Source organism: Bacteroidales bacterium, from assembly GCA_014860575.1.
GTDB lineage: Bacteria > Bacteroidota > Bacteroidia > Bacteroidales > JAAYJT01 > JAAYJT01.
Window position 1 is genome coordinate 1 of sequence record JACZJK010000028.1, and the last position, 57671, is coordinate 57671.

A 57671-nucleotide genomic window follows, 5' to 3' on the forward strand; every position below is an offset into this window, starting at 1 on the left:
CGGTAGGGGTATTTCGGGGGATTGTCAGCCTTGTAATGTTTGGGTTAGATGGGAAAGGCTTGGGGTTAGTATGTGCCTTGCGGAGGTCGGCAGCCTTTTATTAGCCTGGGTGGTTGTTCTGGGGGTGAGCTTTGGTTTGAGAAGTGTAGGGACATTAGGGACAGTAGGGTCTGTGGGGGTTGAGTGGAATGGGTTGTTATGGCTATGAAGGGTTGAGTTTGGTGACTTAAACCTTTGAAGAATGGAGGCAGGAAAGCTCAGTGGTTTGGGGAGTGGGTGGATAATGTGCAAATTATTCTATATTCCAAGCGGCAATGCAATGGCCGCTTAGCGGAGTGCTGATCTTCCTTGCTTCATATATTTATAAATCAATTCAGATGTTTCTTTCGCTGTTAAATCTGTCGTATCAATTTGTAACTCGTATTCGTGTTGGTATTTTTTAGTGTCAGAGTTTAGTTTTTTACAAATCTCAAAATCTTTAAACTTGTCGTCAGATCTTATATCTAAACGTTTTTGAATTTCATTTTCTGATGCATAAAGTCCGAAAATAGAAATTTTCCAATCTTTACCCACGCTAATCAATTGTTCATAATAAGCATGAATTTTATCTCCGCTAAAAGTGTCAACTACAATGATTGGTTTAAGTTGTAATTCATAGAAGCTCGTTATCAATTGAATAGAAATATTTAAAATATCGACATGCTCTTTTTGGTTAGTCCAATCAACAGAAATCACCATCGAACGTAAGTTGTCAATTTCCATTCGAACTCCACGAGGAAAGTATTTAGCCAATTCCTTTGCAGTTGTTGACTTTCCCGTAGCTGGAGCACCCTTGATGATAATAATATCCGAATCCCTATTTTGCATTAGTTATAGATAATTTCCGGAATATTACAAGCCATTTCTTTACATGGGAAATTACATGTTTTCATGAGTTTTGAAACCTCTGTTGAGCGTTTTTTACAAAGAATTTGAATTATATCTCCCTTTTCGATGTTTCCTAAAGGTTCTTTTGCTAAAGGTATTCTTCTATGGTCGAAACACTTTACCACATCTCCATTTGGGTAAATGATAATATTTTTCCTTGCTGCACAAGCAACTTCATTAGAGGTAGTCTTTGGAGTGTTTGTCGGGTTATGCCACACTCCACCAAAATCAAGGTATGTTTGTGTAGTATGTAAAACACCTAGTTCTTTACAAAACCGTTGAATACTTTCAATTTCTGATTCTGATTCAGAAGCAATAACTGATTGAATTTGCAAATTCTTGCCTAAATAACTTTTTGATAACTTAATATTCTCCATTACTTTCTCAAATGTTGCCTTGCCTCTGAAATCAGTCCATTTGTTTTCATTAATTGTATCAATTGATATTACTAATTTATGCTTAAGCTCCGCGTAGCGTTTTAAGAAATCTGCAGTAATTAATACCCCATTCGTAAAAGTTAATAACAGAATGTCATGATTTCTAGATTCCTCTGCTATTTTCAAAACATCATCTGCAAAAAGTAATGGTTCTCCACCAGTTATTGTTACTTGATACAGATTTTCATTCAACATTTTTAGGCAGTTAATAAAAACAGAAATATCAATATGCTCATTATCTGGTTCGGGTGTTTCCCAAATACCACATTTAGGACATCTTTCATTACAACGTTTTGTAATCATATAAATTAATTCATTACCCTTAATTCCATAAAATCTACGAATCGGAGTTTTATACCATCTGTAGATACTCCATTCAATGGTTTTCATAATAATTAACGGAATGAAATAATACCATTTTCCAATTCTCTTAGCAAAAGGTTCGATTTCACCTAAATAATCACTTATTACATGGGTAATACTGGGTTGATTCGCTCTTCTTCTATAAATTAAGCTCATATGCGTTTCCTGAATAAATTGATTCTGAAGAGTCCCAAAGTAAAACCGTATGTCCTTCGTATAATGTGGCACTTGAACTCTTGTATTTTTTGAATAGATTGACAAAACGTCTAAAACCTGTCAATGTGCTTTTATAGCCGAAGTCGTGCCATAACTTCGCTTTAGGACAAAATCCAATTTTATATTTACTTCTCATTCTTAAACAAAGGTCAACATCTTCACCTGCAGCCGTCGGAAAACGCTCGTCAAATGCAAAGTCTTCTGCTACAAATGATTTTATCCCAAAATTCAAAGAAGGCATATACCATAATTCCTTTTTATCAGGAAGCAACCACTTGCCATTTAATGTTCCATTAATATCATGGTAGTAATCATAAAGTGTTTTGCCATACGAAAAAGTCATTCCTCCAACGGCAGCAAATTCTGTTTTTTCAAGGAAGTCAGACATTTGCTCATTCCATTGAAAATCTAAAATGCAATCATGGTCGGTGAAAAAGATATGCTTTGCATTTTGAGAAAGGGCCTTGTCAATACCGACATTCCTTGCTTTTGCTGGTCCACCATTTTCAGTAAGTCTTATATGCTCAATAAAAGGGATATCCAACTTATACTCAAATGGACTAAAATCATCAATCACTAGAACTTTCTCAAATTGAAGTGTTTGATTTTGAACACTCTCAAGTAATCTTGTTAGGCAATTAATATCCCATTTCGTTTTTATGTAACACGGTATTATTAAAAAATTCATAAATACTGTCTAATCTGTTTATTTATTGCATTGTGGTTTTTTATACTTACACCCAACTAGTAAATATCTGTATAAAGTTGTCACTTTAAAATCTGGTACCGGTTGAGATTAGGCTGGGTGTATGTAAAGGGTCAGTAGTTTTCTGCAGCCGGTAATTAATAACTATTGTTCTCGCACTGTTGAAACGCAACACTAAGGAATGTTGCAGGTTCGCAGGATTTTATGTTCTGGCACTGTTTAAGCAAAAAAGGGAGTTGCATTTTGAACATGCAACTATGTGCGCAAAATTATGGCTGGTTCTGAAGCCAGGCGAATTGTTTTCTTTGCGTTTTGTTAACAGCTGGATAATAGAATTAATATTATAGGAGCAAATATATAAAAATGGATGAGTAGTGCAGATATTTAGAAAAATATTTCAGTTTGGAAAGTTATTGTGGAGTCATATGATGGGGTGCATAGGTGAAATATGCTTTCTAAGCCTAAGCTTACATATCCAATTGTTGCTTAATAGATTTCAACATCTTCACCATAAACCCCGACTCAAATGCATTCATCAGCGCACCTTCACAAAACCTGTCGTTGCGGACGATGGCAGTGATGATCTTGCATTTGGTGGGAATGTCAATGGTGTTGAAATCGAAATCCGGATTTCTTGCCATTTCTCTTCCTTCATCCCATGCTGCCCAATTAAAATCAATGATGATGGGCATTTCATAAGCTATATCGAGGAAGCGGTCAATTAGCGGCACATTAAAGCATATAGGCAGGGTATATTCTTCTTCACCAATTTTTTCCGGCCCATGATATTCTCCGAATTCTTCCGTTTTTTCAATCTCGGGAATCAAATCCAGCAGTGGCTTCCAGTCCTCTTGTGTGAAGGCATTAATTCTTTCGATGTAGTTTTCCGAATTGAGAGTCATGATTGTTTGCTCTTTTTGATATTCCAGCTTATGCAGTTCATTAATCCACCCTTCAGTCCAATTTCATTAATTTCTACAGGTTCGATAATCTTGTCAGGAAAGACTTTTTTGATTACATCAAGTGCAACCTGGTCCTTGTTTCCCGGAATTTCAAAGACCGGAAACAATATCAGATTACCGACTTCAAGGTAATTCACATAGATGCCAATGGCTGACAGCGGTTCGCCTTTATACTTCTTATCAAACCAGGGCATTTCAACATACTTCAGCCCGGATTCCCTGATCATTCTCCTAAATCCGTCCTGCCAGTAAAGGTATTCATACTTTAACTCATTAACCAATAAGGTCTTGCTATCTATGAACCACACATGACCATCGGCATGGCCCGTTTCGTCGGAGCTAATAGCCGGTATTATTAGAACTTCGGCTTGCAATTGTTCTTCTAGCCTTTTGATGAGCTCATTCTTTTCAATATCAGGATTATCTTTAAAAATCCGGTTGGTCATGATCACTTTATCAGAACCACGAATTACATTCCCACCATCCAGGATAATGTCCGAAAGTTCAGCTTCAATTTGGTTGGCCTGCAACACTTCAAATGGCCTTGTATGTTTCTCAGGTTCTTGATGGAGATAGGCCGCATCATAGCGGAACTGTACAAACCGGTTCACATCCGTTTGTACTGGCATGTAATCCCTACACCAGATATCCCTGGTTCCATCAAGTGTTTTGTAATCAATCTTGTGTTTATCAAGAATAGATTTAATCCTCTTCCAGCAGTCCGGGTATTTTTCTTCAATAAGCCCCGAAAAGTAAACAAAATCAGTTTTTGCGTCGGTAATCATAATGCTGCGTTTTTGGTTAATGTGCAGCGAAGGTCAGGTGGATTTAAAGGGGGGTCAAATTTTTTAACACTTTTTAACTGGAATTACTAATGATTGTAATTCAGTATGTTAACTACTAACTTTCTGGCTTTTCAATCGTATACGTTCTTTTTCCGAATTATTAACATGTTTGTTATCCCAAGTTTCAAGGCTCGTATAATATCTGTATAAAGAATCTCTGAAATCATTTCCCGGATATTTAGAAAGGCCTTGCCTGAATGTCTTAAAGATTTTCACTTGTTCTTTTTTTACATTGGGAGTCAAACCAAACTCCTGTTGCATATTTGTGACAGAATTCAGATTAATAAAAATTGCTGTCAAAACCCTTTTAGGGCCATTCACATTGTAGTTGTTGGATTTTAAGCCTCTGATTAATATGCCTCCATCACTATCATCTGTGGCAGGGAAGGTTATATCCAACCCTTGCAAATGAAAACGCCAGCGACCTTCAGGATAATTGTGTTCATGTGTTGCATTGTCTTCATGAATCTGTTCTTTAAAGAAATAGAACTCAATTTCAGTAAAAGAAAAAAATTCATTGTTAACTTTTAATTGCCAATTGGTCATTAGGTCAATGGCGATTCTATCAAAAGATTTCTGGATAGATTGAACACTATCAGAATTTAAATTTAAGTTTAGATGTTCCATGAGGATGAATTAATATTTAACTATAACGAGTGCGCAATAACTACTAAACTAGAGTTAAAAATATTTCTCTCATTATAACCCGAAGGAATTTTAAGGAGGTTTAAAATATGTGCGATGCTTAAATTTTGTTGAGGTTAATTCCTTTTCCAAAATCGGCTAAACTTGTTTTGTCTGCATCAGTGATCACACCTCTTGCAATGAGTTCATCGAGTAAGTCTTTGTTACTTAGGTCTTCAAATGTGATGTTACTGTATAACAGTTGTATGCTCATCTTACTGGCAAGTTCAAAAGCTTCGGGCCATCTGATGTTGTGAATAATTTCATTAGCCTTATTTTCTGCAACTCTTTCGCGATAGGTTTTGTCTGATTTTAAGAATAAATCATTATCAGAAATCTGCTTTGGATTTTCAGTATAAAAGGTAATGAGCTCACTGAGTAGGTTGTTTTTGGTTTCTTGAATCATATCGTCGATTTTCTGAATAAGCGTGGCCGAAATTTTGACTATATCCTGCTCAAGTTCACGAATTTCTTTTTCAAAAGCCTCCTTTTTTTCAAGCTCTAACAAATTCTCTTCACGAATTTTTAAAGGCACAAGATAATACTCACGTAATATTTTGATTTTTATTTTGATGTCCTCTAATTCCGGGAAGATTGCTTCTTCATCCCCTGGATTAAAAAGATTCAGTTTGGTTTCCAAGCGCTTGCGCAAAGCGGCATCATTTAGTGGCAGGGCTTTTTTAGGTAGCTCAACTTTCTTTGCCTGGAGATTCGCCCCATGAAAGAAAAGTTTAACATACTGAAACTTTGTAGCATAATATTCAACAATGCGCTTATAATCTGGCCTTAAGGGAGGATTTGCTTTCAGATCTGCACTAACAGTCTGAAACATATGTTCGTTAAGCTTATTTGTTGAGATGATTCCGGGAGACTGAAATTCCTTTTCGACATCTTTAAAGCGAATGCTTTCGTCGATGATGGCATTGGAGAGAAGATCTTCTAAAGTGCTTTTTTCAAATGGCTTAAAAAAGTGATGTTTGAGCCTTACAATTGAAATTGGATCGATGCTGATGGCATTGATTGTTTCTTTTTCAGCTGGAATCAAATAACGGGATTCTATGAAGAGGAAGTAGCCAATATCATCTGTAATAATAAAAGAAACCCTATTATCAATAATATTCTGGCAGTTGTAATTATTGAGGTTTGATTTTTCAAATGCCTCCATTTCTCCGTAACCCTGGCGGAATGTTTCGGGTGAAAAATCAAGGCCGATGTTGATGGAAACTTTTCCATTATGTTTGGCATACAAAGAATGAATGGCCGCCAACATCTCAGGATGAATGAGAGGCATTGTAAGGAAAAGTTCTTTTTTGGTTTGAAGAATAAGGTTACAGAGGGTTGCCTCGTTAAAGGATTTAATATAGCTCATATCATCTCTTCATTATTGTTTATTTCATCTTCTGCATAATGGCCTTCTTCTTCTGTGGGAATGCCTCGTGGAATTGTTTTGCCCATGGCTTGCTCAATTTTCTGCAAAATTCTTTCTTTACGATCGTTATAAAAGCTGTAAAAATCGTCAGATTCCAGAAATTGAATGTTTAGGAGGTGAGATTCTACTATCCCAGTAAAAGTTTCGTAATTCACACCGGCACGTTCCATTAAACGCTTCAGATATTTTGATGGAGCATCGCCACTTACAATCCGGTTTGTTCTTCCGGAAAGTGGTGTTTTATTGATTATGCTGTCAGAATCATTTCCTGGAATAGCGTTTTCAGGTTTCTGACACCATGCAACGGGGAAAATATGATGCACATCAATTGATTCAGAAAAGTAAGTGCTCATGATTATTTGCGATGCAGAAAGCCAATCCTTTGCATTGTTGCTCAGAATTAATGCATAAACGCCTTTGTATGCTGCGCTATTGCGGGTTCTCAGGGTTGAGAGCCTTGATGGAGAGAAGTTTGCTTCGAAAACTGTTTTCGGTTCTTCCCTATTATTGAGTATCCAGTCAATCGCTTGTACAACGTCCAGAGCGTAGCGGGTTTCGTTTGCTCCACCATACAATTCGCCAAATACCCCGCACCAAAACCATTGCATCAGCTTTTGTTTGTAGCCTACATTGTCAATATGCTCTTTGAGGTAAGCTAAAATGGATGACAGCGGAATTAACTGTGTAGTGTATGGAAGGTCGCGGGCACTGAAGATGTTGTTTTCGGTCAGAATTTTTGAAGCCTTAATAAATCCTGCTACTACGTCATCTCTGTGTTTCAAATAATCCTGAAGGCGAAGATTTAGCATCTCTTTACGTTTTGCACTTACTGCAGGCAAATTTTCTGTTTTACCCAAGGCAACTTGATCAAGTCTTCGTTGAAAAGTAGAATAGAGGGTTATCGCCTGAATCAGATCTGTATTGCGGGTTGATTTTAGCAAAGGGAACCCATTGAGTTTCCCTTTGACTTTTGCCCAATCTTCTTTTAAATCGAATTCTTCCGAGGCAAAGGAAGCTGTTAAAAGTTCGAAAACCGTTAGTGAAACACCACCGGTATTTACTTTTTCAAACACTTGACATACAGCTTCCTTAGGATTTTCCTTTTTCATGAGAATAACCGGAAGCTGATAACCTGTGAAGCCTTTTATAATTTTTCGTTCAAAGTCGTTCCAGAATTTGATTTTATCCCGGTCGTAATCCCAGTATTCGGAAAATTTCGTTCTCCAATCGTCATATTCGTCAACCATACAAACGGGATACATCAGGTTTTTAAATTCCTGTTCTTCGGTGGTAAGGTCAAGGATAATATCCCGGCCGATGTTTTCGGTAATGATTTTTCTTTCGTTTATTGAGAAAATCGCTTCTTCCAGGTCTGTATCCGGGTCTAAGGCTTTTGCCATATCAATGTAATACCAGCGCTTGATTTCATAGTTCTTGGCATTTTTTGTAGTTACAACCTGGTTTGTGATGATGGCCTGATAAAGAGAGGTAATCCGTTGCTGACCATCCAGAATCAGCATTTCCGGCTTTATGCCATTGTTTGGGGCCCCTTCTACGGGCTTGGTTTTGAAGCGTATGCTTTCGTTGCCGGTTTCCAGCAACATGATGGCGCCAATTGGAAAAGATTTGGCGACGCTGGCAATGATCCCTTTGATGCGATTATCATCCCACACCCATCCGCGCTGGAAATCGGGCAGTTGGATTTTCCCTTTGTGCACATCTTTCAGGATATCGTAAAGGTTTGTTTTGGTGGAGTCGAAAGTTTCCATAGTTGTTTGAATATAAGTTGTTTAATGTGCATTGATTTTTTCAAATAATTTTGTAAACCGCTTCCTTTCATCACTCAACAGATGATATGCTGAGCATTCTGGAAGACTTGAATACTTATTTATCATGGGATAATATGTTTGATCAATCCCGCTTGCTTTGCAATATCCTGCATAAACTTCGCTAGCGGTCGTTTATTGATATCACTCACCTGTTTGTAATTGGCCAGGAGTAGCCATTCTATTTCGTCTTCGGAAGCAAATAGGCGTTCCCCATTATGTTCTAGATTCATTAAAGCCTCTTTGCCACCATTTCTATATGCATAAGCTTTCAAATAGATCTCCTTAACAATATCTATGTGGCGCTTATAAATGTTTTCTATTGCTGTGAACCTGTTTTGATTACGGACACGTGGTTCATCCGTATTAGACATACTGACATTTATCTCATTTATTGGTACTAATGCTCCCTGAAGCAATCTGTTGTGAGCATCCTGATTAATCTCAAAGTGTGTCAAGGACTGAAAATCTTCATTGAAGGGATGTACAAGTTCATCCAATGTAAATGTTTCTTTGCTTTTACTCTGATTGCATGAAGCGCAAGAGGGTGTTAAGTTGTACAATGAAATACTCAAATAAGGATACTTGTTCTTTGGGAAAAAATGATCAAATTGAAACCTAGCCAGATTCTTGTTGGCATTATGTACAACCAGTGTGAATTGTGCGTTGCAATACAAGCATGTTTTGATGTTGAGGTAGTAGGCTAGTTTCACGAGCTTGTTGCTCCTTAATCTCTCATAGCTGAAAGCATCAAGAATTTTACTGCCGACAGAACTTAATCGGGCTCCTTCTCTTCGTGTAACGATATCTTGCCAACCATTATCAAGAAACGTTTGAGTAATATGATATAAGCCTCGAGGTGGGGTTTTTATGATACTTTCAAAATTCTCAATTAAATAGTTAAGCAACTCCCTTTCCTTATCTGTTTCAAATACCGGATCTAATAATAATGCCTGAAGCCTAAATAATGGGGATTCGTAACGTCCGCGCACTACGAATAAATCAGTGTAATAAAGCTGTTCAATATCAGCCCACTGTCTTATTACACCATCCATGCCTTCAGATTCAAGAACTTGTTTCATTTGTACTAATTGTTTTGGCGTTTAAGCTTATCTAATTCATCCTGCAGGAATGCCCGGCGGCGGGCATTATCATCAAATGCAACTTTTGATAGCAGAAGTTCATAGAGCCTTTGCCTGATCATAGGCTCCCCTATTATTCCAATACGCAGTTTATAGTTTTCAACAGAAGCCACATCAGGATCGTTTAGTTGCTTAATTTCATTCATCAACTCAAATATTTTGATTTTAGCAAACTCACCGATCAGACCTTGCTGTAGAAAAAATGCATCAGAAAATAAAGTATGGATATTTGCACCAAAGGTTTCTTGCATATCGAAATTATGAACATTGAAGATTGCTTCTTGAGTCTTCTTCAGGAAAATCAAATTACTTTTTGGGAGGTCCGACACAACAAAAGGAGAATGTGTTGCAATAAATAATTGAATCTTGGTGTCCTGAAAGTAGGTGCCATCAGAGAATAAATAATTTAGAAACTCATTGAGGTAATAAATATATTTGCGTTGCCATTCCGGATGAAATCCAATTTCGGCCTCATCAAGTAGTAAATAAACAGTTTCAAAAACCTTTTGCGTTTCATACTTGTATTGCTTAGATACAAGCTCTTTGGTATAGTAAAGGCGAGAAAAAAGGTCAAGAAATGCCTTTTCCCCGCTACTCAAATCTCTCCAGTCTATTTCTAAGAATCCATATTGGGTGTCAATTAAATCAAATGATTTCAAGTATGCTTCATAATTTGTTATAATTTCGACAATGCGTGTTTCGTTGGACACAATTATAGAATAGTTGATTTCTTCTATGCCTACATCAACCTGGGAATCTATTAATGAAAAAATTGTTTCGATGAGTGAAGTAACTGGCTGCTTATCAATAATTATTTGCGAATTAAAAAAATGCTTTACTGCATCGAAAATGTTAAGCATTTTCAGTTCTTCAATTTTCACCTTAGACCAGTTTCCATAATATTGACCATCATTAATGTTGTAAAAGAAGTTAGCTATCAGGGCATCAACGAACTTCAATTTGCATTTCAAGCGATTACCAACTTTAAGAGACTCATTTTCTTTTTTATTTCTTGCACGATTGATAATGCCATGAATTTTGGTGTACTCTATTCTGATAGTGTCGAAAAAATATTCAAATATTTCTATGTCATGGGGGGAAATGTCATTTGATTCTTTAATCCCAGAAGTTCTTACCTGCGCAAAGGATATAGTCATTCTTTCAGGTGTTCTAAAATCAATCTTGTCTAACAATCCCGATTTTACTAGTTTAAACTGCCTTAGTGTGTTTTTATGTTTATGGATAAAAAGAAAGTCCTTATCTGGTATTGAATCCCTCTCAAGTTCTACGTCATCGCTTATTATACAGTTCGTTGACAAATCAATATAACTTTTTGAATATGAATATGGATAGCCCTTTAAATCGAAGATACCAGAATAATAAATCACCAGTGTTGGTGTAAGATTTTCAATTCTATCGATCTGAGGAGAAATTAGATCAGTATTATAAATCTTCAAAGTAGTAACACTAATTTCTGCAAAATCACAAATTACCTTCACTGACCATTCATTCGTGAAGCCTAAATAGTTGTTGTTGCCACTATCTCCATAATCATATAAAGTATGGTATATTTCCAGGACATCTTTACTTTTAAAAACAGCTAAAAATTTATCACTGTAGCTTGTGTAGCCTGTTAATAAACGCTTAAGAAATTCAAAGAAAGAGGTCTTTCCTGTACCATTTTCGCCAATGATGCCAATAATATTTGAAATTCTTGGTGAAAAAAGTTGTAAGGAGTGTTGGTTTGGTTTAGTAATGTTTAATTGTAATTCTCTTTGGTCATTGCTAAAGTTAGAAATCGAGAAGTGAAATTCTCCCCCAAACGAGACTTCTTTATGCTTACCCAATCGGGAGCAATCTTCAATTAGTAAATAGAGCAGTTCCATAATCTGTTATTTTACTGACTAATCAAATCCCAATAAATTCATCAACCTCCTAGATGTTTCACTTGCCGCAATGTCGTATTTTTAAAAGTCTTCCATTTCCAATGGCTTTCCAAAAAACGCGATCGAACAGAAAACCTATAATGTTTTGCCTTCATCCAACAACTTTAAAAACACTAAACCCTTTTGTGTTATCCTGTACTTCTGTTTTGAGCTTTTGGCTTCAGGTTCAGTCCATTCGACTAACTGATCGGTTTGTAGCCTGGACAATATTTTCTTTAGTTGCCCTGATATTGATTTTTGCCCAAGCGCTTCTGAAAGTTCTTTTGTTGATGAGGTTTTCTCTTTTACCAGTCTTAATATCTGTCCATACAGCGACTCGTGCTGTAACTCGTGCTGTAACTCGTGCTGCAGCTCCTGCTGTAACTCCTGCTGTAACTCCTGCTCCTGCAGGTAATTTTTCTTTAAGAATATAACCCGGAAAGCCAATCCGGGCTCTTTCCATTGAAACTCTATTTCAGGATACTGCTGCAATTCTTCTGCTATCAGTTTTAGCCCATTGCCCCATTGCTCTATAATACCAAGCCGTTTGAATACCGGCGCCAGTATCTTATTTCTGATATCAGACTGCCCGGCCAACATCTCATTGAAATCAACTGTTGGGGGCAGTGTTCCGGGACTGGTAATCTCAATCTTGTCGTTAAAAATGGCAATTTTAATATCCTTTCCGGAGAGAGAATAATCCCGGTGGATCACTGCATTACGAATTACTTCACGAATTGCAATTACCGGATATTCCCAGCGGTCATTCCTGTAAACACCCGAATAGTCGGTGGAGCCTTCTGAAATATGGCGCAGCACGAACTGATAGGCTTGCTCTGGCTGCAAAGCAAGGTTCACATTGATGGTTTTCTGATCAATGAAATTCCCGGGAGTAATTCCCTTAAACCTTGCACATTCAATTTTTGCAAACGGGAAAAGCTGTTGCCTTAGCTCATCATCCGATAACATCAACATGGCGATGGTTGGAAGATGCTTATTTTGTTCGGAGCGGAAAAGTTCCAGTTTCTTTAAAACCTGACGCGTAAGTTCTTCGCCCGTTTTCTCAAGGAATAGCTCTTTAAACGATTCAATATTGACTTTATCAATGGTTTTGGTAAAAATCAGTTCACTGTCGAATGAAATGCTTTGTTTTTGCCTTTTCAGCTCTGCAATGATTTCACTGGAAGCCAATCTGTTGCTTGAACCCACCCGAATATATGTACCTTCTTCAAACTTCGCATTCTTAAGGTGATATGGAGGGGCGCTTCCTTTAAAAATTACAACCTTCACAATGAATTTCTCATCCTGTCTCAAAAATGAAATCTCAGGAAGAATAACCGGCTCGCATAGGTCATGAATAATATTGCTGATCCTTTCTTCAGTTTTGATTAGCATATCCTCTTCAATGCCAATTACCTGACGGGGATTATCCTGAATGCCAATGTAAATTGCACCGCCGGCGTCATTTGCAAATGAAATAACCGTTTTAGCAATATCTACTCCCGAAGCTATTTCTTTTTTAAACTCAAGTTTGCGGCCTTCAGGCTGCTGAAGTATTTGGCTGATTTTAGACATAATGCTTTAAAATAGTTTATTTACTGCTTAAACAAATCCCCATATCCTCCATCTGCTTCATTAACATTGGTTTTGGGTTTCTTGTATTCTTTCCCTTTCCAAAACCATTTGCTCACCTCCTCGGAGATGGCTGTTCCTTTCTGTTCCTAAAACTTCCTTACGGTTTCTTCTTTGTGTTTGCCTTCGCGGGCTTCCTGCTCAAAGAGTTGATGGTTTACTTACGTCAAAGGGCTGCACTTTTCAAAAGGCACAATCTTTTTTCTCATCATAGCTTTATTTTCCGGTTTGAAATGCCTGGATATTTCCTGAGTTTTTTCAAAGTAATCATTACTGCCATCTTTACGATCATGGTAGTAGATTTTAATGTTTGAGCATTTATCGTGTTCAAATATGCTGTTTAGCAGAACCCTGTCAGATAGACCGCATGAATGACCCATGATGTAAATAACAAAAGGATCGGCTTCAACAAAGCGCATAAGTTGCAGATAATTAGTAGTTTTTAAATAGTGGAACGACTTAATGTGATCTAGAAAACTATTGATATTCAGATTTTCAAGTTTCGGGTAGTATGGATCCATTTCATCCCCATAACCAAAAATTACAGGATTAATCTCAGAATTGATCAATCCGTGTATGTTTACTACATTCGTCCTAGAATTGCTCATGTCGAGATCGTGGGCGTACAAATCTAGCGTATTTGTGTAATTGAAATTCAGAAGTAGGGTATAAGGCGGATTTACAAGTTTGTTTTTGTTGCGTTCTGGTTTAATAATGCCTTTTAAAGTCTTGGAAATAAAAGGATTTCTTTTATTCTCATCAATTGTTAGAGTTGACAGATATTGTTCAAGTAAACTGATGATCGCACTAAAGCATCTGTTAAGGCTTTTTGCTGAAGCTTTAGCATCTATATCATACTTGGAGAAGTTTCTTTCATAATCACGATAAATTGAGACCAGGTGACTATAATAAAAGTATTCAATATCAACCCAATAACCATTTCGCATGTCTTTTAATAGGCCGTCGACGAATTCTGATTTGGGATAAATATTGATATTGCGATTCTTAAAGCTTTCAAAGGCGTTACTAATGGAATTAAACGGTTGATCGCCCGTAAGAAAATAGTTTCTTGGAAAGCTTTTCACAGCACAAATGTCATCTTCATATTCAAGGTTATTGATTAACCATTTTCTGGTTTTATTTAAATACCAAAGCATGAAATCCGCATAGCTTGTTTTAAGCTCGTGCGCCAGATCGAAGCCATTGCCAATTATAATTAGATTATTCATGAAAATGTGTTGTGCTTATTAATCACGATTTGAAATTCATAAATTCTACTCCATTACAGGCAATTCATCCTTTTTTGGTGGATTGCTGACCATTAAATTAAACTCAAGCACCAGGTTTTGAAATTCTGTATAGGCAGTTTCATTAACATGTATCTGCACATATTTGATATAGGGCTCAAATTTTTCATAGATCTTTTTAAGTTGCTTGCCTGACATTCTGTAGAGAATTTCCTTGTCAAAAACATCGGTGTGAATTCCTACCGATATGTGCTCCAATAAACCTAATAATAATCTAACTTTTTTGAGAATTTCAGGGTTTTTAATAATGACATTAACAATATTCGCTTTTTCGCCTGCTGCCTGTATTAGAATGTCAAGATCATTTCTTGTATCATGCCATTGAGGCCGGACTTTAGCAAGGTAGTCAAAAGTTGCCTGCTTTCTGCGACGAGAATGATCAGCATTTAATGATCTTCGTAAATAATAGACCTGGCTAATTAGAATAAGCAGGGTAATGAATCCCACCAAAAGTGTAAAGAATTCGAAAATGGAAAGTCCTAGAACCAAATTAAGGATAATTAATTTTTCCATGATTGATAAGATTAGGTTTCAAACTACTTTAGTATGAATCTATTGCGATATGAATGTGTTTACAGTTTAATAAGATTAGAAATTTAGTGATTGCTTACATTTCTACTCCTTCTTCAAAAAAGGTGTTGGCACCTGGGGCAATGCCAGCCATTGTGCAATCTTATTGTATTCTTTGGCTATGTCCTGGGCTATGCTTATCCCCTTGCCGATGCCTTTCACGGTTTTGTGTAAACGTGATTTTTCATCGCCCATACCTTCAACAATGCGCTTAAGCCGTTGTGCAATGCCTTTTTCTCTGATCTCTTCTTTGTCCGTTATATCTTTTACCTCTTTGAGTATTTCGGCTGTTTCCTTTAATTCTTCAGCATCTTCTTTGTTACCCTGTTTTTCAAGCCGGCGGGCTAAATCATTTAAATTGCCTTGTAATTCAATGTTGCAGTTTTGAAAGTTGAAAGTGTTGATATCGCCAATCTGGCCAGCGCCTCCGATTGCGCCAATTTCGCCGCCACTCATCGTAACGTGATAATGCGTTTCAGTAATATTATAATTGATTATTGTTGGCTTCATGGGAATTCTGGCATCGGTACGCCAATCGTAATAGGGAATGTCTTTTTTGCTCAAAGTTGCAATTTCCGGTTCAGGAAGCCATAATTCCTGACGCCGCGTCTGGGTTTCATCAATTACTTTGTAGCTCAGTTCAGGCCGTTGCGATTTGTAGCTCTCAAAAATGTTGTTTAGCGTTTCCCTGATCATGCTGATGAAATTGGTTTTCTCAATTCCTTTCACCGAAACGCTGATCGTTCGATCAACTTCCCTCACCAGGGCAGTGCTTCCTTTTCCATCTTCAAGAATAACCCCAGTTTTCCAGATCAGGTAATTTCCCTGTTCTTTCTTTATCTGCTCATTGTGCCTAACTATAAACCTTGAAATGGTGTTGGGCGGCAAGGGCCTGTCGGCTTCATATTTCATCTTGAGGCTTGTTTCCGGCTCGAATACAGGCAAACTGGAAGGCTGATCCTGGTTGAGCAGGTGGGGGATGATCAGACCCTTGCCTTCTGCGGTTTCATAAGCCAGTTCATAATGTTTGATCAGATCAAACAAAAATTCATGCTTGTTTTTGGGAAAGCGTTGCTGGTCCGCATCGTGAAAAACCTTTTCAAAACACTCAAGGGTGATGTCATGCCTTTTTTCATTGTTTACCCAGTTGATTACTTTATATACCCCCTCGCTGATCCATTCGGGATTCAATACCAGGGTGTCGTATTTCTCCATGTCTTTGTACCACAAGCTGACACCTAAAGAATGTAAAGCGCGCAATAATTCTTCCGGGTCATTTGCCTGATTTTTACTTGCAATTTCAAGGAATTCAGTTTTAGTGATATGTTCTGTTCCCTGTTGCTTCTCTTTCTTTTTGAAAAGGTCTTCAAGGTCTTCTTTCACCGCATAATAGCTTTCAGGTATCTGTTGTTTTTCCCAGGAAGGATTGTTTTTGATGTACATTGCGACCTCTTCCCTGAATTCCAGCAGTTTATCGGTGTCCGCACCAATATCGAAAAAATGAAGCCCGGCTATCCGGTATTTTTCCTTTAGAATATTGATCGGTATTTCAATTTTGTGCTCATCCCGCTCATTTACAAGTATGATTGCTTCGGAATCACCGCCAAAATTCATCATGTGGTCTAGCCAATATTCGAGTCGATTCCTCACTTCGGTACGGCCATCGTAGACGATGATGTATAGGCAACGTTCCGACAGAAAGAACTGATGCACAGCATGTGTAACTGTGTGCCCTGCAAAATCCCAGATTCGCACATTGATGTTCTCTTTTTCCAGTTTCCATAAGGAAGTGTCTACACCGGGAGTACTTTCTTCAGGTGTGGTCATGGCGGCATTGGGGTCTTTGAGCTTCCTTGCCAGACAAGTTTTACCCGAACCTTTTTCGCCAAGAATAATGATGCGGGCCTCATTTAGCCGCTTCGCTCCTTTGGCCAATTCCTCCATGTATTTACTAACAGCAGCCGCTCCTTGTACTTTAATGGATTCAGGCACATTGATCCTCCTCTCAAGTTCCTCCCTGTCCATCTCAAAATTGTTCTCAAATATCCCTTTGTATAATTTAGCCCAGTATTCACATCCTTCATTTTTGAGCGCTTGTTGGAAGTTATCCCATACAATGCCATAAGTACTGGTGGATAATAAGGGCTTTTTGTTAGTTTTTATCTTTTTAAGATCATCCAGTATTTTAGATTCAAAGCCCATGTTTTTTATTTCGGCGGTGCAGGCAGCGGTGTAGGCGGCATCGTAGGCGGCATCTTTGGAGGCGTGGTAGGCGGGTAAGAGGGCGTAGGAGGCAGCGACTTTGATGGAGTAGGTGGCGGCGTTGGCGGCGGCGGTGGCGAATACGGCGGCGGCGCCGACGGCGGCGGCGGCAGCGGCGTTGGCAGCGTTGGTGAATACGACGTTGGCGTCGACGACAGTGTTGACGGCGTGGTATTCGTCGGGGGCGCTGACTGCAGCGATGGAGCAGGCGGCGGCGCTATTGGAAATGTCCAGTGCGTTAAATACAGAGAAAAGATGTTTTTGTCTATATTCTTTTGTCCAATAATCAAAATGACCGTTACTTCCGAGAAAAGGTAAGGCGCGCACAGCACAGCGCCAGACAAATTCTCTCTGCTGTTTTTCAGTAAGGCCTTCTAATTCTTTACGAACTTGCTCTAAAAAGTCCATTATATTAGTGTTTTAATGTTTGATTTTAAATTCATATTAATCTGCCCGGCTATTCAACCTTTAAACGTTTATACTCCTCCTCGCTCAACCAAAACTCCGGGTCAATGATTTTTACCTCAGCATAAGTGAGATCGTAAAGCTTGTAAACCAGTTCGTCGATTTCCATTTCATACGAAAGGGTAACGTTCATAGAGTTCTGAGCCTTTAGCGCGGTTATCTTATCAACCAAAGATTCTATTTTCAATTCAATTGATGGAATTGGTTCTGGGATTGGCAGTTTTTCTAGAAAAGCCTTTTTGTAACGATACTTTCCTACAAGTTCACCACCAGCGTAAAACTTCTTAAAAACATATGTGACTGCCCTTGAATTTAATATGGCAGTCAGGTACTTGATTTTTTCACCTGTAATGAAAAAAACAGTTGCCTCAGGATAATATCCTTTTGTGTCGTAGTAGAATTGAGGTTCACTGACTATTTCTGAGAAAATAATCTTGGGTTTTACAAATTCATTCCAATAGTCTGCGCCATATCTTTGTAGTGCATACCATTCATACCTAATACCTACTTCAGCCTGATTTCTACTTTGTAATTTGAATCTATATTGATCCATGAAATTATAAAGAGTGCTATATCTATTTTTAAATTCGGTTTCAGCTATTTCAGACGAACCAGTATGATTTTCATTATGCAATGGGAAATGCCAAGGTAGGTAAATCAGCCATAAATCAGCAAAATTGCAATAGTATCTTCTAGTATCTCTTCCTCTTAAGATTGGTTTTAAAATTTCTGCATTTCTTGAATCTTTATCTATAAGATCCTTTTTAATAGTACCATTTACGATAAAAGCCTCATTCAAACCAGTTTTTATACCATAATTGAATGTAATATTCCATTTAGACAATGTAACTCCAATACTTTCAAACTTATTCTTAATCAAAGTTTCATTAGAACTAGAAACTGTCCATATTTCATCCGATAAGTCAGCATTAATAATTCCATGCTGTTTAACATGTTCTTGGATGGTTATATTTGGGTTATAACTATCATCCTCAAATTGAAACATGACAGGAGTGTGCTTATTATCAGCTTTTTGCAGTAATAGAATGTTCGAATGAACAATTGCACTGTCGAAGATCATTGCCTGTCCAAAATCAACAAGCAATAAAGGATTGGCTTTTACGAAAAACTTACGGAGACTTTTTCCATAGGCTGCCCGCATCCATTTATTTGATGTTATGTAAACGATTACTCCATTGTTTTTAAGCAGACTGAAGCCTCTTTCATAGAATATGGTGTATATATCGCCGGTACGCTCAAAAGTCTCGAAACCTTCATTCTCAAATTGCTTCGCAAGCTTACCTTGTTCCTTTTGCATTTGAATATAAGGTGGATTACCAATAACAACGTCAAATCCTGCATTCACTCCAAACATCCATTCCTGGTCAAAGAAATCTGCGCTTCTGTTTTGTTCATAAGGATTCCAGTTTGCCAGCAGTTTGGCGGTCTTATCAATCGCGCCAGGATTAATAATGGACGCTTTAAGTTTGTCAATCTCAGTGGCCAGTTTTTTCAGCCGCTTTGTAAATTTTTCAATTTCAGTTGGGTGTTTTAACTTCCTGATTTCTTTGTTAGCTTGCTGGTATTCTAACTCTTTGCGTTCAAGCAACAGTTTATTACCTTCTATCAGGCTCATTGCTTCTGTAACAATAATTGAGGCTATCTCTTCTCTCAGCTTTTCATCAGCAGTGCGCATCTTGCGCTTTTGATCAGGCGTTTTGGCTGTAAAGTACTTGTGCCTGATTTTTTCAAGTTCCTTTTCCTTTGCCATGATTTCGTTGCTCCTCAGTATCACACCATATCGGTAAATGGGTATCAAGGAATTTGCCGCCACAAACTTGGTTTCCAAGTTGGGCAGGGCCCTTATGCCCAGGTTGTCCGTTTCGGGATTGATGGTTTGGTCAACCAACAGGGAAATAAAGAAACGCAATTTGGCAATCTGTACGGCTATGGGCTGGATATCCACACCATAAATGCAGTTTTCAATCAGGTAGAGTTTGCGGCCGTAGTCCTCGGCATTATTTGTAAAGGCATCGGCAATTTCATTAAGGTGTTGAGCAAAGGTTTCGGTATCGCTGCTGTCAATGGTTTCCTTTAGTTCGGCTTGTGCGCGTTGCATCTGCAATTGTTTCCAGAGGCGGTTATCGGGGTCAAGCTTTTGAAGCACATGTACCAGTTGCTGCAACACGCCCATCGGAAAAGCGCCGGAGCCGCAGGCCGGGTCAAGCACCTTAATGCTGTCAATGGCTTTTACTATGCATTGGGTTTCCGTTTGGCCAAAGGGATTGCCATTGCCGGAATAAGAAACCAGGTTGCGCAGCATGGTTTCGGCTTCTTCTTCACTAGGGCTAGATTCAGCGCTTAGTTTTTGCTTCAGGTAGGCAATCAGCGATTCGTCAACCATGTAGTTCACAATCTCGCGCGGAGTGTAAAAAGAACCGGTTTGCTTGCGGGCTGTTGTTTTGGTTTCGGGATTATAGCTGGCCAGCAGGTTTTCAAACACCTTGCCAAGCAATTCAGGGTCAAGTGCTACCTGGATTTCAAGCGGAGTGTTTTCTTCCACCGTAAAATTGTAGCTGTTCAGAATTTCAATAATGCCCCTCACCTTCACGTTCTTTTGGCGGTTGTCGTCGTAAACCTGGCTCAGGTCAACAGCTTCAGCGCCTCCAAAGAAAAGGTAATCAGGAACCCAGAGCGGATTATCATCACGGTCAGAAAAACCATCAATGCGAACGATCTTCTCATTGCCCTGCGGGGTTTTTTCGGTAGGATGAGGTTTGTCGAGGCATTCAAAAAGCCCACCATTTAAAAACGGGATGTTTTTGAACAGCTCAATGGTTTCGTCCGGATTTCTGAACAACTTTTTGTAACGGAACAGGTTGGTAACGTTGTAGTTCTGCCCTTCTTTGCGGAAAGCACGCTTGTTCATTTCCTGGTTCAGGGTGGCAAAAAACAGGTTTTGCAGTATGGCTTTGTAATAGGTGCTTGCGGGTTCGTAACCTTTGTTCAGGTGAGGCCATATTTTTTCTCTCTCGAAGAGCTCTTCAGGAACCAGGCCTTTTTGTTTCAGAAACCAGACAAAAATAAGCCTTGTGATAAGCCTGATCAGGTTAATGGGGTTTCGCGCTTCGGCATTGGGTTCGTCATCATCGGGAAAAGTAACCTGGTTGATGGCCCAGAAATACCAACTGCTGAGTTCGCGGTAGAAATCCTTGGTGAGAATATCAACTGAGAAGGCTTTTTCAATTTCACTGATGGAAATTTTTGTATCAAAAAGATCGGAACTGGTTTTCAGGCTGGCGAAGCGTTCGGCAGCTGTGCGGCAATGCTGGCCGAGACCAAGGAGGTAGGTGTAGCGTTTGGGATCAGTCTGACGCTTTTCCCGCTTTCCGGTTTCCTTGTTCACCACTGTAAGTTCGCTGGCATAACTGAAGCGCCAGGTGCTTCCCTGGGTAAAGACGATAAGGGCGGCATCCATGTCACGTTTATAGACGTTTCGGAGCAAATTGCGCAGGCCAGATTTTATCCTTTCAAGGCGTTTGGCTGGTGAGATGGAAACTTCAAATAGGCCAATCAATAGTCCTTCGGATGTTTCAAAAAAACCCAGTTCATGGGCAACAGCATCAAAATCGTTGGCTGGCAGATCAACAGGCTGTGGTGAGGCATGCAGATTCTGGATGTGGAATATTTCGCGTAACGCATGGAGCCATTCGGCGCGGTGGTAATTTTTTTCAAAGATTGTTTTTAGTTCGGCAGCATGGATCATGTTACAAGCGTATTTAGAAAATACTTTAATCGAGTGTAAAGGTTTCGGTGATGATGATTTCAGGTTTCTGGGTCACTTCAATGGGTAATTCAGCCATCAGGCCTTCGCCGGTTTCATCGTCGGACTTTGACGGACTGGTATATTTAACTGCCAGCGTCATGATCAGATTTTCTGCCTGATGCTTATTGATTTGGTTCTTATCGAACCTGGCTTTGAGTTTTTTGATTTCCATGGGCAACATCGAGATGGTTCCCAATTCCAACAGTTCAATGAGTGCAGTGGCAGATTCCCGGAACTTTTCATCGTTGCTTTCTGCTCTTCTTTCTCGCAGAAATTTCTTTGCAAGGTTAGCTGTGGCATCAGTGGATACTCCGGTTTTGGAATCAGACCAGGTTGCAAGCAATTCCTGTTCAAAGCGTTGCTCAGCCAATTGTACATGAAGGTGATGGTATTCCGGGAGTTCATTCAATGGTTCGTTGTAGCGGGCCTCAAATAATTCTGCTGCCTCAATAAAAGTGAGAGGTTCCAGCTTTTTGTCATGTTGCACCTTGTAGAACTCAAGTTTGTAAGGCGATTTCATGAATACCAGGCTGCCGCCTCTCATGCTATTCTTTTTTGAAGCGTTCACCGATCTGCCAGTTCGTGCTTTAACAGGCAGCTTTGCAATGCGCTTAAATTCTTTCTCGTTTTTCTCCTTGAAATCCCTGATAAACCTGAGATAGATCAGTCGTTTGTCCTCCTCTACAGTAGTGCCAGCAACATGAAGCTTTACTTTTTCAAGCACTTCTTCTATGGTGTAAATACGCGCATCTTCGCCGTAAGCGGTATGAAATCCCTGCAATTTTACATAGGCATTGTTATAAAGATTGATCAGGTCGTCGCTTTGTTTTGAGGGGTAAAACGAATAGCTGTAAATCGTATCTGATGTGCTGCCAATCCTGTTAACACGGCCAAGGCGTTGCATCAGGCGGGTTGCATTCCAGGGCGTATCATAGTTCACAACGATATTGGCTTTATGGAGGTTTACACCTTCGGCCAGCACTTCTGTTGTAATCAGAAAATCATAATCCTCTGATTTCTTTAAAAATTCGTTGGCATCAAAATTCACGATAATATCTTCAAAGACCCGGGAGCGGTTTTCGGATGACACCAGCAGGATCTTTTTATAACCAAGTTCCTGCATACGGGCATTCAGATAATCGGTAGTTTCCTTTGATTCTGAAAAAATGACTAGTTTTCCGGATGGGTTCAGGTCTTTACGAAGCAATTCATTTTGCAGCAATCGGGCAAAGGTGTCAAATTTGGGATCTCGTTCCCGGTCAATTTTTTTCCATTCTTCCGCTAGTTCGATGAAAGAAGCGAGGTCATTTTTCAAGGTTTCAAGATAACCTTCCTGAAAATCTTCTGGCGTGAAAATGTTGTTCTTTGGATTTTCAGCGGACAATTCCAAAATGAGTTCCTCAATATCCTCATCTGTCCATTCCTTATCCATTAATTCGTTGATTTTGATGTCAGGAGCAATGTAGATCTTCCCTTTTTCAAACATCTGAATCATGCGCTGGTAAGAAACCACCTGCCTGTTGAGGGATTTCGTGAAAGCGTAAAAAGAGCTTTCAAGCCGCTTAACGAGTTGGGTCATCATAATTTGAGCCAAGGACTTTGAAGCCCTTTCAGCATTGCAGTAACCGCATCTGTCCTGCACCTCCGGAAGTAGAGCATTTATCGCCTGGTAACGGGCATAGCAAATCTTTTCATCATTAACCAGATAATTTATAGTTTTAAAGAACAGTGCATCAAGTTTCTTATCCATCACATACTCTAAAGCTCTGGGGTCGGCAATATCAGGGAAATGTATGCCCTGCTCCTCAATGTCTTTTTTGTACGCCGGATAATTCTTAATGTCCGTGCGTGTGCGCCTTACGGTGATGGGTTCCAACACTTTTTCACGGATAAGGGAATAGATTTTACGAAGTTTTCTTATATCGGGCTTGCCGGTGATTTTCGATTCCATAAGGACTTCTTTATACTTCTGAATCAGCGGCCCGAAAAAAGCCTGAAGGTTGGTTACCGGCAGGTTGGACTTTCGTGCATCCTGAAAAAGTAAAAGCTGGTGATAAATGTCCTGTGGGCGATTATTCAATGGCGTAGCTGATATAAGGATAACCTTTTTTCTGTTCCCAGGAACATCACCTTCAACTGCGCGATTTGTTTTGCAAATTAGCTGCAGGTTCTGAAACATTTGTGAAGTATGGTTGCGGAATTTATGTGATTCATCAACCAGAACCAGATCATAGTCTTCCTTGGGCCAGTAATCCTGATTGTCATTCAGAATCTTATGTAAACTTCCATTGCTTATGAACCGTGCATGTTTGTCGATGCCGAATTGACGGAAGGTCATCTTCCAGTTTTTCTCAACAGCCGGCGGATATACCACGAGAATTTTGGTGTTCAAAGTGCCATTGGCGATCAGAAAGCGCTTGGCGATCATGGTTGCAACAACAGTTTTACCAAGCCCCACCACATCAGCCAGCATAAATCCATTGTGGTTGTGCAGCATCTGAAATCCCTGGTTTACTGCATCAACCTGGTAGCTAAGTTTTTTAAAGTTTTGCGGTAAATCGCCAACAGAATCAGGATCATAGTCAATGTGCTTGCCAAAGTATTCAATGAGCAGTTTAACGTAAAGCTCAAATGGTGTGAAAAGCTGGCCTATGTGTGAGCCTTTCTTTACTCTTTCAATGTCAATAGGTAGGAGTTCTTCGCCCTGATCCCATAATTTCTGAAATTCACTTTCAGCAAATTTAATATCATCGTAGCGACGTAATGAAACATTGAATTCATAGTTTGATTCATCCCGGATTCCCAGGCCTGCATCAGTGAGATTAGACGAGCCTGTAATAACTTCCCCGCCGGAATACTCATTGAATCGCTCAGGAAGAAAAATATAAATCTTGGCGTGCAGCTTCTTTGTCCGGTGAATCCGAATCTGGATTTTCCTGGCAACAATATCCTCAAAGAAATTGATGATGCCTTCTTCAACCTCATGCCTGTAGGATGCTTCTTTGATATCAGCCCTCATCCACCGTACAAATTCGTCACGGCTTCTTTCCGGGTCGCCAAAAAACATCATACCTCTTCGTTTGGCTTCAGCACTGATCAAGTCAACGTTTATACCGACCAGGATCTTCACGTCCTGCAGTTTGAGCAAATGATCCCGGATTGCAAAATACCCTGAAGACCTGAAATAACCAACTACAGCATGAAATGCATAGAGATTGGCAATGTTCTCAAAAGCGCCTGTAAATTTTCGGAAAAGGGAATTGTCGTTTTCGTTGGTGAAGAAGTTGGTAGTCATCAGTAAGTCTTTTCTCGTTGTTAACTCGGACGAGCAAACTTAAGCAAAAACAATAAATGAAAATGAATTGAATGAAATAAAGCAAAGCGGCGTGATAAATTGCTTTACCTGTTTATTTTTGGGTTTATTGCGCTAATAATATCCGTTTTTCCATAGGAAGAGACAAGAATAGTGTTGCAGTGATACAGTGTTGCTGTAAGGGAGTCCGGTTGTTATAAGGATGGAGTATTGGAGTGGTGGAGTGGTGGAGTGATGGAACCTTGATGTGTTTATTGGAATAGGGGTTGGTTTGAGTGAGGAAATCCCCCTGGCCCCCTTTTACTAAGGGGGAATTGAAGAAAATCCCCCTGGGCACCTTTTACTAAGGGGGAATGGGAAAGAAATCCCCCTGACCCCCTTTTTCTAAGGGGGAATGGGAAAGAAATTTACTGGATTAGTTCCTTGATCATAGCAAGCAAGGCATCATAGACCTCCTCGTATTTTAGGGAAGGATGGGTTTCAAGTATTTGGTTTATTAATTTGCTCTCCAGGGTTTTGTCAACTTCATTTTGGAGGATAAGCAGTAACCTTTCACGCACTGATTGTTCGTCGCCGATAACAGTCTTGATGTCCCTGGCCATGAGGGTTGCGCCGGCAATGAATTTGGAGAAGGGTGTGGGTTCGTAAATATCATAATGATGGCGGGCAGCACGTTCGTCGTTGATAGAGAGGTAATTGTCAATGATGTACGCGATGTCCTCTGCGTCGCGGTGGTGTGTGAGGTGCCTATCGGACCAGGCGATGAGTTTGAGGATGATGATTCCGGGCAGGGAAAGGACACGGATTTGTAACTCGTTGTCTATGGTGACTTCGAGGGCATCTTTTGCTGCTTCGATGAAGCCCAGGACAGGCATGGCGATGGATTCATCAGGAGGCCAGTATATGTATTTGTCGGCTTTGGCAATTTCGCCGAAGGGAACAATATCAAGCATGTATACTTCTTTGTAAAGGAAGCGTTGCTGTTGGTTCCTGACTTTGGAAAATGCAGGTTCATTGCAAAGTTTTTCAGATATTTCGTCATATTTATCCCAGTTGGGGATGGCAATGGCTAAGTCGAGGTCGAGTGTTCCTCTTCCTGCTTGCTGGGCGTGTATGCCTGACATGATGATGTCGCGTGCGGCTGCACCAATGACATAGAATTCAGTACCTGCCGACTTAAAGAAATCCGTTAGCTTGTGAAGCAATTCCTTCAGCACCGGGTTGCTGAACTGATCACTTGATATATTGTAGCTCATTGTTGAAGATTAGGTTTGCTGTTTCGATATTCCGATCGCTGCCGCTGCTCATGAGATCGGCATATACCAGGACGGGAGGTACCCCGGGGTTTGTTTCTTTTTTCCAGAACATTTCCAGCACCTCTACCTTGCCTGCCTCGTCAGGCACAAGTTCAAGTTCCCTGAAGGCGTGCCAGTTCTGGTCGGTATAGATGGTGAAAGTACCTGGGTGCAGGTATCCGGTGAGGAGGTTGGCAGCAGGTTCGCCACCCCATAAAGCAAGGCCATCAATTTTATCGAGCTTTATATCTTTCCAGCGATTATAGCTCTCCTGGTTGATAAAACGCATTTTCTTCTTCAGCAGCCTTGGCCTTAAGATGTCGTGGTAAGCGGTAATCCATCTATCAAGCAGCACTTTGGCGTTCTTCAGTTTCTTTGTTTGTTTTGTCCTGAGGATGAAGTTCAGTTCTGTGAGTTCCTGCATGATCGTGCCGACAGAACCCAGGGAGATGTTGGCGAGTTGGGCCAGGTCCCGATAAGTTAATTGGGTTTTTTGGGGATCAATAAGAAACTGGAAAATCAGCTTTATGCCGGCTTCCTGGAAAGCACGGGGTTGGTTCACTTTGGCCATGCGCTCCATTTTTTTTCCTTCGATCATCAGGAAAAGCTTGTTATTACGTAGGTTGCAGTTGCCTGCTATATCGAGACAGTTGATTCCTTCTGCTACGTATTCTTTTGTGATCTCAATGGGGATATACTTTGCTACCAGGAGAACAGGGAGGTTGTTTTCGCGGGAGATATTTTTCAGGTCCATGAGGACGATGCCTTTGTTGCCTTTGGTGATTTCAGATTTAATCTCCACTACAAACCGCTCTCCGGCTATATTCAAAAATGCATCGTAGCGCAGTCTGCCATCTTCAATGGTGGCTTCCATGTTGGTGTACTTGTGTAAGCTGTTGATGGCTTCGGCAAGTATGTCTTTCTCGTTTTTCATGGTTACACGTTCATTTAGAATTAGGGTTCAATAATAATGAACGGGCAAATATAGTGAACAATGTTTGAATTTGGTTACATTTTGATGATTATTTTTGGGGTTTTTTAATGAGGGGTAAGGACGTTAAGGAGTTTAAGGAGTGTAAGGAGTTTTGGGAGGTGGTGCAGTAGCGTGGTGGAATGGTTGATTGGTTAATTAGATAATTGGTGGAGTTCCCGAATCACAATGCTCTCGGGATTTCGATGCTCTCAAGATGGAGAGATGGAATAGTGAGATTTTAACAATAGAACATTTGAATAATTGAACAATTGAATGAAGAATCGCAGTTCGACAAGTTCAGGGGCCGATTTAAGAGGGATTGGATTTATCGAGGAGGCAGAAGGGCTTCAATCCCCTGTGGGCCATGGATCCCTTTTTTCTGAAATGGAGGAGTAAGAAAATCCCCCTTGCCCCCTTTTCCAAAGGGGGATGGTTGCCTGCAAGAAATTGTTGAAGGAGCTTTATTGGATAGGAGGGGATTTTTGAATCGTAATCCAGGGAATCCATCCGCTAAGGTGGGATTGCATCCCTTAACGATGAGATTTGAACAGTAGAACATTTGAATAATTGAACAATTGAATTTTGAGTTTAGGTAGTGGGGGTTTTGGGTGGAGGTTTGGATTTATCGAGGAGATAACGGGAGTGGGCAAGCTGGTGGGCGGTGCGATCCTGATCGTCGGAGGAGGAACGGGGGAAAGGATCGGATTTGGAGTGGAGGTGGGCGGTGTAGCTTTGGGTTTCGGCAGCCTGGAGGCGTTCGGACCAGTGGCGGTGGAACCAGCGTGAAATGACGGTGATGTCGAGGCGGTCGTAAAGCTCGCCGTAATAGCCGGTTTTGGCTTTGCGAAATACGAAGGCGATGTCGGCAACAGTAAGGTAGGGGAATTCGATGAGGATGACCTCGGCGGCGTCGCGGATCTGGAAGTCGGACATGCCTCGGCCTACGTTGAGCGAGGCGCTGAGGTGGATGATCCAGGCCATGATGAGGTTTTTGGCCGTGTCTTCGCCGAGCTTTACTGACAAACCTCCCAGCGTCGGTGTTTTTGCGTCCCAGATTGCCGGAAAAGTGGTTACGGTTTTAGCCAGGGCGGAGCTCGGGAGGAAGGCCTGAATAGACTTCTTCGACAAAGCTTCGGCTAATGCGGGAGGTTCCGGATTTTTGTTTTGGTTCATGGGATGGAAAGATTAGTTCGTCGGTCCAGGATTTGTTGTTGAGAAAAGTTTCGGGGTTTTTGCGGAATTTTTTATCTGGCTGGGTGTGGAGGTAGAGCGGGATGTAATCCATGGCGGCCTGGCGGTCGGAATCCGATAGTGACAACCAGCGGTGGCGCAATTTTTCTTTGTTGCCTACTTTTTTGTCGTAGGCGTTCCAGAAATCATCGAACGGGATGTTTATTGAATCTTTTAATTGAACGATAGAGATATTATTATTTACATTATTTCCCTTATTTCCCTTATTAATATTATTGATTGTGCTCGTCTGTGGCTTTTCTGTGGCTCGTCTGTGGCCTTTCTGTGGCTTTTCTGTGTCCCAAACAGGGTTTTGATCAGATTGGTAAATGTCATAATTACAGATGGTTATGATGGTTTTTTTGGTGTCACACTTTTTGATCACCATTTGATCACTTTCTAGTACATCAATGAATCGGTTTGCTTTCATCCTACTCCAGCCCCAACGCAATGAAAGTTTGCGAATTGAGGTTAGAATTTCACCACGCCTGACTTCGATGATACCGGAGTCGAAAACGATTTTATGGTCCTGGTAGCTAGCCAGAAGCAAAAGATCGATCCAGGCCTGAGCCCAGGAGAATGGTTTTTTGCGCCAGAGGCGGTGGTCGGTTATTTTGCGGTGGAGGGAGATCCAGCCAGGGTTTGCGGTCATAGGGGTTTAGGGTTTAGTTGTGATGCGATTTTTGTGTGTTGCAGTAATGGAGTGTTGGAGTAATGGAGTGATGGGACGGAAATCAGGTCTGATTTTTATTGTTTCAAACTTTTTGGCTTGATCCAAAAAGTTTACAAAAAGATCAAGGCTGTATGGAAAATGCTTGTTTTCTACGGATCGGGTCTGCCGTGCAATCCGAACCGTCCGGAGGCAACGGTTGATTGCATAGTTGGCTTTTGTAGCTCCGGACTCTGCGGATTGCTCCTCAGGCCATCGCTTAAGACCCTTCCCTCGAAAAACTACGCATTTTCCATAAGGCCGGAGGGGATCGTGGTATTTGAGATTGATGTTCATTTTATTTGGGATGGTTGAACATTTGAATGTTGAACTGTAGGATCAGAGGCGGCGGCGGTTACGGGGCTGATAGGCCGGACGGTTGTTGGCGGCGAGGAGCTGCTCGACGTCGGAGAGTTTGTAGTAGATCTTGGAGCCGATCTGGGAGAAGGTGATGCGTTGCTCGTCGCGCCAGTTTTGGGCGGTGCGTTTTGAAATGCCCATTAGGCGGATGAACTCGGCATTGTCCACAAAGGATTCTTTGGGGCTGGCAGTGATGCCGTCAATGGTTTTGATGATGTGCTCGACTTTTGCAAGGAGCTCGTTGAACTGATCTTTAGGAATAATGATTGCTTCCATATACTTTTTGGTTTTAAGTGTATGGCGGCAAAGTAAGGTAGGAAATTAAAGTCACACTATCACAAAGCAGCCACATGTGGCTCGATTTTTTGTAACAAACAGATATACAGCAATATGCCCTGTGGGCGTTTTGGGGGCTTGTGTGACTTTTGAAAAAACGGGTTAAATATACACACATGTTACATGGATTCATGTCTTAATTTGCTGATAAACATGATTATAAAAATTTGGATTGAAAGTGCAAAAGGGAGCAAAAATTGGAAAGCCACATCAATCACATTTTTTAATGTGATTTTTGAGGCTTGTAATAGATTCAAATAGAAATATTTACAAAACGAGTTTAACCGGGAATGTGACTTTTATGTGACTTTTGGGGAGAAATGAGGAAACTGCATAACTACAATTTGTTTATGGAGCAAATAATAGTTTTTTATATATCCATTTCATTTTCTGAATTGGGGCGGCTTTCTGGTTTTGAGGGGCTGAGGTAGGTTCGGACGGTGGTGGGGCTGAGGGATGAACCGTCGGCTTCGCAGAAGGAGTTGCAGATATGCTCAGTGGCCTGGGTTATTGACCATGGAAGGATGAGCTTACCATTAGGGGCCCTTTTCATCATCAGCTTATAATATACATCGCATAGGAAATTCAGATTTCCGTTGAAGGGCATTTTGTGGCCCTGCTTGTCATTGTTTTTTTTCCGGTTGATTTTTTCGTAAAGTAATTCCTGTTTTTCGAGGCGTTCGATTTCGAGGTTGCATTGGTGATCGAAGGGCTGCTCTTTGGTACAAATGAAGTCGGGTGGGTTCTGACGATAATCAATGATCTGATCCTGGAGAAGGGCGATTTTTTCTTCGAGGGTTTCGTAAGTTTTGAGATGTTCGCGGACGTCGGCGAAGGAGTATTCTTTTTCGTCGGAGTAGCCGTTGAGTTTTTTGCTGTGTTTCCGGAGTAGGGTTGTTGGTAGCTGCAGGGAAAGGCGCTTTATGTCAATCTGTGATATAAGTTTGGTGTGACGGTGTTGTAGTGGGCGGGTTTCGAACAGATCAACGTTGAGCTTGATTAATTTTTCAAGTGAGTTGAGCCAGCGGTTTGGGTTTTCTACCTGGTTGCAATGATAATCGAGAAAAGCTGCGATTTCGGAGAGTCCTATTGTGAAGATCTTCTGGAATAGGTTCTGACAAAATTGGTGGGTAGAAAAAGGGCCGCTGATGATGATGGCGAAATCATCAGGAGTGGTTTGAGTGGGTTCGGAAAAAGGGTGTTCAAAGAACTGAACGTGGTGGAGATTGGGGAAGTGGTCAGCCATAACGGGTAACATTTAGAGACATGAGAAAAACACAATAGTGATAAAGCTTGAAGCGTAGGAGTGTTAACCCCGTTGTTTGCGGGTTTGGAAGTATAGACATGTTGTAAAGTTTTGGTTTCTTAGGATGAAAATTGGTGGCATAAAAATACTGAATACAAAAATCACATTGGGATCAAAACGAGGAAAACGGGAGAATTATTTATCAACATTTCGAGATTGATAAAATCTTGATATAGGGAACGTGGAGAGTCGGAAGTCGGAAGTCAGAAGTCGGGAGACGGGAAGATTGTGGATTAATGAGGGGTTAGGATGGTTTTATCAATTAAAAACGTCCATGGCTTTATCGAGTTCTTCGTTTACGATTTTTGCGTAGACCTGGGTGGTTTTGATGGAGGCATGGCCCATGAGTTTTGAAACATATTCAATACGCATTCCTTTGCGGAGGGCACGGGTTGCCCAGGTATGGCGGGAGGTGTGGAAGTGGAGGTTTTTGCTTATGCCGGCATCTGTGGCCAGGGCTTTGAGGTCCTTGTTGGTGTAGGCGGTGATGCCGCTTATGGCACGGTAGAGAACTTTGGGTTCAGAGTAATCTACTTCGTTATCGAGAAAAGGGAAAATAAAGTGTGAGGTCTGCTGATCGGGCTGACGGTAAAGTTCAATGATCTCGAGGGCTTTGTTTGGCAGTTTGATGGATACAACGGAGCCGGTTTTTGTGGTGCTTAGGAGTATGCGCTCGCCATCGAAGTTTTCCCAACGGAGTTTGCAGATATCGGAAATGCGCATGCCTCCAGAATAGGCGGCAAAAACATAAATGTTGCGGTGATGGTATTTCATGGAGCCGGGATTCAGAGGTAAATCTGCCAGGGCTTTGAGTTCGTTTTCGGTCAGGAAGGCTTTTTCGGTGTTGGTCCACTTAAGTTTGTATTTGAGAAAGGGGTTTTTTTCGATAGGGAAGATATCGTCGTTGATGGCTTCGTTGATGATGCGGCGGATGACCTTCATGTCGGTGTGAATTGTGTTTGTGGCGTTCTTGAGTTCATCGCGGAGGTAATCTTCGTACTTTTTGAGGAAGTAGACGTTGAGGTCATCAAATGTGAAATCGCTTTTACCAACGAACTCCTTTAATTTTGAGACTACGGCTTTGGCTCTGTGATGTGAACCTATACGACCTTTTTTCTCGATATTTTCGTAATAGCGTTCAGCATAAGGGATGAATTGTTCAGTTGTTTTGCCTGTAATGGCCTGTTTGATCTTCTTAGGCGTTACATATTTTGAATTGGTTTCCATTTCCAGGGAGACGGACTGTGCATCAGAAATTTTCTTCGCCAGGTAATTATTCAGATAGACTGAATTTGAATGAGATTTGCGCACAACTTTATCCTTATCATTCCAGTATTTGGGATCTATAGAGATTCCCAGGGAGATGAATTTGGCTTTGCGGTCTTTGATAATGCGGAGATAAATGGGAATTTCTCCGTTTGTTTTTGCTTTTTCGGTTTTTAGGATTATCTTTGTAGTTGCCATGGCTGTAAGGTTTTTGTAAAGGTACAACAATAATGAATAGGTATAACAATAGGTACAACAAATGTTACTTTTCACTGCTTTTTAATGCTTTTGGCTGCGATGGTTGATTTTATAAAAAACTGTATATCAGATATATAATGATAATGTGAGGTAATGGAGTGAAGGGGGTATAGTACTAGTCGGACAACAAAAATTAACGGCCCTCAAGCCGTTTATTTTTTTTCTAACAAATGGTTTTCAAATGACTTGGACACTTAAAGAGGCTATAAGCAAGCGAAATAAGCTATCTCAAATATCTTTAAAACCATTTATTTTAGATGTTGTTTGCTCAATTTTTGCACAAAAAATTGCATTGATAATAAAAACCTGTATACATTTGCCTTCATTAACAAACATTTTTGTTTAACCAAAAAAACTTACCAATTATGAAAAAAACATTTATGACCATTTTAGCATTACTCACAGTTACTGTTATGACCGCTCAGGATATACGGTTTAAGGAAGGCGACAAAGTCTTAAACCTTGGGATCGGACTTGGCTCAACACTTTACTCAGGCTCATATTACAAAACCAAGGTGCCACCTCTTTCTGCTTCGTTGGAATTTGGTTTTATGGACAACCTGTTTGATGTTGAAAACCTGAACCTTGGCTTAGGTGGATACCTTGGATTTACGTCTTCAAAATATGAATACTCATTATTTGGCAGTACCTGGGGTTGGGAATATTCGTCATTAATTGTTGGAGCAAGAGGCGTATTGCATTATCCACTTGTTGAAAAACTTGACACTTATTCAGGGTTGTTGCTTGGATATAATATTGTTACCTCCAAGAGTTTTGGAACTGGTGTTACCGGATCAGCCTCAGGTAGCGGTATTGCCTATTCATGGTTTGTAGGCGGTCGCTATTATTTTACAGATAACATTGCCGGTATGGTAGAATTGGGCTATGGCATTGCTTATCTGAACCTTGGAGTTGCAGTGAGGATTCCTTCAAAAGGCGAATAATAGAATCATTGAAATTTAAAAACTCAGCGGCCATTCGCTTCGGTTCAAACCGTAACGGATGGCTGCTTTTTTTTGCCAGCTATAAAGCTTACTGCTTTACTACAAACTCAATACTGTATCACAGCACCACTGTATCACAGCCTCACAATCATTTCCTTCCAAAATCTGCCGGAATCTCTCCCCATTCATCAGTTTCCCATTTCAGGATAGGATTGGAATATTGATTGTTATTCAGCCAGAATAATGCCCTTTCGATCAATTCAAAAACCTGTTCGTTTTTCTTTCTGCGAACAAGTTTAGTATTCACTTTCTTATTCCGAACCCAAAGAATCGCATTCCTGGAGTCGGAATATACCGGAAGCTCAAGCTTTTGTTTTTTCAACCAGGCAAGCGCGTGCACGATGGCCAGGAACTCGCCGATATTGTTTGTCGCTTCAGGAAAAGGGCCCTGTTTGAAAATCCGCGTTCCGGTATCGGTAAAAACACCCTGATATTCCATTACCCCTGGATTTCCACTACAGGCAGCGTCAACAGCGATACTATGGCTCAAGGGGCTTCCTTTGGATCCTTGCGGCACCTTGTCTGGCGCGGGTTTGGTCTTGTAATTTAGAATCAATGATGGATCGGAGTTAAAAGCATGTTGAGCCTGAGTTTTGTTTTCAAACCCAGCATATTTTGCACCAGCGAAGCCCTTCACCTGTGTTTCACACTCTTTCCAGGTTTCATAAATGCCTGGCTTCAGGCCATGCCAGACCACATAAAATTTCTTCTTTTTCATACTTGCATTCCAGGGACAAAAGTATTCAATTGACTGATTTTTTAAAAGGCCAAAATGCGAAACCAGGGATCAGGCAAGGTTTCGTATTTTTGCAGGCAAATGACAGTTAACCCGGAAAGTATTATGACAAGGCCGATAATAATATTTAGTCTTCTGTTTTTATTGATGGTATCGTGTAAGGATAGCAGGCAACATGAAGATATTCATTCCTTCAGCGAAGCAACCTGGCACCGCTTCGATATCTTGTCATTTGATCTTCCGGTTAAGAGCACCACCGACGAATACGCTGTAGTGGCGGTTTTAAGGCATACCAATGATTTCTCTCTGGAGCGCATTCCGATGCATTTTATCATGACAATGCCATCAGGTGAAGTGCGAATCTGGGAACAGCCGCTGACCATCCGCGACCGCGATGGACAATCCAGGGGAGAGCTAAAAGATGGCATTTATGAAGTAGTTATTCCTATACGAACACGATTGCGTTTCAATGAAGCTGGCACTTGCAACATCACAGTGGAACAAATAATTCCCAAGTACAATACCGGGGGTATCGTATCGTTCGGCTTAAAATTCGTCAGAAACTGAGTTTTCACCGAATAGCTTCAGCACCATTTCTTTGTCGTAACCAAGTTGACCTTTCAGTTGCTGGAGGCCACCAAATTTGCGTTCATCCCTGATACGTTCTATAAACCGGATGGTGATGTGATCGTTATAAATTTCGCGGTCGAAATCAAAAATATTGGCTTCAATAGTGAGCTGGTTGGCATCAATGGTAGGGCGGTAACCAATATTACCCATTCCCTTGTAATGATTGCCCTTCCAATCAACGATACAGGCGTACACGCCGGTTGCTGGTATCAGCTTGCGGGAATCGGTAAGCGAAAGGTTTGCGGTTGGATAGCCAATAAGTTTCCCAATCTGGTTTCCCCTGACTATGCGACCGGTGAGTGGGTAATGATAGCCAAGTAATTTGTTGGCTTCGGGGATATCGCCTGCTATCAGCGCTTCACGGATAGTTGTTGATCCCACTATTTTTTCATCAATAATTATAGCCTCAATTTTTTCAATTGAAAAACCAAGATTGTCCGCCAGCGCCTCTAGTTCAGAATAATGAGCCTTGCCTCCTTTGCCAAAGGTGTGATCGTATCCAACAATGAAGTGGTTCACACCGGCTTTTTGCGCAAGATAATCCTCCACGAACCGGGCAGCCGATAGTTCGGCGAAGCTTCGCGTAAATGGTAACACCCACACATTTTCAATTCCGGATTTTTCAATCAGGCTGATCTTTTCTTCAAAAGTATTCAGTAGGCGTATATCGTTCCTATGATTAAGCACAATCCGGGGATGCGTGTTAAAGGTGATAACCAGCGTTTCGCCACCTCGCCTGACCGCCATTTCTTTCATCTTGTCAAACAAAGCCTGGTGTCCTCTGTGAACACCATCAAAAGTTCCGACAGTTACAACCGGGTTTTTTAGTTTATGGGGTAGATTTGATCCCTGGAAAACGTTCACCTGGCTGTATTTTAAGGGTTAAGCGTGTGAAGGTAGGCTGCAATATGAACTGCATTGGTGGCTGCACCTTTGCGGAGGTTATCGGCTACGATCCAAAGATCCAGTCCCCGCTGGTTCGAAATATCACGACGGATTCGACCCACAAAAACTTCATCTTTTCCTTCAGCGTCAATGGGCATTGGATAAACCGATTGTTCAGGGCGATCCAAAATAACAACCCCGCTTGTTTTTCGAATGATTTCAATTGCTTCTTCCAGGGCATAATCTTTTGCGAACTCAATATTTACTGCCATTGAATGCCCGCCAAAAACAGGTACGCGAACCACCGTCGCGGTGATGTTAATGTTCTGATCATTAAGAATTTTGCGTGTTTCGTTTACAAGCTTTATTTCCTCTGTCGTATAGCCATTCGCTAGAAAAGCGCCTCCCTGTGGGATCAGGTTCAGATCAATTTGGTGAGGATAAGCCATTTCTGTTTCAACGCCCCGACGTTCGTTTTCAAGTTGCCGCACGCCTTTTATTCCCGAACCGGTTACTGACTGATAAGTGGAAATCACAAGTCTTTTGATGCCTATTGTTTTGTGCAAAGGCGCTAAAACCAGGGCCAATTGAATGGTGGAGCAATTTGGGTTTGCAATAATTCCAGGCATTGAGCCAATAGTATGCGCATTGATTTCAGGAACCACGAGTGGAATGTTCTCAAACATTCGCCAGGCCGAGGAATTGTCAATGACTGTGATGCCTGCCTCAACAAAAAGTGGCGCCCAGGTTTCTGAAGTTTTAGCTCCCGCCGAAAAAATGGCAATATCCGGCCTGAGGCTAATGGCTTGTTCCATGCCCAGCACTTCATATTCAGCGCCGTTAAACCTTAGTTTTTTCCCCGCCGAAGCCACTGAGGCCACCGGAATAAACCCGCTAATGGCTGAAAGCGGAAGATAACGGCCTTCTTCAAGCACTTTAATGATTACACTGCCCACCACACCGGTGGCACCAACTACGGCTATCTTCATGGTTCGCAAAATTATTCAGGAGGGCAAAAATAGCACTTTTCAGGGGCATGGGAAAAAATCACTACCAGTTATTGATCCTGAATAATTTCAAATGAAAAAAACTCTAAATTTACGCTGAAAACAAAATTCAGAACCATGCTGACATACCGGCTTAGAACAATCTGCATATCTATTGTGCTGATGACACCTTTTTTCCTTTTCGCGCAGTTCACTGATAATTTCTCAGATGGCGATTTCACCCAAAATCCTACCTGGACGGGTGACACAGACCTTTTCATCATTGAAAACCTCCAGCTCAGGATCAATTCAGCCGCAGGAAATGATTCTACATACCTCGTAACACCAAGTACTGTTCTACATGATACTGAATGGAACTTCTGGGTAAGATTGGCTTTTACACCGTCTGACAATAACCATCCAAGGATTTACCTGGTTTCAAATTCATCAAATCTTAAAGGCTCGTTGAATGGCTATTACATACAGATTGGTAAAACCGGAACAGACAATAAACGCATTTATATTTTTCGCCAGGATGGTTTACAACGAACAGAAATTATGGTTGGCTCCAGCAACCTCGCCACTGCCACCAATAATATTCTTCGGATCAAAGTACTCCGAAACAACTCAGGCCATTGGGAAGTTTTTGCCGATCCGCAGGGAGGCAATCTATTTGCCCCGGAAGGAAGCGCGAATGATGCCACCCATACGAATACCTCATACTTCGGCGTGTTTTGTAAATATACCAGCAGCAATATCAACCGTTTCTATTTTGATGATTTTTATGTTGGAGACATTCTTGTTGATACAATTCCTCCAGGGATTACAAGTGCAGAGGCCATAAGCCAATATAATCTGGCATTGCTTTTCAGTGAAGCGGTTAACCCTGTTTCAGCAAGCAATATTTCTAATTATTCGGTAAACCAGGGCATCGGAAGCCCGACGTCAATAATTCAGGATATTTCAAATCCGGCCAGGCTTATTTTGGATTTTAACACTGCTTTTATTGACGGGCAGGTTTATACCCTTACGGTTCAGGGTGTGAAAGACCTGGCCTCAAATACTATGGAACCGGCCAGCATTGACTTTTCTTATTATACAGTCCGCCCATACGATATAGTCATCAACGAAATCATGGCCGATCCAACGCCGGAAGTAGGCTTGCCACCGCATGAATACATTGAACTGTTTAACGCAACGCCTTACTCAATCAACCTGGCCGGCTGGACATTCAGGCACGGCACTACCAATCGCGATTTGCCTGCGGTTTCAATTGAGGGAAATGCTTACCTGATACTTGGAACCGAAGAAGCCATTGCTGCTTTGGCTCAATACGGATCCGTTGCCGTTATTGACGGGCTTTCGTCAACAGCCCTTACCAACTCAGGAACCACGCTTACACTCTATGACGCTCAAAATAACATCATTCATTCTGTCAGCTATTCCGACGAATGGTATCAGAACAGTGCAAAAGCAGAGGGCGGCTGGTCGCTTGAAATGATTGATCCCGGCAACCCATGCAACGAATCAAATAACTGGATTGTTTCCACCGACCTCCGTGGTGGCACTCCGGGTATTTCAAATTCAGTGAAAGCCACGAATCCGGACCTGGAAGCTCCTTGGCTCGACAGGGCGGTAATCAGCGATGCCAATACACTAACATTATATTTTTCCGAGAAAATGGATCAAACCGGAATTGCGAACCCATCTAATTTTGCTGTTGACCAGGAGATGGGAATTCCAGAGTTTGCGATACCCTTCGAACCACGCTTTGACGCGGTTAGCCTTCTGTTCTCAGAGGCTTTTGCTGAGCAAACTGTTTATGAGGTGAGCATTACCGGCACACTTTCCGATTGTGCCGGAAACCCAATTGAATCAGGCACAACTACACGTTTTGCTGATCCGGTGTTTGCCGAACCAAATGATCTTGTGATCAATGAAATTCTATTCAACCCGCCAACAGGTGGCATTGAATACGTGGAAATTTATAACCGATCACAAAAGGTAATTGATCTCAAAAATGTGAGTTTGGCTTCACAGGATACAATCCTGAACCAATTGACATCTGTAAGAGAGATTGCACCTGCAGGCTATCTTATTTTCCCTGAAGATTACCTGGTTCTGACCACCAGCCCGGATCTCGTTAAAAAGTTTTTTATGACCACCAACCCAAGGGGTTTTATTAAAATGGTATCAGTTCCGCAGTTTTCAAACGCAAGTGGTATTGCTGTTTTGTGCGATCCTAACGAAACAATTCTCGACCGGCTTGTATATCGGGAAGAAATGCATTTTCCTTTGCTCACCAATCTTAAAGGCGTGTCGCTTGAGCGGATAGATTTTAATCGTCCGGCTGATGATCCCACCAATTGGCATTCTGCATCATCGTCGGCGGGTTATGGAACACCAGCTTACAGGAATTCTCAATATATGGCAATTACGGCAGGGGAGGAGCCATTCAGTTTAAATCCGGAGATTTTCTCGCCCGATAATGATGGCAATAATGATGTGCTTGAAATTTCTTACAATTTTTCCGAACCAGGTCATGTGGCAACCATCATGGTTTATGATGCGGGTGGAAGGCTGGTGCGCCGCCTGGTTCAGAACCAATTGCTCGGAAACACAGGTTCCTTTTCCTGGAATGGAATCACTGACGATAATGAAAAAGCTTCCATCGGTTACTATCTTATTCTTATTGAAGTTTTTGATTTGAACGACAACATCAAACAGTACAAAAAAACCGCTGTTCTCGGCGGACGATTATAAGCACTATAGGCGCATAGGGGTCGAAGTTAACCTACATGGGTTGGCTTTTTTTGTGATACAGTGATGCTGTAATGCAGTTTGGAGTGTTGGAGTGATGGAGTAATGTATTCGATTGCCACATGCCTGCCGATTGCAAACTGCCAATTGCAAACTGCCAACTCATCCTCAATCACCTATTTCCTTACGACGAGAAATATAGAATCTTGAATCTGGAATTGTATTCTAATGCATCGCACATGCAAGCGAAACTACGCTTACCCTGGTTCCTTCCACACCCAGCAAATGGGTTGCACAAGCCTCAATGGTTGCGCCGGTGGTGATCACATCGTCAACCAGCAATAGATGTTTGCCGGCTATTTTTTCCGGATGGGTAATTTCAAAAATCTCTTTCACATTTTCCCAGCGGCTGAATCGCGATTTCCGGGTTTGGGTTGCCGAAGCATATGTTCTGATCAAAATACCGGACTCCATTGCTATTTCCATTGATTTTGCAAGCCCTTCTGCAATTTTTTCGCTTTGGTTATAGCCTCTTTTTCTGAGCTTATCAGGATGAAGTGGAACAGGGATTACCATTTCAATATCCCGGAAAGCATCCTCTTGCTTGAGTTCGGAGCCGTATAAGCGGCCCAGGTAAACACCAATTTCATATTGCCCGCGGTATTTGAATTGGTGCATCAAATGTTGCACTTTGCCGCCTTTGCTGAAGTAAAAATATGCGCCCACATTTTCCAGTTTCACCCTTCCCCAGAATGTTTTTGAAAGTGGGTTTTCAACGTTCTTATGAAAATTCGTTTTGGGCAGATGAAAGCGACAAAAGCTACAGATAATTTCTTCGTTGCGATACAGACTGTTTCCGCAGGCACAGCAAACCTGCGGGTAAAACAGGGAAACGAAATCATTAAGTGTTGCAAGCATCTTGAAAATCTTTTATTGAGCCCTCCGAAAAGGCATTGTTTGTGAGATTATCTTAAAGAGATCATTTAATAATATTGATTATCTGTATTTTGTATTTTATTCATTCGTGCATTCGTGGCTAAACATCCTTTTCTGAGTTGGCTTATTATTAGGGATTAAAGATACAAGGAAAGAAATATTCCCCAACATGAATTCTTCGTTAATCTTTACCTTTGAGCTTCATAAAAATAGCTGTACATGTCTTTTGCCCCGCTGCTTCAAATCAATAACCTTTGCATTGATTTCCATTCTGATGGCAAATTGCATCGTGCGGTTGACTATGTAAACCTTAGCCTGCAACCCGGAAAAACGCTTGGCATTGTAGGTGAATCTGGTTCCGGGAAAACCGTAACGGCATTATCAGTTTTACAATTGCTTCCGGAAGCCGCAATTATTGGCGGGGGTGAGATATTGTTCACAAAAAGTAATGGCCAGGTCGTTGATCTGCTGAAATCCACGCAAGAAGAAATCCGGCAATTGCGCGGCCATAAAATCGGCATGATTTTCCAGGAACCCATGACCTCGCTTAACCCGGTAAAGAATTGCGGCAGCCAGGTGACCGAAAGCATGATGGTGCACCTGGGATATTCATTTAAAAAAGCCAGGGCACGAACCCTTGAGCTATTCAGAGAGGTATTGCTTCCGCGCCCCGAATCAATTTTTAAAAGTTATCCGCACCAGTTGTCAGGAGGGCAGAAACAGCGTGTGATGATCGCCATGGCGGTGGCCTGTGACCCGGTTTTGCTCATTGCCGACGAACCCACTACCGCGCTGGATGTGACGGTTCAGAAAAGCATACTTGCATTGATGAAATCGCTGCAGCAGAAATACCACATGGGATTGCTTTACATCAGCCACGATCTGGCCGTGGTTGCTGAAATAGCTGATGAGGTAGCCGTGATGTACCAGGGTAAAGTTGTGGAACAGGGAAATGTCCGGAAAATTTTCAGTCAGCCATCGCATGCCTATACCCAGGGATTGATAGCCTGCCGGCCGGAAATTGGCAGAAGGCCAGAAAAATTACCAGTGATAGCTGATTTCCTGAATGAACCAGGCAAAAATCCAATTTTTAACATTACAGAAGTGTCGGCTGAAAAACGTGCCGGGCAACATAAACGTTTGTATAGCTCCGAACCAATTATCAGTGTCGAAAACCTGAAGGTCTATTTCCAGGAAAATACTTCCTGGTTCAGCACAGAAAAAAAGTATGTAAAAGCAGTTGACGGAGTGAGTTTTGATGTTTATCCGGGTGAAACCCTCGGGCTGGTAGGCGAATCAGGGTCGGGGAAGACAACGCTGGGCAGGGCATTGCTCTCGCTCATAAAAGCCCGTGAAGGTCAAATACATTTTATGGGAAATGATTTACGGAAGCTAACTTCAGGTAAACTTCGTTTGCTTCGCCGCCATATGCAGATTATTTTCCAGGATCCGTATTCTTCTTTAAATCCCCGGATCACAATAGGTGAAGCTATTTCCGAACCAATGAAAGTTCATGGTTTGCATGCAACTGCCGGACAAAGAAAGCAAAAAGTCAAGGAATTGCTTGAACGGGTCGGCATAAAGCAGGAGCAATACTACCGCTATCCGCACGAGTTTTCTGGCGGACAGCGTCAACGCCTCTGCATTGCACGTGCACTGGCTTTGGATCCGCGCTTCATCATCTGCGATGAATCTGTTTCTGCGCTCGATGTAAGCATTCAGGCGCAGGTACTTAATCTGCTTAACAGTCTGAAATCCGATTTTGGGTTTACCTATATTTTCATTTCCCACGACCTTGCTGTAGTCAGGTACATGTCGGACCGGATGATAGTGATGAAGGAAGGCAAAATTGTTGAAAGTGGTGAAGCAGATGCCCTTGTTTCCAACCCAGCGAGCGATTATACGAAAAGCCTGATCGCAGCAGTTCCGGGCGGAGGCAGCGGGATCGGAGGAATTAGCTGAGTGCTAAAGATCTAAAAACACTATTGTCCGGCTAAAACTTGGTTATCCACTACGTAGAAAAAAACAGAACTATTAAACCGTTACTCTACAACACTTTATACGCTACGCGGAACTCGTCTCACTTCTAAGCTTATTCGCTGTAGGCGATAAAGTATTGTAGTGAAAAGTAACCCAATTTCTACAAATACCTCGTAGAGGTTTCACAAATAAATGGGGTTGATTGTTTTACAAATATTTCATCCGTTTCGCAATACAAAACCATGAAATAAGTTTTAAATCCAAGGCAATTTCACGCCTGATAATACAGCATTCTATGGAACGTCGCCGCTGGGTTCTATACCTTGATGAAATATTTAACAGCATCACTCATGGAATTGGTGTATTGCTCAGCATTGCAGCGCTCGTTTTGCTGATTGTTTTCGCGGCAATGCGCGATGGAGATGCGTGGCAGATTGTAAGTTTCTCAATTTATGGGGCAAGCCTGATCCTTCTGTACATGTCCAGCACGCTTTATCATGCGATCCGAAAGAAACGGACCAAGAGATTTTTTAACCTCTTTGATCATTGCTCCATTTTCATCCTGATTGCCGGAACATACACCCCATTTTGCCTGATATCATTGCGAGGCCCCTGGGGATGGACGCTCTTTGGAATTATATGGGGTGTGGCAATTGCCGGGGTACTTTTCAAGATATTTTTTTATACTGATAAACTCAGGGTTATCGGAACCATACTTTATGTTGCTATGGGATGGATCATCCTCATAGCGCTGAAACCGCTTATTGAAAATGTGCCCGCAGGATCGCTCTACTGGATGCTTGCAGGTGCATTATCCTATTGTACCGGTGTGATTTTTTATCTTTGGCGAAAACACCGGTTCAATCATGTAATCTGGCACCTGTTTGTTTTGGGAGGAAGCATTTGTCATTTCTTTGCTATATTTTTTTATTTGCTGCCTGAATAAGCCTTCTTGCCAACCGGTTAATATTTCGGATTTCCGATTTTTGCCAATTGCTAACTTTTCACTGAAGTGGTTGTCCCCGAAACGAAAAAATAAAGGGAATAATAACGAATCCCGATTAATAGCTTGTTGAAATATTCCTGCTGCAAACTTTCTCAATTTCATCTACGCTCATGTGGGCATTGCAGCAATAAGCCCCTTCTGCCAGGTGCTCGCGGCAGATTGTTACTTTTCGCTGTGCAATGCGCTGAATATTGATCAGGTGACGAGCGGAGATGTTGTCAGTAGTAATGTTCTTGCCGCCAGTTCCACATGCCAGGGTCATGGAAGGTTGCAGCGAATTATAGGTTCCTCCAAGAGCTCCTTGCGATGAAGGTTGGTTCACAACAATGCGACCAGCATTCATGGTTTCAGCAAAATGACGGATCTTTGATTCATCGTTTGAAAAGATGCTTGCAGTGTGACCCAGGCCGCCATATCTATTGATTTCGCGGCAACGCTCAATACCCTGCTCAAAATTTTCAACTTTGTAAAACGCAAGGATAGGCGCGAGGATTTCGAGCGATAGTGGTGCTTCCAGCCCAACGCGATCCAGTGGTGCAATCAATACTGATGTGTCTTCCGGCACATCAAAACCTGCCATTGCTGCAATCTTAAAAGCCGATTGTCCGATCACCGAGGCGTTCATTACTTTCTGAGCCGTGTTAAACGCAACAGGTTCAAGCAAAGCCATTTCATCAGGGTTCATAAAATATGCTTTACGCCTCTTGAATTCCGATTTGAGCGCTTCAGCATTATATTTTGAAACCACAACAGCCTGTTCGCTGGCGCAGATAGTGCCATAATCAAAGGTTTTCGAAACCAGGATCTGATCCACGGCGAATGCCACATCCGTGGTTTTTCCAACGTAAACCGGTACATTTCCCGGTCCGATCCCAATTGTCGGATTTCCCGAGCTGTTAGCCGCCCGAACCAGTCCGACAGAGCCGGTGGCCAGGATCAACGCGGTTTTCTTGTGGCTCATAAAAGCAAGCACATCTTCTTTGCTCACCCTTTTTAACCATTGTATGCAATGTTCAGGCGCTCCGGCTTCAATGGCAGCCTCATAACAAATGCGGGCTGCCTCAATGCTGCATTTCCGGGCTGCTCCGTGCGGACTTATCACCAACGGATTTCTTGTCTTCAGACTTATCAGGATTTTAAACAACACCGTGCTCGTGGGATTGGTTACAGGCGTAATGGCAAACACAGGGCCCAGCGGGCGTGCAATTTCAGTAATGCCACTCACTTCATCTTCAAAAACGATACCCGCTGCCGGGAAATCTTTAATGTCTTCATACACGAACCGCGTAGCAATAATATTTTTGATCACCTTGTCCTCAACTTTGCCAATACCGGTTTCCTCGTGCGCCATTTTTGCAAGGCTGAAACGCTTATTAAAAGCCGCTTCATACACTGCCCGCAGAATGCGATCTGTTTTATCGCGATCATATAAGGAAAATATTTCGGCAGCCTGTTTTGCCTTGCCCATCACCTCCTCAACATAGGCGTGGTTAACCTGAATTGTTTCCATCGTGGTGGATTTGGTTGTTTGCAATTAAACGCATGAAAGCACAGATGGTTTGAGCCTGTCAATACCGTGGCTCAAGACATCAATTCATTTTTTATCTTTACACATTCAATCTTGAAGAATGAAGCGCAGTAAATTACTAAAAAAAATTGTTCGTGTACTTATCATTATCCTGGCCATTCCCGGATCAGCCTTTCTTTTTTTGCTTGCAATGGCATTCACTACCCGCCCGTATTACGCGCATCACAGGCTTGGAACCGGAATTGAAAACACTTGTTCCGAACCCGAAGCCATTGTTTTGTTTGGTGCCGGAGGAATACCCAGCGGTGAGAATATGGTAAGGATTTATTATGCTGCCGAAGCATGGAAGCAATTCCCGCATTGCCCGGTTTATATCTGCCTGCCAGGAGATACCGCCGAAGAAAAAGGAAGCTTACGGATGATGATGCAAGAACTGATGATCCGCGGCGTTAACCAGGAAATGTTACAGTTTATCGCGGATGGCAAAAATACCCGTGCTCAAGTACTTGAATTGGCTGGCTTAAGAAACGGGAAAATCAAATCAAGTTGCCTGTTGGTTGTAACTTCCCCCGGCCACATGAGGCGTTGTATGTTGTCGCTTCAAAAAGAATATTTCAATTCGCTTATCCCTTTTCCAGCTTTTGAAATTCCCCTCGAAGGCGAACTGCGTTTCGACGATCAGAAACTGGGCGGTGAGCGCCGGTTTATTGCGCCATCTGCCGGTCAAACACTGACATTACGCTATGAAATCTGGACACAACTGAACTATCAGCTCATCTGTGCGCGTGAGTATGTGGCACTGGCGTATTACTGGGTAAGGGGGTGGATTTAAAAGACCTGACGACGTTTTTAAGCCTGTCAGCGTCTCACAAAGATTAAGCTTCCAATTTGGCCCGTATCTCCCTCAGCATCACCTCCGTCATTGAATCCAGGTTGTACTCGTAGCTTAAATTCCAGTCTTTACGAGCAACATCATCGTTGATGCTGGCAGGCCAGGAATCAGCAATCGCCTGGCGGAAATCGGGTTTGTAAGAAATCACGAAATCAGGAATGTGCTTGCGAATGGCTGCAGCCACATCTTTTGGAGTAAAACTCATTCCACCAATGTTATAGCTTGATCGCAATGATAATTTTGATGCATCGGCTTCCATATAATCAATGGTAGCTTTTATAGCATCGGGCATAAACATCATTGGCAAACCTGTATCTTCTTTCAGGAAACATTCGTATTTGCCTTCTTCAATGGCCTTATAGTAAATTTCAACGGCGTAATCGGTAGTGCCACCGCCAGCTTCAGTTTTATAAGAAATCAGGCCCGGGTAGCGCACACTGCGAAAATCAACGCAATAGCGTTTATGGTAATATTCGCCCCAACGCTCGCCGGCCAGTTTGCTTATTCCATAAACGGTATTGGGTTCCATTACGGTAAGCTGAGGGGTGTTTGTTTTAGGTGTTGTAGGTCCGAACACAGCAATTGAGCTGGGCCAGAATATCTTCTTCAACCTGACTGAGCGAGCCAACTCGAGCGTATTCATCAAGGCTCTCATGTTGATATCCCAGGCCTGCATAGGGATTTTCTCGGCGTTGCCCGAAAGTACAGCTGCAAGATTATAAACCTGCGTGATTTTATTGCGGATCACAAAATGGTTCAGCCGCCCTTCATCCAATACATCAAGGATTTCAAACGGGCCGGTTTCCCTGATTTCGGCAGGGGCTTCTTTGATATCGGTGGCAAAAACATTGCCATCGCCGTAAATTTTTCTTAATTCAAGAGTGAGTTCCGAGCCAATCTGACCCGAGCAGCCGATCATTAAAATTCTTTCCATGTACTTATGATAGTTAGTGTTGAGTTGACAAGTCGGGAACGAAGTTTTTATCATACTTACCCGATTGAAGGTTGTTCCGAACTTCAATAAAGGCTTTAATGGTTTGATACACATCTTCAAGCGTATGCACAGCAGTTGGGATCAAACGGAGCATGATCACATCCCTGGGTACAACCGGATATGCAACGATTGAGCAGAAGACATTGTGCAATTCGCGCAATTCGTAAGTTAACTGGGTTGCTTCAGGAACCCCGCCCTGGAGAAACACCGGTGTTACCGGAGACTCAGTGCGACCAAGATTAAACCCATTTTCCTTTAAGCCGCTTTGAAGCGCCCGCACAACCGTCCAGAGTTTTTCCCTGAGCTGAGGTTGTGATTTCAATAGTTCCAGTCTTTTCAACGAACCAATCACCAATGGCATTGGCAAAGACTTTGCATAAACCTGCGAACGCATATTGTATTGCAGATAACTTATAATGTCTTTATGGCTACTCACAAATGCTCCGATTCCGGCCATAGATTTTGCAAAGGTTGAGAAATAGACATCAATCTGATCCTGTACGCCTTGCGCTTCACCGGTTCCTATTCCATTTGCGCCCATGGTTCCGAACCCATGCGCATCGTCCACCAATAACCTGAAATTATATTGCTTCTTGAGTGCTGCAATTTTATCAATCTTGCCAAGATCGCCAGCCATACCAAAAACACCCTCGGTGATTACAAGAATACCGCCACCTGTTTGATCGGCTACTCTTTTTGCATGTTCAAGTTGTTTCTCGAAATTTTCCATATCGTTGTGCTGGAAAACAAATCGCTTTCCCATGTGCATCCTCAAACCGTCAATAATACAAGCGTGCGATTCGGAGTCATATACCACTACGTCTTTGCGGTCAATAAGCGAGTCAATAATTGAAACCATGCCCTGATAGCCATAGTTTAAGAGGTAAGTGCTTTCCTTGCCCACAAAATCAGACAGCTCTCTTTCAAGTTGTTCATGATATTCTGTTTGACCCGACATCATGCGCGCTCCCATTGGATAGGCCAGCCCGTACCTGGCTGTTGCATCTGCATCAGCTTTTCTTACTTCCGGATGATTTGCAAGCCCGAGGTAATTATTCAGGCTCCACACCAACCTTTCTTTTCCCTGGAAAATCATCCTGTTTGAAATCTCACCTTCCAGTTTTGGGAACATAAAGTAACCATGAGCTTTTTCAGCCCATTTGCCAATCGGGCCATAGTTTTGCAAGCGCCTTTCAAAAATATCCATTTGTATGTGTTTTAAAGATTTTTGTGGCCGCAAAATTAGGAATTTAGCCATGATTTGCAAAAGGATCAGCAAACCCTGAAAGCATTTGATAAACAGTATTTGTCAATAAAATGCACCTTGTTGTTTAAGAATGAGATGAAAGGCTTAATTTTACACTCATAAACAACAGACATAATGTTTGGAATTTCGAATTAACCAATACCTGAGAAAAATGAAAAACGTTTACATTTTACTAATGGCCCTTGCCTTGGTTGGCATGATGAATTCCTGCGCACCCGTTTACAAATGTGGTGACCCTATACCAGATAAAAAACCCGGAAATAAGAGGCTCAAAGCCGTAATAACTGAGCGTGATGAACTTTGCATAACCCTCGCAAACAGGGAAAAAGAAAATGCTGCCATGAGCAAAGAGATCAATCTCCTTACAAAGGAAAAGAATGAGCTTGACAGGAATTATGCGGCATTGATCAAGACTCATGATGAGTTAGATACGAAGTATAAAAACCTGATCAACGAAAATCTTTCCCAGGCCGATCAGTTCAGCAGGGCGATTCAGATGAAATCAGAGGAACTTGACAGCAAATCGGAGGATTTAAGGAATAAAGAGCAATTGCTGGTTGAACGTGAACGCTCACTGAACGAAATGAAACAAATGTTGAACCGGCAGGATTCCATTACCCGGCAGCTCAATGATGTGCTGAGGAATGCGATGCTGGGATTCAACGCCGATGAGTTGTCAGTTGAAATTAAAAACGGCAAAGTATATGTTTCCATGTCCGATAGATTGCTGTTTAAATCAGGAAGCGCTGCCGTTGAGGTCAAAGGAAAAGAAGCAATAAAATTACTTGCCGGCGTGTTGGATAAGAACCCGGATATTGAGATACTGGTTGAAGGCCATACCGACAATGTGCCTATTAAGACTGCTGTTTTCAAGGACAACTGGGATTTGAGTGTTGCAAGGGCTACATCCATTGTAAGGATCTTAACCGATGACCATAAGATTACACCAACACGCATTACGGCTTCCGGCAAAGGAGAGTTTCTGCCCAGGGCAACAAATGAAACCGCTGAAGGAAGAGCCTTAAACCGCCGTACCGAAATTATCCTTTCTCCACGCCTGGACGAAATAATGAAGTTGCTTAACCTGAATTAATTGTTTTTGTGTCAGGATATTTTCTGATAGCTTTCCCAAGGTTTAATTTATCCGGTTGTTAGCTGTCGGTATACTGAGATTTTCTGGCATGAACACAAGAAGACGATTCATAAACCGATAAACTCAAAACTAAAGCATGCAACAAAGGCTCTCCGTTTATAATACTTTGACCCGTAGCAAGGAACCGTTTCAACCTCTTCACCCGCCATTTGTAGGTATGTATGTTTGCGGGCCAACAGTGTATGGCCATGCCCATCTCGGACACGCCCGGTCGGCCATTACGTTTGATCTGATTTTTCGTTACCTGAAAAATATCGGATTCAAAGTACGCTATGTAAGAAACATCACCGATGTTGGGCACCTCGAAAATGATGCCGACGAAGGGGAAGATAAAATTGCAAAAAAAGCCAGGCTTGATAAGCTTGAACCTATGGAAGTGGTTCAGGCATATACTGAGAGCTATCACCGCGATATGGACCAGCTTAATGTGCTGAGACCCTCCATTGAACCCAGGGCATCAGGTCATATTATTGAGCAGATTGAAATGGTTAAAAAGATCCTGGCGTCTGGCTTTGGTTATGAGGTAAATGGTTCCGTTTATTTTGATGTTGAAAAGTATAGCAAAGCGCATCAATACGGAAAGCTTTCAGGGCGCGTGCTGGATGATCTTCTGGCCAGTACCCGCGAACTCGATGGGCAGGAAGAAAAGCAAAAACCGTATGATTTTGCACTCTGGAAAAAAGCGGATGCTGAACATATCATGCGCTGGCCATCGCCCTGGGGCTATGGATTTCCTGGCTGGCACATGGAATGCTCGGCTATGGGAACCAAATACCTTGGTGACACTTTCGATATTCATGGGGGTGGAATGGATTTGCTTTTCCCGCATCATGAAGCAGAAATTGCCCAGTCAACAGCCGCACTCGGCCATGAAAGTGTACGCTATTGGCTTCATAATAACATGATCACCATTAGTGGGCAGAAGATGGGCAAATCGCTAAACAACTTCATCATAATGAGTGAGTTTTTTAGCGGTTCGCATCCTTTGCTTGAAAAGGCCTACAGCCCAATGGCAATCCGATTTTTCATACTTCAGGCGCATTACCGCAGCACATTGGATTTCTCAAATGAGGCATTGCAGGCTGCTGAGAAAGGTTTCAAACGTCTGATGACTGCCAAATCTACGCTTGAAAAACTTAAGCCGGGCGAAAAATCTGATTCAAATATTAAAGTCCTGAACCAGGCATGCTATGATGCCATGAACGACGACTTCAACAGCCCTGTTGTGATTGCTCAACTCTTTGAAGGGGTTCGGATCATCAACTCTATAAATGATGGTAATGAAAGCATTACAAGCGAAGACCTTGAGTTGCTGAAAACTACCTTCAGCGTTTTTATGACCGAAATTTTAGGACTTTTACCCGAAGAAGCCGGTCAGAGCGATTTGGTTGAGAACCTGATGCAGACCATTATCAGCATTCGCAAACAAGCCCGCGAAGCCAAAGATTTCAAGACTTCCGATCTGATCCGCGATGAACTGAAAAGCGCCGGAATTGCGTTGAAAGACAGCAAAGATGGAACAAACTGGGAGCGTTTATGATGCTTCCATGATGAGCCCATTCTTGATTTTGGTTCAAACAATAATTCCGAATTGACTGTTTTTAGCTAAATCCGGTCATTACGTTGACAGTTTTACTGTGACGTAAAAGTTTGAAGACGTTTCTACTCCTTGCACCACAATCTTTCCGTTACTTTGCAGCATCATTAAAACCCAGTCGTTATGAAAACAAAAAGTAAATCTTTAGCGGTCACTTTTGTGATCGGAATGTTACTGTTAACTTCTTGTCAATCAGAAACTATGAAAATGGAAAACAAACTTAAAGACTTTATTGTCAAATATGAAGAACGAGTAAAACCGCTTTATACAGAAGCTAACCTTGCTTATTGGGATGCATCAATCTCAGGCAAACCTGAAGATTGGGCACGTGCTGAAGCAGCCCAAGTCAAACTTACTGATCTTCATGCCAACAAGGAAGATTTTGCGATCCTTAAGGAGATCAAGGAATCCGGCGCTGTTCAGGATGAAATGATGGTTCGCCAATTGAATGCTTTATATAATGACTATCTGTTTAACCAGGCCGACATAGGAAAGCTAAAAGAAAAGATTCGCCTCGAAACCGAAGTGGAACAAAAATATTCAAACTTTCGGGCTGAAGTGGGGGGCAAGTCAATCCCTGACAATGAAGTGGAACAAATCCTGAAAACATCTACCGACAATGCTTTGCTGGAAGAAGCTTGGCTCGCGCACAAGAATATTGGTCCGCTGGTAAGTGAAGACGTGAGAAATCTGGCCCGGCTCCGTAATGAGATCGCCCACGAACTTGGATTCGGCAATTATCATGAAATGAGCCTCAAGCTTGGCGATCAGGAACCAGAAGACGTGAACAAGCTTTTTGATGAACTGGATGTGCTTACACGCGATGCTTTTGCGAAGCTCAAAGATGACATTGATGTGCACCTTGCAAAGCGTTATAACATCAAAAAGGAAGAGCTGATGCCCTGGCATTATCAGAACCGCTTTTTCCAGGAAGCGCCAGCCATTTATGAGGTTGACCTCGACAAATATTATGAAGACCAGGATATCGTAAAGCTCACCCGCGATTTTTATCATGGCATAGGCCTCGAAATAGACGATATGCATGCCAACAGCGATATGTATGAAAAACCCGGCAAAAACCAGCATGCCTACTGCATTCATATTGACCGTGAGGGCGATGTGCGCGTACTTTGCAATATCCGACCCAACAATGGTTGGATGAATACCAATCTGCATGAATTCGGTCATGCCGTTTATGATAAATATCTTGACCCGACGCTGCCTTTTGTTCTTAAAGACCCCGCTCACACTTTTACCACCGAAGCCATTGCTATGATCTTTGGCCGTTTTGCCAGCAACCCCATGTGGATGTGCGATATGGGAATTATTGATCAGGAAGAAATGGAGAAAATAGCAGCAGAAAGCTTCAACAGCTTAAGGCTCGAACAATTGGTTTTTAGTCGTTGGTCGCAGGTGATGTACAGGTTTGAAAAAGCAATGTACGAAGATCCTGAACAAGATCTGAACACACTTTGGTGGAACCTGGCAGAAACTTATCAGTTACTTCGCAAACCCGAAGGCAGGAATGAACCCGATTGGGCTACAAAAATCCATGTTGCGTCATATCCATGTTATTACCACAATTATCATTTAGGAGAGCTGCTGGCTTCGCAGTTGTTTTTCTATATCACCAAAAATGTGATCGGCTCGGATGATTTTCGTAACCAAAGTTTTGTGAACCATCCTGAAGTAGGGGAATATCTGAAAGAAGATGTGTTTATTCCTGGCAGCCGCTGGTACTGGAACGACATGATTGAAAAGGCCACAGGTGAAAAGCTAACGGCAAAATATTATGCCAAACAGTTTGTGAACTAATCAAACAAATAATCACGCTCCTAACGGAGCGTTTTTTCTATCCCTCATTTTTGCAACCGGTATTTGGCTCCTACGGAGCCTGGACTCCGGCAATCAATATCAGGAGCTACCAACATCTGGCTCCTCCGGAGCCTGAACGTCGCAAACAGTCTCAGGTGTGCTTGTAATGCACAAGCAGATCCCATAGGGATCGGATGTAGGTAGAAGGTGGAATAAAGAAAAAAAAAGCGCCCCATTTGGGGCGCGATGTTTTTGTTAATACCTGTTCCTGTAAAACGACCTCTTCGTCTTGCCTGCAGGGTTCCCATGTTGGGGTGCCCTGAAGTGCCTGGGCCTTTCAGCGGTTGCTGCTTTTGGCTGTTCACTTTCAATGGTTGAATAGCCAAACATACGTTTCACTTCGATGGACACAGGCAGCAGCTTATTAATATCTTTCAGGCTGCCACGCTCGGCGGATGAACAGAACGAAATGGCGGTTCCTTTCAAACCGGCACGGGCTGTACGGCCAATGCGGTGGATGTAGGTTTCCGGAACTTCAGGTAATTCATAGTTGATTACATGCGAGAGTTTTTCAACATCTATACCACGCGAAGCAATATCAGTAGCAACCAGCACTTTGATGGTGCGGTTCTTAAAGCCATTCAATGCTCTTTGCCTGGCCTGCTGCGACTTGTTGCCATGAATGGCTTCGGCAACAATGCCAACTTTATTCAGATCCTGTGCCACGCGGTTCGCACCGTGCTTGGTTCGGGTAAAGATCAATACGGTTTCAATTTCGTCGGAGAGTAATACTTGTTGTAAAAGGGCTTTTTTGCCTTCTTTCTCAACATAGTAAACCAATTGATTGATGCCTTCGGCAGGAGCTGATACTGTTACGGTTGTGATCATTATTGGCTTATGTAGCAGACTAGCGGCCAGGGCCCTGATTTCCGGCGGTATGGTTGCTGTAAAAAAGCCTGTTTGCCTGCGTGCAGGTAGCTTGGCAATAATGCGTTTGATATCAGGTGCGAACCCCATGTCGAGCATGCGGTCGGCTTCGTCGAGGATGAAGAATTCGATCTTGTCTAATTTTATGAACCCCTGGTTCATCAGGTCAATCAAACGGCCTGGCGTGGCAATTAAAATGTCAATACCTTTTCGCAACAATGTTGTTTGCGGGTTCTGGGAAACACCTCCATAAATAACTGTATGTCTTAGTTTGAGCCCTTTGCCGTAATCGCTGAAGCTATCGCTGATCTGGATGGCCAGTTCACGGGTTGGTGCAAGAATCAAAGCCCTGATGCCACCTGAGCGGCTATCGGAATTTGAAAGAGAGAGGTTTTGTAAAATAGGAATGGCAAAAGCCGCTGTTTTTCCGGTGCCGGTTTGTGCCGTACCAAATACGTCGGAGCCATTCAGAAAATGAGGTATTACCTTTTCCTGTATGGGTGTGGGTTCATTGTAACCCTTTTGTTTGAGCGCCTGGGTTATAGGCGCTATAATGTTCAAATTTTCGAATATCATATTTAATAGTTAAAATGCAAGCAGCCGGAAACAACCGTGGCTTTTCGGATAGTCCTGGGTTAAGTTTTGAAATAATCGGGAATTAACAAGGAAACGATTGGCGGGAGAAGTATGAACCTGATAATGATAACGGCTACTTTAATAAAGTGCAAAGGTGAGGATAATAATCGGATAATGCAGCAAAAAAGATTTTCGGGGAGATTTTGGGCTGGAAGTTGAACGTCCAGAGTAAAAAGTATGAAGTCGGAACCCGTCAGGGTTTTTTAAACCTGACTGGGTTTCAATACCAGCTACAAACTGCCACTGCCAACTGCTACTTTCTCTACTCAATCTCTACTTCAATCCATTTGCTTCTATCGGGCGGAGCAGGAGGGGAAGCTTTCTTTACTGGGTTATCTTCAAGTTCTTTCAACAGCACCTCAACGGCCTTTTCAATGCAGGCATCAATACCTTTGACCAATTGCTCGGGGCGCTCAACCACTTCAATATCCGGATAAACACCGATACCTTCAATGATCCATTCTTCGTTTTCATCGAATATGCCGAAGCGTGGAACCGAAATATACCCACCATCAACCATGCGTGCATTTCCCGAAATACCAATCAAGCCACCCCAGGTGCGGGTTCCGATTAAGATGCCCTGACCAGTTTTCTTAAAATAATAAGGCAAGGCATCACCGCCTGATGATGCATATCCGTTTATGAGCATAGCTTTTGGCCCATCATGGGCAATTGCGGAAGATTTGCTGGGCCACAATCCATTGCGGTGCCAGTAATTCATGGTACGACGGTCCAGGAGGTCAATCAAACGATCAGGAATAAAGCCACCACCGTTGTAACGGTCGTCAATGATCAGCGCTTCTTTGTTGTGATAGGTGTACATTCCGCGATACATTTCGCGATTGCCATCCTGTGCCGTGTTCGGAACATGAATATATCCTATCCGGCCACCCGAAAGTTTATCAACCATTTCACGGCGTTCATTCACCCAGTTGTAATAGAACAATTCCAATTCGCTGGTGATGGTTTTAATGGTTGATGTTCTTGCACCGCTTGCTGTTGGATTTGTGTTCACAGTAATTTCAATTGTTTTGCCACCAAGGTTCTCAAGATATTCATAAGGATTATCGGCTATTGTAATTTCCTTGCCGTTGATGCTGATCAGGTAATCGCCTTCATTCACATCCACACCGCCTTCCGTTAGGGGTGAGCGACGGCTGCTGTTCCAGTTTTCACCGGCATAGATTTTTGTTATTTTGTAACGACCGGTATTTTTATCGGCTTCAAGGTCAGCGCCAAGTAATCCGCCATCAATTCTTTTCACATTCTGGAAATCGCCCCAATCCACATAGGCATGGCCTGCATTGAATTCCGAAACAAATTCATTCAGGATATAATCCAGGTCGAAGCGGTGGCCAACATAGGGCAACATGGCTCCGTAACTTTTTTTCAGGCCTTCAAAATCAACGCCGTGCAGGTTGTCCACATAAAAATAATCGCGGAAAATGCGCAGGCCGTCATCGTAAATCTGTTCCCATTCTTTACGTGGGTCAATCTTCATGTCAAGGTTGTCGAGGTTTAGTTTGCCTGTTCCGGGCTTTTGGTTCGGGGCCACACGCGCAATCCCGTAATCACCACCTGAGCGATACATAAACATTTTACCATCATTGGTTGGCCTTGCCCAGGTCACCCTTTCCATGATCTCTTCCGTTTTCTGATCCGCGCCATTGTAGCGCATCAGTTTGCCATCACTGATATAAAGCAAACCGCCATCACCCGGGCCAATTAAACGGTAATCACCGGCAGCAACAGGAAGGGCTTCAATCCGGTTGTTGATACCTTCAAAGTCAATTCCCACCTTAACTTTCTCAGTCTTGGGTGCTTCTTCTTTTGGTTTTTCTTTCGATGGTTTTTCCACTTCTTTTTCTTCCTTCGCTACCGGTTCATCATCGCTCTTTTCCTTTATAAGCCTCGAACCATCATCCTTCAAAGCAACAGCATAAATTTTCGAAGCCTTGGTATAGAGATAATCGAACTCAAAACTTGAAAATGAGAGATTGAAATCACGGTTCGAAACAAAAAACAGGAACTTGCCGCAATTGCCAAAAACAGGCTGACGGTCACTGAATTGATCATCGGTAAGTTGCGTTGCTTTCTTTGCAGCAATATTGTAAACCCAAACAGCAGACAATCCGTTTTCTGATTCTTTATCGTAGGTAAGCCATTCGCTATCAGGCGAAAAACCAAAAGAACGGATTTCACTCATAGTGGCATGGTCAACTTCTGTTTGCGAACCAGTTTCAACATCCAGGAGCCACAGCTTCAGAGTGCGATCGCTATATGCAAGATAACGACTGTCGGGCGACCATTCCGGTTCGTATTTCCATGCAGAGGAATTGAAGGTAAGCTGCTTTGGTTTCGCACTTTTTTTGTTTTCAAGCAAATACACTTCGTATTCACCAGTAGCATCAGAATAGTAAGAAATGTATTTGCCATCGGGAGACCACTTTGGATAAACCTCTCGAACGCCCTGTGTTTCTGTCAGGTTTTGTACGACCCCATGTTCGGCGGGAACCGAGAAAATATCGCCGCGTGCATCAAAGAGGGCGCGTTTACCGGTTGGCGAAACCGAGAAACTATGAATATCGTCTTTCACATTTTTGAAGTAAGATGCCAGGTCTGGGTTGTCGAAATTCATTGAAACAGTGATTTTTTCAGAATCCCCGGAGTTCAAATCCAAAACATAGAGGTGGCCACCGTTTTCATACACTATTTTCCCATTGCGACCCGATGGCCACATTACGTCAAATTCCTTATGGAATGTGAGTTGGGTAGTTTCTTTGGTTTGGGTGTTGTAACGGTGAATGTTCAGGCGCAGATCGCGGTCGGAAGCGAAATAAATATTGTCGCCGTGCCAAACCGGCCATTGGTCGCTGCCGGCAAAGTCTGTGATTTGCTCTGAAGTATTGTTTTCAAGATCGTAAATCCACAAATCGGTAGCGCGCCCGCCTTTATATCGTTTCCACGTACGGAATTCACGGTCAACAGGGGTAAAGCAAATCTTTTTGGCATCAGGCGAAAGCACCGCGAAGCCACCATTGACAATTTGTAAGGGAGTTTCAAGTCCGCCATCAAGACCTACAAGGAAGTATTTTCCCTGGCGTTCGCCAAACTCTGTGCGGTTGGCGCGGATCAGAATTTGTTTACTATCGGGCATCCAGTCCAGCACCACATTGTCGAAGCCTCCGCGAGGGGGCATTACGCCAACTGAGTTATAATAAGTCAATTGTTTTGCAGGGCCGCCTTCGGAGGGCATCACCCAAATCTGGCGGTTACCGGAATATTCTGCAGAAAATGCGATCCATTTTCCATCCGGTGAAATTTTAGGAAATAATTCCAGCCCTTCATGGGAGGTAAGGCGACGTGCTT

Annotated in this window: 42 protein-coding genes (1 of these 42 running past the window's edge); 10 read left to right on the plus strand and 32 right to left on the minus strand. The window is 42.2% G+C overall.

Annotation, left to right across the window (positions count from 1 at the left end; all coding sequences use genetic code 11):
• Positions 1–327 precede the first annotated feature (327 nt).
• From IH597_07435 to IH597_07530, 20 genes are all read right to left on the minus strand, one after another.
• On the minus strand, positions 328–867 hold the full coding sequence (locus tag IH597_07435; protein MBE0662283.1) for an AAA family ATPase: 540 nt from the start codon (positions 865–867) through the stop codon (positions 328–330).
• Complete coding sequence (locus IH597_07440) at positions 867–1883, minus strand: radical SAM protein (protein ID MBE0662284.1); 1017 nt, start codon at positions 1881–1883, stop codon at positions 867–869. Before IH597_07440 ends, IH597_07435 begins: the two co-directional genes overlap by 1 nt.
• Positions 1867–2631, minus strand: a complete 765-nt coding sequence (locus IH597_07445; GenBank protein ID MBE0662285.1) for a glycosyltransferase family 2 protein — start codon at positions 2629–2631, stop codon at positions 1867–1869. The genes IH597_07440 and IH597_07445 overlap by 17 nt, the downstream gene beginning before the upstream one ends.
• A 485-nt stretch (positions 2632–3116) precedes the next feature.
• Positions 3117–3551 (minus strand): hypothetical protein, encoded by a 435-nt coding sequence (locus IH597_07450; GenBank protein ID MBE0662286.1) that lies wholly within the window; start codon positions 3549–3551, stop codon positions 3117–3119.
• The gene (locus tag IH597_07455) at positions 3548–4396 is read right to left on the minus strand and encodes an agmatine deiminase family protein (GenBank protein MBE0662287.1); all 849 of its coding nucleotides are present in this window, start codon (positions 4394–4396) and stop codon (positions 3548–3550) included. Before IH597_07455 ends, IH597_07450 begins: the two co-directional genes overlap by 4 nt.
• A 108-nt stretch (positions 4397–4504) precedes the next feature.
• Positions 4505–5083: a hypothetical protein gene (locus IH597_07460; protein ID MBE0662288.1), complete on the minus strand. Its 579-nt coding sequence runs from the start codon at positions 5081–5083 to the stop codon at positions 4505–4507.
• A 118-nt stretch (positions 5084–5201) separates the two neighbouring features.
• Entirely contained in the window at positions 5202–6431 is a 1230-nt protein-coding gene (locus IH597_07465) for a hypothetical protein (GenBank protein ID MBE0662289.1), read from the minus strand.
• 74 nt (positions 6432–6505) lie between these two features.
• The gene (locus IH597_07470) at positions 6506–8338 is read right to left on the minus strand and encodes a DUF262 domain-containing protein (GenBank protein ID MBE0662290.1); all 1833 of its coding nucleotides are present in this window, start codon (positions 8336–8338) and stop codon (positions 6506–6508) included.
• A 122-nt stretch (positions 8339–8460) separates the two neighbouring features.
• On the minus strand, positions 8461–9477 hold the full coding sequence (locus IH597_07475; GenBank protein MBE0662291.1) for a hypothetical protein: 1017 nt from the start codon (positions 9475–9477) through the stop codon (positions 8461–8463).
• Between the two features lie 5 nt (positions 9478–9482).
• Entirely contained in the window at positions 9483–11423 is a 1941-nt protein-coding gene (locus tag IH597_07480; GenBank protein ID MBE0662292.1) for an AAA family ATPase, read from the minus strand.
• Positions 11424–11558: 135 nt separating this feature from the next.
• Positions 11559–13037, minus strand: coding sequence for a putative DNA binding domain-containing protein (locus IH597_07485; protein ID MBE0662293.1), 1479 nt, complete (start codon positions 13035–13037; stop codon positions 11559–11561).
• Positions 13038–13255: 218 nt separating this feature from the next.
• Positions 13256–14323, minus strand: a complete 1068-nt coding sequence (locus tag IH597_07490; protein MBE0662294.1) for a hypothetical protein — start codon at positions 14321–14323, stop codon at positions 13256–13258.
• A gap of 45 nt (positions 14324–14368) precedes the next feature.
• Entirely contained in the window at positions 14369–14914 is a 546-nt protein-coding gene (locus IH597_07495; protein MBE0662295.1) for a DUF4760 domain-containing protein, read from the minus strand.
• Between the two features lie 102 nt (positions 14915–15016).
• Positions 15017–17641, minus strand: a complete 2625-nt coding sequence (locus IH597_07500) for a hypothetical protein (GenBank protein MBE0662296.1) — start codon at positions 17639–17641, stop codon at positions 15017–15019.
• Between the two features lie 49 nt (positions 17642–17690).
• Positions 17691–21464 (minus strand): Eco57I restriction-modification methylase domain-containing protein, encoded by a 3774-nt coding sequence (locus tag IH597_07505; protein ID MBE0662297.1) that lies wholly within the window; start codon positions 21462–21464, stop codon positions 17691–17693.
• 25 nt (positions 21465–21489) lie between these two features.
• Positions 21490–24819: a helicase gene (locus IH597_07510; protein ID MBE0662298.1), complete on the minus strand. Its 3330-nt coding sequence runs from the start codon at positions 24817–24819 to the stop codon at positions 21490–21492.
• A gap of 425 nt (positions 24820–25244) precedes the next feature.
• A complete protein-coding gene (locus IH597_07515; GenBank protein ID MBE0662299.1) occupies positions 25245–26051 on the minus strand; it encodes a nucleotidyl transferase AbiEii/AbiGii toxin family protein in 807 nt (268 codons plus the stop codon).
• Between the two features lie 19 nt (positions 26052–26070).
• Positions 26071–27066 (minus strand): hypothetical protein, encoded by a 996-nt coding sequence (locus IH597_07520; GenBank protein MBE0662300.1) that lies wholly within the window; start codon positions 27064–27066, stop codon positions 26071–26073.
• A gap of 627 nt (positions 27067–27693) precedes the next feature.
• Positions 27694–28278: a hypothetical protein gene (locus tag IH597_07525; GenBank protein ID MBE0662301.1), complete on the minus strand. Its 585-nt coding sequence runs from the start codon at positions 28276–28278 to the stop codon at positions 27694–27696.
• Positions 28184–28987, minus strand: coding sequence for a hypothetical protein (locus IH597_07530; GenBank protein MBE0662302.1), 804 nt, complete (start codon positions 28985–28987; stop codon positions 28184–28186). The genes IH597_07525 and IH597_07530 overlap by 95 nt, the downstream gene beginning before the upstream one ends.
• 117 nt (positions 28988–29104) lie before the next feature.
• Between IH597_07530 and IH597_07535 the strand changes: the two genes are divergently transcribed.
• Positions 29105–29359, plus strand: a complete 255-nt coding sequence (locus IH597_07535) for a hypothetical protein (protein ID MBE0662303.1) — start codon at positions 29105–29107, stop codon at positions 29357–29359.
• Between the two features lie 24 nt (positions 29360–29383).
• Here IH597_07535 and IH597_07540 read toward each other — a convergent pair whose 3' ends face one another.
• The 3 genes from IH597_07540 to IH597_07550 all read right to left on the minus strand — a co-directional run bounded on the left by IH597_07540 (position 29384) and on the right by IH597_07550 (position 32510).
• On the minus strand, positions 29384–29680 hold the full coding sequence (locus tag IH597_07540) for a helix-turn-helix domain-containing protein (GenBank protein MBE0662304.1): 297 nt from the start codon (positions 29678–29680) through the stop codon (positions 29384–29386).
• Between the two features lie 430 nt (positions 29681–30110).
• Entirely contained in the window at positions 30111–30986 is an 876-nt protein-coding gene (locus IH597_07545) for a hypothetical protein (protein MBE0662305.1), read from the minus strand.
• 318 nt (positions 30987–31304) lie between these two features.
• Positions 31305–32510 carry a site-specific integrase gene (locus tag IH597_07550; protein MBE0662306.1) on the minus strand — a complete coding sequence of 402 codons (1206 nt, stop codon included), beginning with the start codon at positions 32508–32510 and terminating at the stop codon, positions 31305–31307.
• Positions 32511–32935: 425 nt separating this feature from the next.
• Here IH597_07550 and IH597_07555 point away from each other — a divergent pair, with 425 nt between their 5' ends.
• Positions 32936–33514: a hypothetical protein gene (locus tag IH597_07555; protein ID MBE0662307.1), complete on the plus strand. Its 579-nt coding sequence runs from the start codon at positions 32936–32938 to the stop codon at positions 33512–33514.
• 148 nt (positions 33515–33662) lie between these two features.
• Here the strand turns inward: IH597_07555 and IH597_07560 are convergent, their stop codons facing one another.
• Positions 33663–34292 (minus strand): ribonuclease H family protein, encoded by a 630-nt coding sequence (locus IH597_07560; protein ID MBE0662308.1) that lies wholly within the window; start codon positions 34290–34292, stop codon positions 33663–33665.
• 54 nt (positions 34293–34346) lie between these two features.
• Here IH597_07560 and IH597_07565 point away from each other — a divergent pair, with 54 nt between their 5' ends.
• Positions 34347–34877, plus strand: coding sequence for a hypothetical protein (locus IH597_07565; protein ID MBE0662309.1), 531 nt, complete (start codon positions 34347–34349; stop codon positions 34875–34877).
• Here IH597_07565 and IH597_07570 read toward each other — a convergent pair.
• Both IH597_07570 and IH597_07575 read right to left on the minus strand, forming a co-directional pair.
• Positions 34857–35804, minus strand: a complete 948-nt coding sequence (locus tag IH597_07570) for a bifunctional riboflavin kinase/FAD synthetase (protein MBE0662310.1) — start codon at positions 35802–35804, stop codon at positions 34857–34859. The two genes, IH597_07565 and IH597_07570, sit on opposite strands and share 21 nt — an antisense overlap.
• 11 nt (positions 35805–35815) lie before the next feature.
• Entirely contained in the window at positions 35816–36814 is a 999-nt protein-coding gene (locus IH597_07575) for an aspartate-semialdehyde dehydrogenase (GenBank protein ID MBE0662311.1), read from the minus strand.
• Between the two features lie 180 nt (positions 36815–36994).
• Here IH597_07575 and IH597_07580 point away from each other — a divergent pair, with 180 nt between their 5' ends.
• Positions 36995–39574 (plus strand): lamin tail domain-containing protein, encoded by a 2580-nt coding sequence (locus IH597_07580; GenBank protein ID MBE0662312.1) that lies wholly within the window; start codon positions 36995–36997, stop codon positions 39572–39574.
• Positions 39575–39796: 222 nt separating this feature from the next.
• Here IH597_07580 and IH597_07585 read toward each other — a convergent pair whose 3' ends face one another.
• Positions 39797–40489, minus strand: a complete 693-nt coding sequence (locus IH597_07585; protein ID MBE0662313.1) for a ComF family protein — start codon at positions 40487–40489, stop codon at positions 39797–39799.
• A 237-nt stretch (positions 40490–40726) separates the two neighbouring features.
• On the opposite strand from IH597_07585, the gene IH597_07590 reads away from it, so the two are divergent.
• Both IH597_07590 and IH597_07595 read left to right on the plus strand, forming a co-directional pair.
• Positions 40727–42469: an ABC transporter ATP-binding protein gene (locus tag IH597_07590; protein MBE0662314.1), complete on the plus strand. Its 1743-nt coding sequence runs from the start codon at positions 40727–40729 to the stop codon at positions 42467–42469.
• 313 nt (positions 42470–42782) lie between these two features.
• Positions 42783–43433 (plus strand): hemolysin III family protein, encoded by a 651-nt coding sequence (locus IH597_07595; GenBank protein MBE0662315.1) that lies wholly within the window; start codon positions 42783–42785, stop codon positions 43431–43433.
• Between the two features lie 115 nt (positions 43434–43548).
• Here IH597_07595 and IH597_07600 read toward each other — a convergent pair whose 3' ends face one another.
• Positions 43549–45003 carry an aldehyde dehydrogenase family protein gene (locus tag IH597_07600; GenBank protein ID MBE0662316.1) on the minus strand — a complete coding sequence of 485 codons (1455 nt, stop codon included), beginning with the start codon at positions 45001–45003 and terminating at the stop codon, positions 43549–43551.
• A 118-nt stretch (positions 45004–45121) separates the two neighbouring features.
• Here IH597_07600 and IH597_07605 point away from each other — a divergent pair, with 118 nt between their 5' ends.
• Positions 45122–45853, plus strand: coding sequence for a YdcF family protein (locus IH597_07605; GenBank protein ID MBE0662317.1), 732 nt, complete (start codon positions 45122–45124; stop codon positions 45851–45853).
• A gap of 43 nt (positions 45854–45896) precedes the next feature.
• On the opposite strand, the gene IH597_07610 is transcribed toward IH597_07605, so the two are convergent.
• Positions 45897–46847, minus strand: a complete 951-nt coding sequence (locus tag IH597_07610) for an NAD-dependent epimerase/dehydratase family protein (protein MBE0662318.1) — start codon at positions 46845–46847, stop codon at positions 45897–45899.
• Between the two features lie 13 nt (positions 46848–46860).
• Entirely contained in the window at positions 46861–48114 is a 1254-nt protein-coding gene (locus IH597_07615; GenBank protein MBE0662319.1) for an aminotransferase class I/II-fold pyridoxal phosphate-dependent enzyme, read from the minus strand.
• Between the two features lie 211 nt (positions 48115–48325).
• On the opposite strand from IH597_07615, the gene IH597_07620 reads away from it, so the two are divergent.
• From IH597_07620 to IH597_07630, 3 genes are all read left to right on the plus strand, one after another.
• Entirely contained in the window at positions 48326–49267 is a 942-nt protein-coding gene (locus IH597_07620) for an OmpA family protein (protein MBE0662320.1), read from the plus strand.
• A gap of 136 nt (positions 49268–49403) precedes the next feature.
• Positions 49404–50867, plus strand: coding sequence for a cysteine--tRNA ligase (locus IH597_07625; protein ID MBE0662321.1), 1464 nt, complete (start codon positions 49404–49406; stop codon positions 50865–50867).
• Between the two features lie 264 nt (positions 50868–51131).
• Positions 51132–52739: a M2 family metallopeptidase gene (locus IH597_07630; protein ID MBE0662322.1), complete on the plus strand. Its 1608-nt coding sequence runs from the start codon at positions 51132–51134 to the stop codon at positions 52737–52739.
• Between the two features lie 255 nt (positions 52740–52994).
• Here IH597_07630 and IH597_07635 read toward each other — a convergent pair whose 3' ends face one another.
• Both IH597_07635 and IH597_07640 read right to left on the minus strand, forming a co-directional pair.
• Positions 52995–54242, minus strand: a complete 1248-nt coding sequence (locus tag IH597_07635) for a DEAD/DEAH box helicase (protein ID MBE0662323.1) — start codon at positions 54240–54242, stop codon at positions 52995–52997.
• 322 nt (positions 54243–54564) lie between these two features.
• A protein-coding gene (locus IH597_07640) for a PDZ domain-containing protein (protein MBE0662324.1) crosses the window boundary here: on the minus strand, positions 54565–57671 show its 3' portion. It continues 115 nt past the right edge of the window; only the last 3107 of its 3222 coding nucleotides appear in the window; its start codon lies off the right edge, out of view; the stop codon is at positions 54565–54567.

What these genes read in the sequence shown, in the direction of transcription:
- IH597_07435 (MBE0662283.1), bottom strand. Translation starts at nt 867, where the DNA reads ATGCAAAATAGGGATTCGGATATTATTATCATCAAGGGTGCTCCAGCT.
- IH597_07440 (MBE0662284.1), bottom strand. Translation starts at nt 1,883, where the DNA reads ATGAGCTTAATTTATAGAAGAAGAGCGAATCAACCCAGTATTACCCAT.
- IH597_07445 (MBE0662285.1), bottom strand. Translation starts at nt 2,631, where the DNA reads ATGAATTTTTTAATAATACCGTGTTACATAAAAACGAAATGGGATATT.
- IH597_07450 (MBE0662286.1), bottom strand. Translation starts at nt 3,551, where the DNA reads ATGACTCTCAATTCGGAAAACTACATCGAAAGAATTAATGCCTTCACA.
- IH597_07455 (MBE0662287.1), bottom strand. Translation starts at nt 4,396, where the DNA reads ATGATTACCGACGCAAAAACTGATTTTGTTTACTTTTCGGGGCTTATT.
- IH597_07460 (MBE0662288.1), bottom strand. Translation starts at nt 5,083, where the DNA reads ATGGAACATCTAAACTTAAATTTAAATTCTGATAGTGTTCAATCTATC.
- IH597_07465 (MBE0662289.1), bottom strand. Translation starts at nt 6,431, where the DNA reads ATGCCTCTCATTCATCCTGAGATGTTGGCGGCCATTCATTCTTTGTAT.
- IH597_07470 (MBE0662290.1), bottom strand. Translation starts at nt 8,338, where the DNA reads ATGGAAACTTTCGACTCCACCAAAACAAACCTTTACGATATCCTGAAA.
- IH597_07475 (MBE0662291.1), bottom strand. Translation starts at nt 9,477, where the DNA reads ATGAAACAAGTTCTTGAATCTGAAGGCATGGATGGTGTAATAAGACAG.
- IH597_07480 (MBE0662292.1), bottom strand. Translation starts at nt 11,423, where the DNA reads ATGGAACTGCTCTATTTACTAATTGAAGATTGCTCCCGATTGGGTAAG.
- IH597_07485 (MBE0662293.1), bottom strand. Translation starts at nt 13,037, where the DNA reads ATGTCTAAAATCAGCCAAATACTTCAGCAGCCTGAAGGCCGCAAACTT.
- IH597_07490 (MBE0662294.1), bottom strand. Translation starts at nt 14,323, where the DNA reads ATGAATAATCTAATTATAATTGGCAATGGCTTCGATCTGGCGCACGAG.
- IH597_07495 (MBE0662295.1), bottom strand. Translation starts at nt 14,914, where the DNA reads ATGGAAAAATTAATTATCCTTAATTTGGTTCTAGGACTTTCCATTTTC.
- IH597_07500 (MBE0662296.1), bottom strand. Translation starts at nt 17,641, where the DNA reads ATGGACTTTTTAGAGCAAGTTCGTAAAGAATTAGAAGGCCTTACTGAA.
- IH597_07505 (MBE0662297.1), bottom strand. Translation starts at nt 21,464, where the DNA reads ATGATCCATGCTGCCGAACTAAAAACAATCTTTGAAAAAAATTACCAC.
- IH597_07510 (MBE0662298.1), bottom strand. Translation starts at nt 24,819, where the DNA reads ATGACTACCAACTTCTTCACCAACGAAAACGACAATTCCCTTTTCCGA.
- IH597_07520 (MBE0662300.1), bottom strand. Translation starts at nt 27,066, where the DNA reads ATGAAAAACGAGAAAGACATACTTGCCGAAGCCATCAACAGCTTACAC.
- IH597_07525 (MBE0662301.1), bottom strand. Translation starts at nt 28,278, where the DNA reads ATGAACCAAAACAAAAATCCGGAACCTCCCGCATTAGCCGAAGCTTTG.
- IH597_07530 (MBE0662302.1), bottom strand. Translation starts at nt 28,987, where the DNA reads ATGACCGCAAACCCTGGCTGGATCTCCCTCCACCGCAAAATAACCGAC.
- IH597_07540 (MBE0662304.1), bottom strand. Translation starts at nt 29,680, where the DNA reads ATGGAAGCAATCATTATTCCTAAAGATCAGTTCAACGAGCTCCTTGCA.
- IH597_07545 (MBE0662305.1), bottom strand. Translation starts at nt 30,986, where the DNA reads ATGGCTGACCACTTCCCCAATCTCCACCACGTTCAGTTCTTTGAACAC.
- IH597_07550 (MBE0662306.1), bottom strand. Translation starts at nt 32,510, where the DNA reads ATGGCAACTACAAAGATAATCCTAAAAACCGAAAAAGCAAAAACAAAC.
- IH597_07555 (MBE0662307.1), top strand. Translation starts at nt 32,936, where the DNA reads ATGAAAAAAACATTTATGACCATTTTAGCATTACTCACAGTTACTGTT.
- IH597_07560 (MBE0662308.1), bottom strand. Translation starts at nt 34,292, where the DNA reads ATGAAAAAGAAGAAATTTTATGTGGTCTGGCATGGCCTGAAGCCAGGC.
- IH597_07565 (MBE0662309.1), top strand. Translation starts at nt 34,347, where the DNA reads ATGCGAAACCAGGGATCAGGCAAGGTTTCGTATTTTTGCAGGCAAATG.
- IH597_07575 (MBE0662311.1), bottom strand. Translation starts at nt 36,814, where the DNA reads ATGAAGATAGCCGTAGTTGGTGCCACCGGTGTGGTGGGCAGTGTAATC.
- IH597_07580 (MBE0662312.1), top strand. Translation starts at nt 36,995, where the DNA reads ATGACACCTTTTTTCCTTTTCGCGCAGTTCACTGATAATTTCTCAGAT.
- IH597_07585 (MBE0662313.1), bottom strand. Translation starts at nt 40,489, where the DNA reads ATGCTTGCAACACTTAATGATTTCGTTTCCCTGTTTTACCCGCAGGTT.
- IH597_07590 (MBE0662314.1), top strand. Translation starts at nt 40,727, where the DNA reads ATGTCTTTTGCCCCGCTGCTTCAAATCAATAACCTTTGCATTGATTTC.
- IH597_07595 (MBE0662315.1), top strand. Translation starts at nt 42,783, where the DNA reads ATGGAACGTCGCCGCTGGGTTCTATACCTTGATGAAATATTTAACAGC.
- IH597_07600 (MBE0662316.1), bottom strand. Translation starts at nt 45,003, where the DNA reads ATGGAAACAATTCAGGTTAACCACGCCTATGTTGAGGAGGTGATGGGC.
- IH597_07605 (MBE0662317.1), top strand. Translation starts at nt 45,122, where the DNA reads ATGAAGCGCAGTAAATTACTAAAAAAAATTGTTCGTGTACTTATCATT.
- IH597_07610 (MBE0662318.1), bottom strand. Translation starts at nt 46,847, where the DNA reads ATGGAAAGAATTTTAATGATCGGCTGCTCGGGTCAGATTGGCTCGGAA.
- IH597_07615 (MBE0662319.1), bottom strand. Translation starts at nt 48,114, where the DNA reads ATGGATATTTTTGAAAGGCGCTTGCAAAACTATGGCCCGATTGGCAAA.
- IH597_07620 (MBE0662320.1), top strand. Translation starts at nt 48,326, where the DNA reads ATGAAAAACGTTTACATTTTACTAATGGCCCTTGCCTTGGTTGGCATG.
- IH597_07625 (MBE0662321.1), top strand. Translation starts at nt 49,404, where the DNA reads ATGCAACAAAGGCTCTCCGTTTATAATACTTTGACCCGTAGCAAGGAA.
- IH597_07630 (MBE0662322.1), top strand. Translation starts at nt 51,132, where the DNA reads ATGGAAAACAAACTTAAAGACTTTATTGTCAAATATGAAGAACGAGTA.
- IH597_07635 (MBE0662323.1), bottom strand. Translation starts at nt 54,242, where the DNA reads ATGATATTCGAAAATTTGAACATTATAGCGCCTATAACCCAGGCGCTC.